Source organism: Streptomyces puniciscabiei (genome assembly GCF_006715785.1).
Classification (GTDB): Bacteria; Actinomycetota; Actinomycetes; order Streptomycetales; family Streptomycetaceae; genus Streptomyces; species Streptomyces puniciscabiei.
The window spans coordinates 741,568-798,771 of sequence record NZ_VFNX01000001.1; the positions used below are offsets into that span (position 1 = coordinate 741,568).

At 72.7% G+C, this 57,204-nt stretch carries 49 protein-coding genes and 1 pseudogene (1 of these 50 only partly in view); 28 read left to right on the forward strand and 22 right to left on the reverse strand.

What is annotated here, in order from left to right:
• A protein-coding gene (locus FB563_RS03395; RefSeq protein ID WP_055709059.1) for a ThuA domain-containing protein crosses the window boundary here: on the reverse strand, positions 1-537 show its 5' portion. It extends 120 nt beyond the left edge of the window; only the first 537 of its 657 coding nucleotides appear in the window; it begins with the start codon at positions 535-537; the stop codon falls past the left edge of the window.
• A gap of 81 nt (positions 538-618) precedes the next feature.
• On the opposite strand from FB563_RS03395, the gene FB563_RS03400 reads away from it, so the two are divergent.
• Entirely contained in the window at positions 619-1,251 is a 633-nt protein-coding gene (locus FB563_RS03400) for a VOC family protein (RefSeq protein WP_055709060.1), read from the forward strand.
• Positions 1,252-1,394: 143 nt separating this feature from the next.
• Positions 1,395-1,796 carry a VOC family protein gene (locus FB563_RS03405; protein WP_055709061.1) on the forward strand — a complete coding sequence of 134 codons (402 nt, stop codon included), beginning with the start codon at positions 1,395-1,397 and terminating at the stop codon, positions 1,794-1,796.
• Here the strand turns inward: FB563_RS03405 and FB563_RS03410 are convergent.
• From FB563_RS03410 to FB563_RS03420, 3 genes are all read right to left on the reverse strand, one after another.
• Entirely contained in the window at positions 1,779-2,465 is a 687-nt protein-coding gene (locus FB563_RS03410; RefSeq protein WP_055709062.1) for a helix-turn-helix domain-containing protein, read from the reverse strand. The genes FB563_RS03405 and FB563_RS03410 overlap by 18 nt on opposite strands.
• 88 nt (positions 2,466-2,553) lie before the next feature.
• Positions 2,554-3,393: a VC0807 family protein gene (locus tag FB563_RS03415; RefSeq protein WP_234357953.1), complete on the reverse strand. Its 840-nt coding sequence runs from the start codon at positions 3,391-3,393 to the stop codon at positions 2,554-2,556.
• Positions 3,394-3,618: 225 nt separating this feature from the next.
• Positions 3,619-4,860, reverse strand: a complete 1,242-nt coding sequence (locus tag FB563_RS03420) for a YihY/virulence factor BrkB family protein (RefSeq protein ID WP_055709063.1) — start codon at positions 4,858-4,860, stop codon at positions 3,619-3,621.
• Positions 4,861-4,991: 131 nt separating this feature from the next.
• Here FB563_RS03420 and FB563_RS03425 point away from each other — a divergent pair, with 131 nt between their 5' ends.
• The 15 genes from FB563_RS03425 (at position 4,992) to FB563_RS03495 (ending at position 20,045) form a co-directional block, all read left to right on the forward strand.
• Positions 4,992-6,644, forward strand: coding sequence for an acyl-CoA dehydrogenase family protein (locus FB563_RS03425; RefSeq protein WP_055709064.1), 1,653 nt, complete (start codon positions 4,992-4,994; stop codon positions 6,642-6,644).
• A gap of 265 nt (positions 6,645-6,909) precedes the next feature.
• Positions 6,910-8,241, forward strand: a complete 1,332-nt coding sequence (locus FB563_RS03430) for a GAF domain-containing protein (RefSeq protein WP_199832971.1) — start codon at positions 6,910-6,912, stop codon at positions 8,239-8,241.
• Positions 8,242-8,416: 175 nt separating this feature from the next.
• Positions 8,417-9,751 (forward strand): hypothetical protein, encoded by a 1,335-nt coding sequence (locus FB563_RS03435; RefSeq protein WP_055709065.1) that lies wholly within the window; start codon positions 8,417-8,419, stop codon positions 9,749-9,751.
• Between the two features lie 186 nt (positions 9,752-9,937).
• Positions 9,938-10,510 carry a GNAT family N-acetyltransferase gene (locus FB563_RS03440; protein WP_055709066.1) on the forward strand — a complete coding sequence of 191 codons (573 nt, stop codon included), beginning with the start codon at positions 9,938-9,940 and terminating at the stop codon, positions 10,508-10,510.
• Between the two features lie 127 nt (positions 10,511-10,637).
• Positions 10,638-10,721, forward strand: coding sequence for a putative leader peptide (locus FB563_RS45130; protein ID WP_309486338.1), 84 nt, complete (start codon positions 10,638-10,640; stop codon positions 10,719-10,721).
• 124 nt (positions 10,722-10,845) lie between these two features.
• Positions 10,846-12,543 (forward strand): nitrite/sulfite reductase, encoded by a 1,698-nt coding sequence (locus FB563_RS03445; protein WP_055709067.1) that lies wholly within the window; start codon positions 10,846-10,848, stop codon positions 12,541-12,543.
• Entirely contained in the window at positions 12,540-12,719 is a 180-nt protein-coding gene (locus FB563_RS03450; RefSeq protein WP_055709068.1) for a hypothetical protein, read from the forward strand. The genes FB563_RS03445 and FB563_RS03450 overlap by 4 nt, the downstream gene beginning before the upstream one ends.
• A complete protein-coding gene (locus tag FB563_RS03455) occupies positions 12,716-13,426 on the forward strand; it encodes a phosphoadenylyl-sulfate reductase (RefSeq protein ID WP_055709069.1) in 711 nt (236 codons plus the stop codon). The genes FB563_RS03450 and FB563_RS03455 overlap by 4 nt, the downstream gene beginning before the upstream one ends.
• Positions 13,427-13,455: 29 nt before the next feature.
• Complete coding sequence (gene cysC / locus FB563_RS03460) at positions 13,456-13,992, forward strand: adenylyl-sulfate kinase (protein WP_055709084.1); 537 nt, start codon at positions 13,456-13,458, stop codon at positions 13,990-13,992.
• Positions 13,989-14,927, forward strand: coding sequence for a sulfate adenylyltransferase subunit CysD (gene cysD, locus FB563_RS03465; RefSeq protein WP_055709070.1), 939 nt, complete (start codon positions 13,989-13,991; stop codon positions 14,925-14,927). The genes cysC and cysD overlap by 4 nt, the downstream gene beginning before the upstream one ends.
• A 2-nt stretch (positions 14,928-14,929) precedes the next feature.
• Positions 14,930-16,264, forward strand: a complete 1,335-nt coding sequence (locus FB563_RS03470) for a sulfate adenylyltransferase subunit 1 (RefSeq protein WP_055709071.1) — start codon at positions 14,930-14,932, stop codon at positions 16,262-16,264.
• Positions 16,265-16,502: 238 nt separating this feature from the next.
• Positions 16,503-17,612 carry an aliphatic sulfonate ABC transporter substrate-binding protein gene (locus FB563_RS03480; protein WP_055709073.1) on the forward strand — a complete coding sequence of 370 codons (1,110 nt, stop codon included), beginning with the start codon at positions 16,503-16,505 and terminating at the stop codon, positions 17,610-17,612.
• An 11-nt stretch (positions 17,613-17,623) separates the two neighbouring features.
• Positions 17,624-18,427, forward strand: a complete 804-nt coding sequence (locus FB563_RS03485; protein WP_167528462.1) for an ABC transporter ATP-binding protein — start codon at positions 17,624-17,626, stop codon at positions 18,425-18,427.
• A complete protein-coding gene (locus tag FB563_RS03490; protein WP_055709075.1) occupies positions 18,414-19,298 on the forward strand; it encodes an ABC transporter permease in 885 nt (294 codons plus the stop codon). Before FB563_RS03485 ends, FB563_RS03490 begins: the two co-directional genes overlap by 14 nt.
• 9 nt (positions 19,299-19,307) lie before the next feature.
• On the forward strand, positions 19,308-20,045 hold the full coding sequence (locus tag FB563_RS03495) for a sirohydrochlorin chelatase (protein WP_055709076.1): 738 nt from the start codon (positions 19,308-19,310) through the stop codon (positions 20,043-20,045).
• A 22-nt stretch (positions 20,046-20,067) separates the two neighbouring features.
• Here the strand turns inward: FB563_RS03495 and FB563_RS03500 are convergent, their stop codons facing one another.
• From FB563_RS03500 to FB563_RS03510, 3 genes are all read right to left on the reverse strand, one after another.
• Positions 20,068-20,376: a hypothetical protein gene (locus FB563_RS03500; RefSeq protein ID WP_055709077.1), complete on the reverse strand. Its 309-nt coding sequence runs from the start codon at positions 20,374-20,376 to the stop codon at positions 20,068-20,070.
• A 595-nt stretch (positions 20,377-20,971) separates the two neighbouring features.
• Positions 20,972-21,607, reverse strand: a complete 636-nt coding sequence (locus tag FB563_RS03505; protein WP_055709078.1) for a mycothiol-dependent nitroreductase Rv2466c family protein — start codon at positions 21,605-21,607, stop codon at positions 20,972-20,974.
• 55 nt (positions 21,608-21,662) lie between these two features.
• Entirely contained in the window at positions 21,663-22,613 is a 951-nt protein-coding gene (locus FB563_RS03510) for a sigma-70 family RNA polymerase sigma factor (RefSeq protein WP_234357955.1), read from the reverse strand.
• Positions 22,614-22,757: 144 nt separating this feature from the next.
• Between FB563_RS03510 and FB563_RS03515 the strand changes: the two genes are divergently transcribed.
• Entirely contained in the window at positions 22,758-23,627 is an 870-nt protein-coding gene (locus FB563_RS03515) for a transglutaminase-like domain-containing protein (protein ID WP_055709079.1), read from the forward strand.
• Here FB563_RS03515 and FB563_RS03520 read toward each other — a convergent pair.
• Positions 23,593-24,144 (reverse strand): DUF1697 domain-containing protein, encoded by a 552-nt coding sequence (locus tag FB563_RS03520; protein ID WP_055709080.1) that lies wholly within the window; start codon positions 24,142-24,144, stop codon positions 23,593-23,595. The two genes, FB563_RS03515 and FB563_RS03520, sit on opposite strands and share 35 nt — an antisense overlap.
• Positions 24,145-24,554: 410 nt before the next feature.
• On the opposite strand from FB563_RS03520, the gene FB563_RS03525 reads away from it, so the two are divergent.
• Positions 24,555-26,807: an MMPL family transporter gene (locus FB563_RS03525; RefSeq protein WP_107100757.1), complete on the forward strand. Its 2,253-nt coding sequence runs from the start codon at positions 24,555-24,557 to the stop codon at positions 26,805-26,807.
• Between the two features lie 256 nt (positions 26,808-27,063).
• Here the strand turns inward: FB563_RS03525 and mgt are convergent.
• A pseudogene (gene mgt / locus FB563_RS03530) lies at positions 27,064-28,306 on the reverse strand (macrolide-inactivating glycosyltransferase).
• 125 nt (positions 28,307-28,431) lie between these two features.
• Between mgt and FB563_RS03535 the strand changes: the two are divergent.
• Positions 28,432-29,295: a phosphotransferase enzyme family protein gene (locus FB563_RS03535; protein WP_055708432.1), complete on the forward strand. Its 864-nt coding sequence runs from the start codon at positions 28,432-28,434 to the stop codon at positions 29,293-29,295.
• 63 nt (positions 29,296-29,358) lie between these two features.
• On the opposite strand, the gene FB563_RS03540 is transcribed toward FB563_RS03535, so the two are convergent.
• The 4 genes from FB563_RS03540 to FB563_RS03555 form a co-directional block, all read right to left on the reverse strand.
• Positions 29,359-30,084: a 3'-5' exonuclease gene (locus tag FB563_RS03540; RefSeq protein ID WP_055708431.1), complete on the reverse strand. Its 726-nt coding sequence runs from the start codon at positions 30,082-30,084 to the stop codon at positions 29,359-29,361.
• Positions 30,085-30,189: 105 nt separating this feature from the next.
• The gene (locus FB563_RS03545) at positions 30,190-31,428 is read right to left on the reverse strand and encodes an SAV2148 family HEPN domain-containing protein (RefSeq protein WP_055708430.1); all 1,239 of its coding nucleotides are present in this window, start codon (positions 31,426-31,428) and stop codon (positions 30,190-30,192) included.
• Positions 31,429-31,544: 116 nt separating this feature from the next.
• Entirely contained in the window at positions 31,545-32,867 is a 1,323-nt protein-coding gene (locus FB563_RS03550) for a copper amine oxidase (protein ID WP_055708429.1), read from the reverse strand.
• A gap of 48 nt (positions 32,868-32,915) precedes the next feature.
• On the reverse strand, positions 32,916-33,716 hold the full coding sequence (locus tag FB563_RS03555) for a hypothetical protein (protein ID WP_055708428.1): 801 nt from the start codon (positions 33,714-33,716) through the stop codon (positions 32,916-32,918).
• A gap of 194 nt (positions 33,717-33,910) precedes the next feature.
• Between FB563_RS03555 and glgX the strand changes: the two genes are divergently transcribed.
• The 3 genes from glgX (at position 33,911) to FB563_RS03575 (ending at position 38,708) form a co-directional block, all read left to right on the forward strand.
• Positions 33,911-36,022, forward strand: coding sequence for a glycogen debranching protein GlgX (gene glgX, locus FB563_RS03565; protein WP_055708427.1), 2,112 nt, complete (start codon positions 33,911-33,913; stop codon positions 36,020-36,022).
• A 63-nt stretch (positions 36,023-36,085) separates the two neighbouring features.
• Complete coding sequence (gene treY, locus FB563_RS03570; protein WP_055708426.1) at positions 36,086-38,461, forward strand: malto-oligosyltrehalose synthase; 2,376 nt, start codon at positions 36,086-36,088, stop codon at positions 38,459-38,461.
• Positions 38,462-38,474: 13 nt separating this feature from the next.
• Positions 38,475-38,708, forward strand: a complete 234-nt coding sequence (locus FB563_RS03575; RefSeq protein ID WP_055708425.1) for a hypothetical protein — start codon at positions 38,475-38,477, stop codon at positions 38,706-38,708.
• Positions 38,709-38,714: 6 nt separating this feature from the next.
• Here FB563_RS03575 and FB563_RS03580 read toward each other — a convergent pair whose 3' ends face one another.
• On the reverse strand, positions 38,715-39,656 hold the full coding sequence (locus FB563_RS03580) for a LysR family transcriptional regulator (RefSeq protein ID WP_079048956.1): 942 nt from the start codon (positions 39,654-39,656) through the stop codon (positions 38,715-38,717).
• Between the two features lie 109 nt (positions 39,657-39,765).
• On the opposite strand from FB563_RS03580, the gene lpdA reads away from it, so the two are divergent.
• On the forward strand, positions 39,766-41,199 hold the full coding sequence (lpdA, locus tag FB563_RS03585) for a dihydrolipoyl dehydrogenase (protein WP_055708424.1): 1,434 nt from the start codon (positions 39,766-39,768) through the stop codon (positions 41,197-41,199).
• A 138-nt stretch (positions 41,200-41,337) separates the two neighbouring features.
• Positions 41,338-42,588: a M14 family zinc carboxypeptidase gene (locus tag FB563_RS03590; protein WP_055708423.1), complete on the forward strand. Its 1,251-nt coding sequence runs from the start codon at positions 41,338-41,340 to the stop codon at positions 42,586-42,588.
• Positions 42,589-42,629: 41 nt separating this feature from the next.
• Here FB563_RS03590 and FB563_RS03595 read toward each other — a convergent pair whose 3' ends face one another.
• Together FB563_RS03595 and FB563_RS03600 are read right to left on the reverse strand one after the other, a co-directional pair.
• Positions 42,630-43,064 carry a subtilase-type protease inhibitor gene (locus FB563_RS03595; protein WP_055708422.1) on the reverse strand — a complete coding sequence of 145 codons (435 nt, stop codon included), beginning with the start codon at positions 43,062-43,064 and terminating at the stop codon, positions 42,630-42,632.
• A gap of 108 nt (positions 43,065-43,172) precedes the next feature.
• The gene (locus tag FB563_RS03600) at positions 43,173-43,724 is read right to left on the reverse strand and encodes a DUF1707 and FHA domain-containing protein (RefSeq protein WP_055708421.1); all 552 of its coding nucleotides are present in this window, start codon (positions 43,722-43,724) and stop codon (positions 43,173-43,175) included.
• A 191-nt stretch (positions 43,725-43,915) separates the two neighbouring features.
• Here FB563_RS03600 and treZ point away from each other — a divergent pair, with 191 nt between their 5' ends.
• The gene (treZ, locus tag FB563_RS03605) at positions 43,916-45,661 is read left to right on the forward strand and encodes a malto-oligosyltrehalose trehalohydrolase (RefSeq protein WP_055708420.1); all 1,746 of its coding nucleotides are present in this window, start codon (positions 43,916-43,918) and stop codon (positions 45,659-45,661) included.
• Positions 45,662-45,694: 33 nt separating this feature from the next.
• Here the strand turns inward: treZ and FB563_RS03610 are convergent, their stop codons facing one another.
• The 4 genes from FB563_RS03610 to FB563_RS03625 form a co-directional block, all read right to left on the reverse strand.
• A complete protein-coding gene (locus FB563_RS03610; protein ID WP_055708419.1) occupies positions 45,695-46,630 on the reverse strand; it encodes a phosphotransferase family protein in 936 nt (311 codons plus the stop codon).
• A 66-nt stretch (positions 46,631-46,696) separates the two neighbouring features.
• Positions 46,697-47,824, reverse strand: a complete 1,128-nt coding sequence (locus FB563_RS03615) for an aminopeptidase P family protein (protein ID WP_055708418.1) — start codon at positions 47,822-47,824, stop codon at positions 46,697-46,699.
• A gap of 980 nt (positions 47,825-48,804) precedes the next feature.
• Complete coding sequence (locus FB563_RS03620; RefSeq protein WP_142218451.1) at positions 48,805-49,380, reverse strand: PDZ domain-containing protein; 576 nt, start codon at positions 49,378-49,380, stop codon at positions 48,805-48,807.
• 129 nt (positions 49,381-49,509) lie between these two features.
• Positions 49,510-50,406 carry a LysR family transcriptional regulator gene (locus FB563_RS03625; protein WP_055708692.1) on the reverse strand — a complete coding sequence of 299 codons (897 nt, stop codon included), beginning with the start codon at positions 50,404-50,406 and terminating at the stop codon, positions 49,510-49,512.
• An 87-nt stretch (positions 50,407-50,493) separates the two neighbouring features.
• Here FB563_RS03625 and FB563_RS03630 point away from each other — a divergent pair, with 87 nt between their 5' ends.
• Positions 50,494-51,216, forward strand: coding sequence for a CTP synthase C-terminal region-related (seleno)protein (locus FB563_RS03630; RefSeq protein ID WP_055708693.1), 723 nt, complete (start codon positions 50,494-50,496; stop codon positions 51,214-51,216).
• A gap of 36 nt (positions 51,217-51,252) precedes the next feature.
• Here the strand turns inward: FB563_RS03630 and phsA are convergent, their stop codons facing one another.
• Positions 51,253-53,145, reverse strand: coding sequence for an O-aminophenol oxidase PhsA (gene phsA, locus FB563_RS03635; RefSeq protein WP_055708700.1), 1,893 nt, complete (start codon positions 53,143-53,145; stop codon positions 51,253-51,255).
• Positions 53,146-53,326: 181 nt separating this feature from the next.
• Between phsA and FB563_RS03640 the strand changes: the two genes are divergently transcribed.
• Positions 53,327-54,844 (forward strand): hypothetical protein, encoded by a 1,518-nt coding sequence (locus FB563_RS03640; RefSeq protein WP_055708694.1) that lies wholly within the window; start codon positions 53,327-53,329, stop codon positions 54,842-54,844.
• Here the strand turns inward: FB563_RS03640 and cyc2 are convergent.
• A complete protein-coding gene (gene cyc2 / locus FB563_RS03645) occupies positions 54,837-56,999 on the reverse strand; it encodes a germacradienol/geosmin synthase Cyc2 (RefSeq protein WP_055708695.1) in 2,163 nt (720 codons plus the stop codon). The genes FB563_RS03640 and cyc2 overlap by 8 nt on opposite strands.
• Positions 57,000-57,204 lie beyond the last annotated feature (205 nt).

Below are 57,204 nucleotides of genomic sequence, written 5' to 3' on the forward strand. Positions count from 1 at the left end.
GCCCTGCTCACGGCACCAGGCCAGCGGATGGTCCGCGCCCATCCCGCCGCCGTCGTACGACGCCTCGTCCGCGCTGAGCAGCACCCGCACCCGCCCGCGAGGGCTCGCGTCGAAGTCGTACCACTCGTCGGTGAGGTCCCAGACGGCCGGCAGCCCACGGGTCGCCGGGTGGCCCGGATCCTCGACGACCACCCGGCCGGGCTGCAGGGCGGGGTGCCGTACGAAGCGGGCGCCGAGGAGTTCGCCGTAGTACGGCCAGCCGTACTCGGTGCAGGCCGCCGCGTGCACCCCGGCGAAGCCGCCGCCCGAGCCGACGTACCGCGCGAGCCGCTCCCGGCCGGCCGGGGTCAGCACATCGCCGCTGGTGGAGAGGAAGACCACGGCCGCGTACCCGTCCAGCGGCCGTTCGAGGTCCAGGGGGTCCTCGGTGTGTTCGACGGCGAACGGGCCGAGCGCGCGTACGGCGGCGACGGCGTCCGGGATCGAGTCGTGGCGGTAGTCCGTGGTGCGGGTGTAGAGCAGCAGTCGCGCGGCCATGCGACGACCCTAAGCCTCAGCCGCCCGCCTGAGCGCCAACTCCCTTGAAGCGCAGGGACGCTGACCGTAGCCTCGCCGGGCATGGACGCCGTTCCCCCGCTGCTGGACCACCTCGTCCTCGCCACGCCCGATCTGGCGGCGACGGTCGCCGACTTCGCGCGGCGGACCGGGGTGACGCCCGTGCCCGGCGGTGCCCATCCCGGTCTGGGCACGCGCAACCATCTGGTGGGACTGGGCGGCCGCGGCTATCTGGAGATCCTCGGCCCCGACCCCGAACAGCCCGATCCCACCGGTCCGCGGCCGTTCGGGGTCGACCGGCTGACCGGGCCGCGCACGCTGACCTGGGCGATCAGCCCGCCCGACCTGGACGCGGCGATCACCACGGCCCGCCGGCGGGGCTACGACCCCGGGCCCGTGCACCCGATGAGCCGCCGCACCCCTGACGGCACCGTTCTGCGGTGGCGGCTGACCGACGGCGGCCATGCGCATCCCTCCGGTCTCGTCCCGTTCCTGATCGACTGGGGCCGGTCCCGCCACCCCACGGCCTCGGGGCTCCCGGTCACCCCACTGCTGGAGGTCTCCGCCACGGCGCCGAACCCGGGGGAACTGCGCACCCCGCTGGCGGCCCTGGGCACCGAGTTGCTCCTCACAGCGGGACCCGCCGCACTCTCCTTCACGGTGGACACACCCAACGGCCCGGTCACCTTCGGCTGAGGCGGGGGCGGGCGAAGGGCTCGGGCGAAGGGCGCGGTCGCGGGCCCGATCGCGGGCGCGAGAGCTTTTGTCCCGTCGCACGTCGCCTCCCCGTGTCCGATTCCTTCAAGACCGGCCCGCGACCGCCCGCCTACGGTGGCCGCATGACTCCACGATTCGCCCTGATCGGCGTGGTGACGTCCGACATGGCCGCCGCGCTCGCCTTCTACCGTCGCCTCGGGCTTGTCTTCCCCGAGGGGTCCGAGGAGCAGCCGCACGTCGACGCCGAGCTGCCCGGCGGCATGATCTTCGCCCTGGACACCGAGGAGACTGTCCGCTCCTTCCACTCCGGCTGGCAGCCGCCCGAGCACGGCGGCCGGGTCGGGCTCGCCTTCCGGTGCGACTCGCCCGCCGAGGTCGACGCCCTGTACGAGGATCTGGTGGCCGCCGGCCACCACGGAGAGCTGAAGCCGTGGGACGCGTTCTGGGGCCAGCGGTACGCCACCGTGCACGACCCCGACGGCAACGGCGTCGACCTGTTCGCCCCGCTACCCGCCGCCGAGTAGCCGCCCGAGCGGCATGCCGGTCAACTGCCTGACCTCGCGCGCGAGGTGGGGCTGGTCCGCGTACCCGGCGCGGACGGCCGTCTCGGCGTACGGCGTCCCGGAGCGGGCCAGCGCCAGCGCCCGCTGCAGCCTCAGGATGCGGGCCAGCGTCTTGGGGCCGTAGCCGAACGCGTCCAGGCAGTGGCGGTGCAACGTCCTTGTGCCGATGCCGAGTTCGGCCGCCGCGGCCGACACCGGGCGGCCCTCTTCCAGGCGCTCCACCAGCCGGTGCAGCAGCGGGTCGGGGGCGGTGGTCCGCGCTGCCCGGTCGAGGGCGATGTCCTCCAGGGCCGTCGCCGGGTCGGGCGCCGCCTCGACACGCTCGCGCAGCCGCCGGACCCGGGCGGCGGGCCAGAGGTCGGCCAAGTCGACCCGCAGATCGCGCAGTTCGTGCGCGGGCACGCCCAGCAGGACGGGCGCGGTGCCGGGGAAGAAGCGGACACCGGCCCAGGAGCGGGGCGGGCCCCCGGGGACGTACGGGCGGGTGTCGGGACCCGCGACCAGCAGTCGGCCCTCGCTCCACAGCAGATCCATGCAGCCGTCGGGCAGCACCGGTCCGCCACCGGCTCCGTCCGGCGTGTTCGTCCACACGACCGCGCCGGTCAGCCGGGACGACCGCTCCCTGTACACGGGTGCAGCCTACGTCGCGGACGATGCCGGGCCCCACTCCCCGAGCTCCGCGATCGGCTCGCCTCCGGTCAGCCCCCGGCTCGGCCGATCAACCCCGGCTCGGAGCCGATCCACTCGCCCGCCGGGCGCGGGGTCGCCGAGACGCCGAGGGCGCTGGGGGCTCTGGTGCCGCCGGGGTGCGTATGTGTTCCTTCGTCGTCGGCCGGCGCGCCTCCGGGCTGTCGCCGGCACCGGCCGCGGTGCCGGGTGCGCCGAACAGCGGGAGGCCGTGGCGGGTGCGGAAGCGGCGGGCGTAGGCGACGGTGGCCGCGCCGGTCAGGGCCAGCAGGAGAAGCGAGAGGGCCCGGGCGAGCAGCGGCACGGCGTCCGTGGGCAGGGTGGCGGCGGCGAGTGTGCCGAGGCCGCCGTCGAGCAGTTGCTCGGTGCCCCAGACGACGGTCAGGACGCGCAGTGCCCGGCGGAACTCGACGCAGTCCCGCCATATGCCGGCCCGTGCCCCGGCCGCAGGGCCCCGGTGCAGTCGCTGGCCCAGCTGGAAGGCCAGCGGCCTGCCGGTGAACCCGGTGCCGAGTATCCAGCCGCCCACCACGAGGGACAGTGCGGCGTCCTTGAGCAGCAGAAGGCGGGTGCCGCCACCGATCAGAGTGGCGAGCGCGGCGGCGGCCAGCAGCACCGTGCAGAACAGGTCCACGCCGTCGATGCGCCGCTGCCGCAGCGCACCGAACACCAGGCGCAGGGCGGGGGGCGCGCCACTGAGCAGCAGCGCGGGACCCTGGCCGACCGCGAACCCGCGGGCGGCGTAGTAGACGAGGAGCGGCAACAGGATGTCGACGGCGACGGTCAGCAGCGGGCCGTAGGCCATGCCGCCTGCCCCGGCCCCCGTGCGCGAGCGCCGTTCCCGGCCCGACACGTCCGCCACATCCACCATGTCCCCGCCTCCTTGTCCGGTGTGCTGCCTGCGGCCGGACGGTGCCGGCCCACGCGAGAACGCTAGGTCCCGGGCGGTACCAGGCGGATCGGAGCACGGGTGGAACACCGGGTGGAGCACCGGGTGGAGCACCGGGTGGAAAGAGGGTGGACGGCAGCGTCACTCACTGGGTGGAGACCACCGGGTGGCCACCTGGTGGTCTCCACCCACGCCCGCGGCGACCGGCTACTGCCGTCCCGTGCCCGCGTCCCCGTTGGCCCCGTGCGGATGCCGTTCGTCGTTGTCGTGCGGCGGCTCGCCGTCGGGCTCGTGCGGCTCCCGGCCGTGGGTCTTGTGGGCGTGGTGGGCCTGGTGGGTTTGGTGGGTGTGCTTGGCGGGGGTGCGCAGGCGGGCGGTGACGTCCTCCGGGGGCAGGAAGCGGGACCAGCGCTCGGGGAACTCGGAGGGCATGTCGGGGTCGTCCGGGTCGGCTTCGCGGGCCGCCGCGGCCCGGGCGACGTACTCGGCGACCTGGGCCTCGCGCGCCCGTTCGTTCGCGGCGCGGGCGGCGGCCGTGGCGGCGGCGGGCCAGACCCGGTCGATGGCGGCGTTCACCGCCGCCCCGACGAGCACGGCGAAGGCGGACACACCGATCCAGAGCAGCACGGCGACGGACGCGGCGAGGGAGCCGTAGATCGTGGCGCCCTCGATGGTGTGCACGAGGTAGATCCGCAGGAGGAAGCTGCCCAGGACCCACATGGCCAGCGCGACCAGGGCGCCGGGGACGTCCTCGATCCACGGGGAGCGGACCGGCACGGACACGTGGTACAGGGTCGTCAGGAAGGCGATGGACAGGACGATGACGACCGGCCAGTACAGGACCTGCACCACGGTCGCCGACCAGGGCACCACCCGCACCACCGCGTCGGGGCCCGCCACCATCAGCGGCAGGGCCACCGAGCCGATGAGCAGGGCCACGATGAACAGCAGGAACGACATCACCCGGGTCTTGACGATGCCCCGGACGCCGTCGAGGCCGTACATGACGGTGATGGTGTCGATGAAGACGTTCACCGCGCGGGAGCCGGACCACAGGGCGAAGAGGAAACCGATGGAGATGATGTCGGGCCGGCCCTTCATCACGTCGTGCAGGATCGGCTCGGTGATCTCCTTCACACCCTTGTCGGACAGGACCGTCCGGGAGGCCTCGAGGATGTTGGTCTCGAGGCTGCTGATGGTGTGGGCGCCGGTCCAGGTGTCGACGTAGGCGAGCAGCCCGATGAGGCAGAGCAGCAGCGGCGGCACGGACAGCAGCGTGAAGAACGCCGCCTCGGCCGCCAGGCCCAGGATGCGGTACTCCATGCAGGAGTTGACGGTGTCCTTGAGCAGCAGCCAGGCGGTCTTCCGCTTGGAGACGTTCCGGTAGAGGGCTCTGGCCCGGTGGAGGCGACCGGCGGGCGGCTCGGGGGGTTCACTTGCTGGCTGCACGACCCAAAGGTATCCGCAGCACCGGACCGCCCTCACCTTCCCGGGCCGGGCGAGCGCATCCGGCGCGCTCTGCGGCGGCACTGTGCCACTCTGGAGGCCATCACCGCCGCCTCCCCGGGTAGGTTCGCACCATGGCAGGCACCTCCACCCACACCGTGACGAACCAGCCGCCGCCCCTGGTCGGCTACGACGTCTTCACCGCCGACCGGGCCCTCGTGGCGGCCGTCGAGCGGTACACCGGTCCGGACGTGCTCGACGAGGTGCGGTCGGAGCTGTCCGCGCTGGGCCGCGCCGCCGGCTCGGCGCAGCTGCAGGAGTGGGCGGTGCAGGCGAACGAGCACCCGCCCCGGCTGCGCACCCACGACCGCTACGGCCACCGGATCGACGAGGTCGACTTCCACCCGGCCTGGCACCGGCTGCTCGGCAAGGGTGTCGCGGCGGGCCTGACCGGCGCCTGGACCCGGCCGTCGGGGCATGTCCGCCGGGCCGCCGGCTTCCTGGTCTGGACCCAGGTCGACGCGGGCAACTGCTGCCCGCTGTCCATGACCCACGCGGCGGTGCCGGCGCTGCGGACCGACCCCCGGCTCGCCGCCGAGTGGGAGCCGCGGCTGACGTCCACGGTCTACGACCGTCAGCTGCGGCCCGCCGGGCAGAAGCCCGGTGCGCTGGTCGGCATGGGCATGACCGAGAAGCAGGGCGGCAGCGACGTACGCGCGAACACCACGTGGGCCCGGCCGCTCGCGGAGCCGGGCACGTACGAGCTGACCGGGCACAAGTGGTTCTGCTCGGCTCCCATGTCCGACGCCTTCCTGGTGCTGGCGCAGGCGTCCCCCTCTCCGGGAGAAGGGGGCCTCACCTGCTTCCTCGTGCCGCGGGTCCTGCCCGACGGTTCCCGCAACGTCTTCCTGGTCCAGCGGCTGAAGGACAAGCTCGGCAACCGGTCCAACGCCTCGGCCGAGGTCGAGTTCGCCGGTACCTGGGCGCGCCGGGTGGGCGAGGAGGGGCGCGGGGTGCGGACAATCATCGAGATGGTCGCGGCGACCCGGCTGGACTGCGCGCTGGGCTCGGCGGGCCTGATGCGGCAGGCGGTGGCGCAGGCGATCCACCACTGCGCCCACCGGGAGGCGTTCGGCGGGAAGCTGATCGACAAGCCGCTGATGCGCAACGTCCTCGCCGACCTCGCGCTGGAGTCGGAGGCGGCGACCGCGCTGACGCTCCGGCTGGCGGCCGCCTATGACGACGGCGGCGAACAGGAACGCGCGTTCCTGCGGCTGGCGGTGCCGGCCGCCAAGTACTGGATCACCAAGCGCTGTGCGCCCGTTGCGGTCGAGGCCGCGGAGTGCCTGGGCGGAAACGGTTACGTCGAGGAGTCGGGCCTGCCCCGGCTGGTACGGGAGTCACCGCTGAACTCGATCTGGGAGGGCGCCGGAAACGTTCAGGCGCTGGACGTGCTCCGGGCGCTGCGACGCGAGCCGGGCGCGCTCGACGCCTGCCTGACCGAGATCGGCCGGACCCATGGCACCGACCACCGCCTCGACCGCGCCGTGAAGGACCTCTTCACCGAACTCGCCGACCTGGACGCCGTCGAGGGGCGCGCTCGGCGGCTCGTGGAGCGCCTCGCACTGGTGCTCCAGGGTTCACTCCTGGTCCGGCACGCCCCACCGGAGGTGGCAGACGCTTTCTGCGCGTCCCGCCTGGGCGGCGACCACGGGGCGGCTTTCGGCACCCTGCCAACGTCCCTGGACCTGACGTCGATTGTGGAGCGGGCGCACCCCGCCCTGTGAGCCGCGCGGGCGCGAGCAACACGCCCCACCAGGCACTCTCTGCCGCGAATCCGGCCGAACCCCCGGGCGGGGGTGGTGCTGCGCCGACACGGCACCACCCCCGCTCCGCGTCAAGTCTCGGCCACCCTCCGGGCGTCCACCAGGGTTGCAAGGGGTTGCAACTTGTTGGCGCACGTGCGCGGAGTGTGTGCCTCCGGCCTGCCCGGAGCGGCAGTATGAGAGGTGCAGCCGGACCGGAAACCGCCGCCCGGACGGCTTGACAAGCATGTTCGACGCCCTCTCCGGGAGGACCCCCGTGGTGAACCCGCCGATCAACGTGGCGCGCCTGGCCGCCGTGGACGCGACGCAGGCGGCGCGAGTGCTGAACGAGGTACGCGACGCCACCCTTGCCGGTCAGCGGGCCAGGGTCGCGCCCCGGCCGGTGATCGAGCAGTCCTGGGGACGGATGCTGCGCAGCGGTGTCGATCCCGACCGCGACTTCAGATCGGGACTGCTGTCCTCCGACGAAGTGCGGCGCCGGCGCGAGGAGTCACCGCTCCGGCACGTCCTGCCGGTACTGCGCCAGGGTCTGCTTTCGGTCGCCGACGTCGCCCAGCACATCATGGTCGTCGCGGACGCCGACGGCCGGGTGCTGTGGCGGGAGGGAGCCTCGCCGGTGCTGCGCAAGGCGGACGGCCTGGGGTTCGAACTCGGCGCGGACTGGCGGGAAGACGTCGTCGGCACCAACGGAGTGGGCACCCCGGCGGTCGTGCGGCGGCCCGTACAGGTCTTCGCCGCCGAGCACTTCGTCCGCTCGCACGCCTCCTGGACCTGCACCGGCGCCCCCATCACCGACCCCCGGGACGGCCGGCTGATCGGTGTCGTGGACGTCAGCGGCCCGCTGGAGACCATGCATCCGGCCACCCTCGCCTGGGTGGACTCGGTGGCCAAGCTGGCCGAGGCGCGGCTGCGGGAGATGCACCTGGACTCGCTGGAGCGGTTGCGGGCGGTGGCGGCGCCGGTGCTGGCCCGGCTGGACGGGCGGGCGCTGGTGGTGGACCGGGACGGCTGGACGGCGGCGGTGTCGGGGATGCCGTACGTACGGCGCGTCGCGCTGCCCAAGTCGCTGGCGCCGGGCCGCCGGTGGCTGCCGTCACTGGGTTCGTGCGCCGTGGAGCCGCTGGCCGGTGGCTGGTTGCTGCGGGCGGCGGAGGAAGCGGTCGGCACGGTCACGCGGATCGTGCTGGACCTGGCCAGACCGGGGCGCGGCACGCTGACGGTGTCCGCTTCGGCGGGATCCTGGTCGCGTGAACTCAGTCCGCGGCACGCCGAGTTGCTGTACCTGCTCGCCGTGCACCGGGCCGGCCGCGGGGCGGCGGCCCTGGCCGGGGACCTGTTCGGGGATCCCTCACGCACGGTGACGGTACGGGCGGAGATGTCCCGGATCCGGCGGTACTGCGGGGAACTCCTGCAGCATCGACCGTATCGTTTCCGCGAGGACGCGGAGATCGAGGTGCTCCTCCCCGACGACCCCCGTGACCTGCTGCCTTCCTCGACGGCGCCGGCGATCACGCGGAGGCGGACGGCCGCGCGGCGCGGGGGGCCCGTGGACCGGTGAGCGTGTCTTCCGCATATTTGCGGGGTCTTCGCCCTGCGCGGGCCGTTACTGCCGTAGCATCCCCTAGGGGCCTCCCCAGCCGCTTCTCGCGTCAACGAACGGATCATCAGGCGCAGTTGGCCCGCCACCGGCCGGCCCGCCCCGGCGGCGAAGGAGCCCCGGAGAAGGGGACGAGATGAAGCATCGCGGCAGACACCGCCGGCGCAGACGGGGCGCTGCACTGCGCGCGGTCCTGACCGGGACGGCGCTGGCGCTCACCGCGGCCGCCACCCTGATCAGCGCTTCCCAGGCGGACGTCACCGACAGCCCCGGCGCGCTCAAGCCGCTCTCCTCCCCCGCGGACACGGGCCCGCTTCGACTCCAGGAGCAGCTGGTGCCCGCCCGCACGCTGGACCGGCTCTCGGCCGCGATGGGCCGTCCGGTCGGCGTGGACGCCGTGCTGGCGGGCGCCGACCGCGCGATGCGCACCTCCGCCGACTGCTCCTCCGCCGACCGCGCGTCCCTGCCCGTCGCCCCGGCCGCCACCCGCGCCTACTGCTGGGACCGGGCCGACTCCGGCGGCAGCGCCTGGCGGCCGGCGTCGGTGACCACCTCCGGGGACGCGGACGACGACGGCGTGTGGGGCACCCACCGGGTCGTGCTCGCCGGGTGGACCCACAGCGCCTCCACCGGCCGGTCCGCCGAGCGGGGGCTCGCCAGGGTCGCCTTCGTGAACGCCGACGACCCGGCCCACCTCGCCTACCGGTGGGTGCTGCTGGTGGTGCCGGTCGACGGCGGCCGTGACTACCGGGGGCTGGCCTCCGGGATCTCCGGGATGGTCTGGTACCAGGGCAAGCTGCTGGTCACCGCCAGGACCGGCGGCGCCGACGCGCTGTACGTCTACGACCTCGACCGGATCCAGCGCGCCGGTGTCGACGGGCCCGCGATCGGCCGGGTGCCCGGCGGCTGGTCCGCCGACGGCTACCGCTATGTGATGCCCGCGGTCGGCTCGTACCGCTTCACCGGGGGCCGGTGCGGCCGTTCCGGCCCGCCCTGTCCGGGCGCGCTCGCCCTGGACCGGAGCACCGTGCCGGACAGCCTGGTCGCCGCGGAGTGGACCGAGCCGGACGGCCGCCAGAGCGCCCGGCTGTGGCGGTATGCGTTCAGCACGGCTCCGGCGCGGGAGGGGCTGCTCGCCACGGACGCCGCGGGGCGGGTGACGGCGGTGGAGGCGTACCGGACCCGGGCGGCGGGGATCCGCGGTGTGCTGTCGTACCAGCGGCCGGGCGCGGAGGCCGCGTCCTGGTATGTGGGACGCCTGCCCGGTTCACGGGACGGACACGGTGCGCTGTGGCGGCAGGACGCCGGCGGGGCGAAGGCGGCCCACTGCGGCGCGGACGGCTCGCACCGCTGCTGGGCCGAGACGGCGGGCTCCCTGTCCTACTGGCAGGAGACGGGCGAGGTCTGGTCCCTGTCGGACCGGATGCTCTTCACCATGCCCCTGGCCGAGCTGGACCGTTCCGTGGGGTGAGCCCGTGAGGTGAGTCCGTGGGCGGCCGGGGCGTCCACGGACCCGGGCTTCTGCGGAGTGGGGCGGCCGCGTGCGAGGTTGAAGCGGCCACGTCGAGGATGGGGCGGCCGCGCGGGGTGAAGCGGCCGCGTGCGGGGTGACCAGGCCGATCGACAGACCGGGCGGCGGGATGATTCCCTGGCCCGCATGAGCAGCGTCCCTGTCACCACCTGGTCCCTGGAGCAGACCTCGCCGGCCGACCTCCTGCCCGCGGCCGCGCCGGAGGGCGATGTCCGGATCGTCCGCGCCGAGGTCCCCTCCCCCGAGTTCAGCCGCTTCCTGTACGCCTCGGTCGGCGGCGACATCCGCTGGACCGACCGGCTCGGCTGGACGTACGCGCGGTGGCAGGAGTACCTGGACCGGCCCGGGGTGGAGACGTGGGTGGCCTACGACCGGGGCACCCCGGCCGGTTATGTGGAGCTGGACCCGCAGGACGAGGGCGTGGTCGAGATCGCCTACTTCGGGCTGGTACCCGCCTTCCGCGGCCGGCGCATCGGCGGCCATCTGCTGTCGTACGGTACGGCGCGCGCCTGGGACCTGGCCGAGCGGTGGCCCGGGCGGGCGCCGACCAAGCGGGTGTGGCTGCACACGTGCAGCAAGGACGGCGAGTTCGCCATGGACAACTACCAGCGGCGCGGGTTCAAGCTGTTCGACACCAAGGTCGAGCTGGAGCCGGACGCGGCGGCGCCGGGACCCTGGCCCGGCGCATACCGGCTCTGACCTGCCCGTACAAGCCTTCCCGCACGGCATGTGAGCGACGACACCCTCGTCCCATATTCCGGGACAAGGGTGTCCGCATGATGGATAAAGCTGGACTGTGTCCAGATCGCCGTGACACGCTTCCGTCATGTCTGGAACTGGAATTGCCTTGGTGAGTCGGCGGCACGTCGACCTCGGCCGCATGTCCAGCGCCATCTGTCCGGCGAGCTGACGCCCCAGCACCGCCGCGAACCCCCTACCTGATTTTCCCCGCGCAAGGACGCGCACGCCTGCCCGCGTGCGCGCCTACGTGCAGGTCAGAGCCGCTTCCCACCGGTCCGAAGGACGTACAAACCATGGCCGCCAATCCGCCGAACCCCGCCGCAGCGCCCCGCCGCAAGGTGAGCCGTCACCGTGGTGAGGGTCAGTGGGCCGTGGGCCACTTCACCCCGCTGAACGGCAACGAGCAGGTCAAGAAGGACGACGACGGTCTCAATGTGCGGACACGCATTGAGACGATCTACTCCAAGCGCGGTTTCGACTCGATCGACCCCAGCGACCTGCGGGGCCGGATGCGCTGGTGGGGGCTGTACACCCAGCGCAAGCCCGGGATCGACGGCGGCAAGACGGCGGTGCTGGAGCCGGAGGAACTGGACGACCGCTACTTCATGCTCCGGGTGCGCATCGACGGCGGCGCGCTGACCACCCAGCAGCTGCGCGTCATCGGTGAGATCTCCCAGGAGTTCGCGCGCGGCACCGCGGACATCACCGACCGGCAGAACGTCCAGTACCACTGGATCCGGATCGAGGACGTGCCCGAGATCTGGGAGCGGCTGGAGGGCGTCGGCCTGTCCACCGTCACCGCCTGCGGTGACACCCCGCGCGTGATGATCGGGTCCCCGGTCGCGGGCATCGCCGAGGACGAGATCATCGACGCCACGCCGGCGCTGGAGGAGATGAAGCGCCGGGTCCTGAACAACAAGGCGTACTCGAACCTCCCCCGCAAGTTCAAGACGGCCATCTCGGGTTCGCCGCTGCTGGACGTGGTGCACGAGATCAACGACGTGGCGTTCGTCGGCGTGCGGCACCCCGAGCACGGCCCGGGCTTCGACCTGTGGGTCGGCGGCGGCCTGTCCACCAACCCCAAGCTGGGCGTGCGGCTCGGGGCCTGGGTGCCGATCGACGAGGTCCCGGACGTCTACGAGGGCGTCATCTCGATCTTCCGTGACTACGGCTACCGCCGGCTGCGCAACCGGGCCCGCCTGAAGTTCCTCGTCGCCGACTGGGGCGCGGAGAAGTTCCGTCAGGTGCTGGAGGACGAGTACCTGGGAGGGCGCAAGCTGATCGACGGGCCCGCCCCCGAGCAGCCCGTGCAGCAGTGGCGCGACCACATCGGTGTGCACCGGCAGAAGGACGGCCGGTTCTACGTCGGTTTCGCCCCGCGGGTCGGCCGCGTGGACGGCGCCACGCTGACGAAGATCGCTGACCTCGCGGAGGCGCACGGCTCGGGCCGGGTGCGTACCACCGTCGAGCAGAAGATGATCATCCTGGATGTCGAGCAGGACAAGGTGGACTCGCTGGTCGAGGGCCTTCAGGCGCTGGACCTCAGCGCCCGCCCGTCCTCCTTCCGGCGCGGCACCATGGCCTGCACCGGCATCGAGTTCTGCAAGCTCGCCATCGTCGAGACCAAGCAGCGCGGCTCGCAGCTGATCGACGAACTGGAGCGCCGCCTGCCGGACTTCGACGAGCCGATCACCATCAACCTCAACGGCTGCCCGAACGCCTGCGCCCGTATCCAGGTCGCGGACATCGGTCTCAAGGGCCAGCTGGTCCTGAACGACAAGGGCGAGCAGGTCGAGGGCTACCAGGTACACCTCGGCGGCGCCCTCGGGCTGGAGCCGGGCTTCGGCCGCAAGGTGCGCGGCCTGAAGGTCACGGCCGAGGAGCTGCCCGACTACGTCGAGCGGGTGCTGAAGCGCTTCCAGGCCGAGCGCGAGGACGGCGAGCGCTTCGCCGCCTGGGCCGCGCGTGCTTCCGAGGAGGCACTGTCGTGAGCGAGCGTGCCGCACCTTTCTACTGCCCCTACTGCGGCGACGAGGACCTGCGTCCGCACGAGGAGGGTCACGGCGCCTGGGAATGCGGGGCGTGCAACCGCGCATTCCAGCTGAAGTTCCTCGGGCTGCTGGCCCGGGGCCTTCAGCGAGCCGACCACGGAGGGGACCCGATATGACGACGGCTCAGGAAGACCGCACGACCGAGGAGTTGAAGGCACTCGCCGAGCAGGCGGGACGCGACCTGGAGGACGCCTCCGCGCTGGAGATCCTCCAGTGGGCGGTCGACACCTTCGGCGCGAAGTTCTGCGTCACCTCCTCCATGGAGGACGCCGTCGTCGCCCATCTCGCCTCGCGCGTGCTGAAGGGCGTGGACGTCGTCTTCCTCGACACCGGCTACCACTTCCCGGAGACCATCGGCACCCGCGACGCCGTCGAGGCCGTGATGGACGTCAACGTCATCACGCTCACGCCGAAGCAGACGGTCGCCGAGCAGGACGCGGAGTACGGCCCGAGGCTGCACGACCGCGACCCGGACCTGTGCTGCGCGCTGCGGAAGGTCAAGCCGCTCGAAGAGGGGCTGAAGGGCTACCAGGCCTGGGCGACCGGCCTGCGCCGCGACGAGTCCCCGACCCGGGCCAACACCCCGGTCGTCGGCTGGGACGAGAAGCGGCAGAAGGTCAAGATCTCGCCGATCGCCCGCTGGACGCAGGACGACGTGGACGCCTATGTCACCGAACACGGAGTGCTCACCAACCCGCTGCTGATGGACGGCTACGCCTCCATCGGCTGCGCCCCCTGCACCCGCCGGGTCCTCGAGGGCGAGGACGCGCGCGCCGGCCGCTGGGCGGGCCGCGCCAAGACCGAGTGCGGGCTGCACGGATGACGAACCACCGGAACCTTCAGGAGAACGACGTGACGACCGGAGCCACCGTCTGGCTCACGGGTCTGCCGAGCGCCGGCAAGACCACCATCGCGTACGAGCTGGCCGGCCGGCTGCGTGCCGAGGGCCACCGGGTCGAGGTGCTCGACGGCGACGAGATCCGCGAGTTCATCTCGGCGGGCCTCGGATTTTCCCGCGAGGACCGGCACACCAACGTGCAGCGCATCGGTTTCGTCGCCGAGCTGCTCGCCCGTAACGGCGTCAAGGCGCTGGTACCGGTGATCGCGCCGTACGCGGACAGCCGGGAAGCGGTGCGCAAGCGGCACGCGGAGAACGGGACGTCGTACCTGGAGATCCATGTGGCGACTCCGGTCGACGTGTGCAGCGTGCGGGATGTGAAGGGGCTGTACGCCAAGCAGGCCGCGGGTGAGCTGTCCGGGCTGACGGGCGTCGACGACCCGTACGAGGAGCCCGAGACGCCGGATCTGCGGATCGAGTCGCAGCACCAGACCGTGCAGGAGTCCGCGGCGTCGGTGTACGCCCTGCTGAGCGAGAGGGGACTGGCATGACGACGACCGTGGCGAAGGCCGAGGAGGGCACGGCCAGCCCGTACGCCCTGTCGCACCTGGACGCGCTGGAGTCCGAGGCGGTGCACATCTTCCGCGAGGTGGCGGGCGAGTTCGAGAACCCGGTGATCCTGTTCTCCGGCGGCAAGGACTCCATCGTCATGCTGCACCTGGCGCTGAAGGCGTTCGCGCCGGCCGCCGTGCCGTTCTCGCTGCTGCACGTGGACACCGGGCACAACTTCCCCGAGGTGCTTCAGTACCGGGACCGTACGGTGGCCAGGCACGGGCTGCGCCTCCATGTGGCCTCCGTGCAGGACTACATCGACCGGGGTGTGCTCAAGGAGCGTCCCGACGGCACCCGCAACCCGCTGCAGACGCTGCCGCTGACGGAGAAGATCCAGAGCGAGAAGTTCGACGCGGTCTTCGGCGGCGGCCGCCGGGACGAGGAGAAGGCCCGCGCCAAGGAGCGGGTGTTCTCCCTGCGCGACGAGTTCTCCCAGTGGGACCCGCGCCGCCAGCGCCCGGAGCTGTGGAACCTGTACAACGGCCGGCACGCCCCCGGCGAGCACGTGCGCGTGTTCCCGCTGTCGAACTGGACCGAGCTGGACGTGTGGCAGTACATCGCCCGCGAGGGCATCGAGCTGCCGCAGATCTACTTCGCGCACGAGCGCGAGGTGTTCCAGCGGGGCGGCATGTGGCTGACCGCCGGTGAGTGGGGCGGCCCGAAGGACGGCGAGACGGTCGAGAAGCGCCAGGTGCGCTACCGCACCGTCGGTGACATGTCCTGCACCGGCGCCGTCGACTCCGACGCCGCCACGCTGGACGCCGTGATCGCCGAGATCGCCGCCTCCCGGCTCACCGAGCGGGGCGCGACCCGCGCCGACGACAAGCTGTCCGAGGCCGCGATGGAAGACCGCAAGCGCGAGGGGTACTTCTAAGCATGAGCACGACCACGACCGAGGCGCTCTCGGCCACCACGCTGCTGCGGTTCGCCACCGCCGGCTCCGTCGACGACGGCAAGTCCACGCTCGTCGGACGCCTCCTGCACGACTCCAAGTCGGTCCTCGCCGACCAGCTGGAGGCCGTGGAGCGGGCCTCCGCGAGCCGTGGCCAGGAGGGCCCGGACCTCGCGCTGCTCACCGACGGCCTGCGCGCCGAGCGGGAGCAGGGCATCACCATCGACGTCGCCTACCGCTACTTCGCCACGCCCCGGCGCCGGTTCATCCTGGCCGACACGCCCGGCCATGTGCAGTACACCCGCAACATGGTGACGGGTGCCTCCACGGCCGAGCTGACGGTGATCCTGGTGGACGCCCGCAACGGCGTGGTCGAGCAGACCCGCCGGCACGCGGCGATCGCGGCCCTGCTGCGGGTCCCGCACGTGGTCCTCGCGGTCAACAAGATGGACCTGGTCGGCTACGAGGAGTCGGTGTTCGCGGCGATCGCCGAGGAGTTCACGGCGTACGCCACCGAGCTGGGCGTGCCCGAGGTCACCGCGATCCCGATCTCGGCGCTCGCCGGTGACAACGTGGTGGAGCCGTCCGCCACGATGGACTGGTACGGCGGCCCGACCGTCCTGGAACACCTTGAGACCGTCCCGGTCAGCCACGACCTGGCGCACTGCCACGCCCGGCTGCCCGTGCAGTACGTGATCCGGCCGCAGACCGCCGAGCACCCGGACTACCGGGGCTACGCGGGCCAGATCGCGGCGGGCACCTTCCGGGTCGGCGACGAGGTCACGATCCTGCCGTCCGGGCGGACCACGAAGATCTCCGGCATCGACCTGCTCGGCGAGCCGGTCGACGTGGCGTGGACGACGCAGTCGGTGACGGTCCTCCTCGAGGACGACATCGACGTCTCGCGCGGTGACCTGATCGTCCCGACGAAGGACGCGCCGGCCACCACCCAGGACGTGGAGGCGACCGTCTGCCATGTGGCCGACGCCCCGCTGACCGTCGGTCACCGGGTGCTGCTCAAGCACGGCACCCGCACGGTCAAGGCGATCGTGAAGGACATCCCGTCCCGGCTCACGCTCGACGACCTGTCCCTGCACCCGCACCCGGGACAGCTCGTCGCCAACGACATCGGCCGGGTGAAGATCCGTACCGCCGAGCCGCTGCCGGTCGACTCCTACGCCGACTCGCGCCGCACCGGCTCCTTCATCCTGATCGATCCGAGCGACGGCACCACGCTGACCGCGGGCATGGTCGGCGAGTCCTTCGCCGCCCCCGAGCCGGTCAACGACGAGTCCGAAGACGACGGCTGGGACTTCTGACCATGAAGACGACCGACGTCTACTCGACGTTCGCGAAGGAGGGCGGCCGTGTCGGCAGCGGCGCCCTGGGCAGCGGGCAGGGCGGGGTGGCGCGATGTGTGCGCTGACGTACGCGCACCGCTCGCGCGCCCTGTCCCCCCACCCGGCGTCGTCCCGGAAACGACGAAGACCCTTTGCCGAACTCCCGGCCACGACCTGAGAGACCGTGACCGCCGGGCCAACGAGAGGAGACCCTCCCGTGCCTGCCAGCCGCTCGAAAATCCTGCGCCGCGGCATAGCCGCGCTCGCCGCCCTTCCCCTCCTCACGCTCGCCGCCTGCGGTTACGGCTCCGAGTCCAAGAACGACGACACCGCCAAGGTCGCCGCCGGCGCCAAGAAGATCGACGGGCTCGACTCCGTCAAGATCGGGTACTTCGGCAACCTGACCCACGCCACCGCGCTGGTCGCCAACCAGAAGGGCTTCTTCCAGAAGGAGCTGGGCGCCACCAAGGCGGACTACGCCACCTTCAACGCCGGGCCGTCCGAGATCGAGGCCCTCAACTCGGGCTCCATCGACATCGGCTGGATCGGCCCCTCGCCCGCGATCAACGGCTACACCAAGTCGAACGGCAAGAGCCTGAAGATCATCGGTGGTTCGGCCTCCGGCGGTGTGAAGCTGGTCGTCAACCCGAAGAAGATCTCGTCCCTCAAGGACGTCAAGGGCAAGAAGATCGCCACCCCGCAGCTGGGCAACACGCAGGACGTGGCGTTCCTCGACTGGGCGGCCGAGCAGGGCTGGAAGGTCGACCCGCAGAGCGGCAAGGGTGACGTCACGGTCGTCCGCAGCGACAACAAGGTCACCCCGGACGCGTTCAAGGCCGGGTCGGTCGACGGCGCCTGGGTGCCGGAGCCCACCGCGTCGAAGCTGGTCGCCGAGGGCGGCAAGGTGCTGCTGGACGAGTCGTCGCTGTGGCCGGACAAGAAGTTCGTGATCACCAACATCATCGTGCGGCAGGCCTTCCTGAAGGAGCACCCGAAGGCGGTCGAGGCGGTGCTGAAGGCCGCGGTCGAGGCCAACAAGTGGATCAACGCCAACCCGGACCAGGCGAAGGCGGCGGCGAACAAGCAGCTGGGCATCGACTCCGGCAAGGAACTGCCGGCGAAGGTCCTCGACCCGGCGTGGAAGTCCATCCAGTTCACCGACGACCCGCTGGCCTCCACCCTCAGCACCGAGGCGGCGCACGCGGTCAAGGCCGGCCTGCTGGACAAGCCGAACCTGAAGGGGATCTACGACCTGACGATCCTCAACAAGGTCCTCAGGGCCGCGGGCGAGAGCCCGGTCGACGCCGCCGGTCTCGGCACCAGCTGACGCCAGTCCCGATGAGTTCCCAGGAGGTGACGACCATGGCCACGACCCTGGCCAAGGCCGCTGAGTCGGTCGAGTACGCCGCACGCCTCGAGCACGTCTCGAAGTCGTATCCGACACCCGGCGGGCAGCAGCTCGTCCTGGACGACATCAGCCTCGATGTCGCGCCCGGCGAGTTCGTCACCCTCCTGGGGGCCTCGGGCTGCGGCAAGTCCACCCTGCTGAACCTGGTGGCGGGCCTGGACCGGCCCACCGCCGGGTCCATCACCACGGACGGCCGCCCGGCCCTGATGTTCCAGGAGCACGCCCTGTTCCCGTGGCTGACCGCGGGCAAGAACATCGAACTCGCCCTGAAGCTCAGGGGGGTGGCCAAGCCCGAGCGGCGCGGCAAGGCCGAGGAGCTGCTCGAGCTCGTCCGGCTGAAGGGCGCGTACGGCAAGCGTGTCCACGAGCTGTCGGGCGGTATGCGGCAGCGGGTGGCGCTGGCCCGCGCGCTGGCGCAGGAGAGCAATCTGCTGCTGATGGACGAGCCGTTCGCGGCGCTGGACGCCATCACCCGGGACGTGCTGCACGACGAGCTCACCCGGATCTGGTCGGAGACCGGGCTGTCCGTGCTGTTCGTGACGCACAACGTGCGCGAGGCGGTGCGGCTCGCGCAGCGTGTCGTGCTGCTCTCCTCCCGTCCGGGCCGGGTGGCCCGCCAGTGGGAGGTCGACATTCCGCAGCCGCGCCGCATCGAGGACGCGCCCGTGGCGGAACTGTCCCTGGAGATCACCGAAGTACTGCGTGGGGAGATCCGCCGCCATGGCCAGCACTGAGACGACGACCTCTCCCGAGACGGGGAGCGTGGAGGCGGGCCTCGACGCGCTGGAGACCGCGCAGCCGGGCCGTACGCCGTTCCGTAAGACCCTTGTCGACAAGGTGGTCCCGCCGATCACCGCGATCGTCGTGGTGCTGGTGGTCTGGCAGGGCCTGATCAGCCTGAAGATCGTCGACGACCCGACCAGGCTGCCCACCCCGGGCGCGGTCTGGCACGCCTTCCACAACGACTGGCTGCAGGGCAAGCTGCTCGGCTACATCTGGACCAGCGTCTCGCGCGGTCTGCTCGGCTTCTGCTTCGCGCTGCTGATCGGCACCCCGCTGGGCCTGGTGGTGGCGCGGGTGAAGTTCGTGCGCGCCGCCATCGGCCCGATCCTGTCCGGTCTGCAGTCGCTGCCGTCGGTGGCGTGGGTGCCGCCGGCGGTGATCTGGCTGGGCCTGAACAACTCGATGATGTACGCGGTGATCCTGCTCGGTGCCGTGCCGTCCATCGCCAACGGTCTGGTGTCCGGCGTGGACCAGGTGCCGCCGCTGTTCCTGCGGGCGGGCCGCACGATGGGCGCCACGGGCCTGAAGGGCACCTGGCACGTCACCCTGCCGGCCGCCCTGCCCGGGTATGTGGCGGGCATGAAGCAGGGCTGGGCCTTCTCCTGGCGCTCCCTGATGGCCGCCGAGATCATCGCCAACTTCCCCGACCTGGGCACGGGCCTCGGCCAGCTGCTGGAGAACGCCCGCACCGCCAGCGACATGGCCATGGTGTTCGAGGCCATCCTGCTCATCCTGTTCGTCGGCATCGCCATCGACCTGCTGATCTTCAGCCCGCTGGAGCGGTGGGTGCTGCGCAGCCGCGGTCTGCTGGTGAAGGGCTGAGGCACGCCCATGCGCCGTCCGGTTCTCCTCGTCATCGCCCACGGCAGCCGCGATGCGCGGCATGCCGCGACCGTGCACGCCCTCGTGGAGCGGGTCCGGTCGCTGCGGCCCGGGCTGCGCGTGGAGACCGGATTCCTGGACTTCAACGTCCCGTCCGTGCAGGGGGTGCTGGAATCCTTGGCGGCGGAGGGCGTGCGGGACGTCGTCGCCCTGCCGCTGCTGCTGACCCGCGCCTTCCACGCCAAGGCCGACATCCCTGCCGTGCTGAGGGAGGCGCCGGCCCGGCTGCGGATCCGGCAGGCGGACGTGCTGGGCCCGTCGCCGCTGCTGCTGTCGGCGCTGGAACGGCGGCTGTACGAGGCGGGGTTGAGCCCCGCCGACAAGTCCTCGACCGGGGTCGTGCTGGCCTCGGCGGGGTCCTCCGACCCGGAGGCGATCGCAGTGATCGCCGACATCGCGCGGGAGTGGTGGCACACCGGTTGGTGCGCCGTGCGGCCTGCGTTCGCCTCCGCATCCCTTCCGGGCACCGAGGACGCCGTACGGGAACTGCGCGCCCTCGGCTGCGAGCGGGTCGCCGTCGCGCCGTACGTCCTGGCCCCCGGCTTCCTGCCGGACCGCATCGCGCGGGGCGCGGCCGGGGCGGACGTACTGGCGGACGTGCTGGGCCCCGCGCCGGAGGTGGCGCGGGTGCTGCTGGAGCGCTACGACGCGGCGCGCCGGCCGGCGCTGACGGCGCTGGGCGCCTGACCGTCCCCCGGCCTGCCCGGGGTCACAGGCCGAGCGCGTGCAGGAGGTGCTGGGTGAAGGTGAGGCTGCCGGTGCCCGCGCCCGCCGTGATGGCGACGTTCTCCAGTGCGGTGCGGATCCGGCCCCGGTTGGGCGGCAGGCCGTCCTCCGCGGACAGGGCCAGCTCGGCCTGGATGACCTCCCCGTTGGCGACGATCCCCGGGTACTCGGCCCGCAGGGCCTCGGTGAGCCGCTCGGCGACGGCCATGAGGGTTTCGATGTCGGGTGTGCCGTTCCTGGGGTCGATACGGGCGAAGTACGCGGGGCCGTTCCCGAAGTCGTAGGTGCTCATCGTCCTGTCCTCGCTTGTGATCCGAAGGAGCCTTCGGGGGTGGGGGGTGGCTACGGCTTCGGCGCGGGCGACCGGGCTCTGGTTGCCGAAGATGAAGGTGCTGAGGCGGCTGACGTTACCGATGGTGCGGGGAGGAACACCGCGCGTGCGGTGCGGTGGGCCGGGGTCCCGCCAGCCGCGATGGCGCCCATTGGGCCGAAAATCGCCACCCGTTCGGGTGAACGGCATCCGTTGACCGGGCCGTAGACCGGGCCGCGGAGGGTACCGGGGGCGTTTCCCCTCCGGGTCACACCGGTCACCGCGGTACCACGGCTGTGCCCGTAAAGGTCCGCCCGTCACGCTCATCCGTCCCCTCCCCCCTTCCGGCGTCTGCGCGCTTCACCCTAGGGACAACGGGACGCGTTTGTCGCGACGTTGGGCGAGGGCTGGCCTTGGAGGACGGGCTCGTGGTAAGAGGGCCGCCGGGGTTCGGGCGCTCCCCTGTGACGTCCGACCACGGCGGCTCTTCGTTCTGCGTCGATCACGGCTCGTGTGTCACACGAGCGGCGAACCCGGGGCCCTCGAGGGGCGTTTATCGGCCACTCCTTGCTCCTGCTCAGTCGAAGCGGAGGGCGCCGGTGCGGGTGCGCTTGAGTTCGAAGAGGTCGGGGTGGCGGGCCAGCACCCGGAAGCTGTCGAAGAGTTCGGCCGCCTCCTCGCCGCGCGGAACGGCACGCAGCACGGGACCGAACCACACCGTGCCGTCGACGTGCAGGGTCGGCGTGCCCACATAGCCGCCCGTCCCGGGCTCGACGCCGGCCTCGTGGCTGCGGCGCACCGCGTCGTCGTACGACGGATCGTGGGCGGCGGCCGACAGGTCGGCGGGCAGCCCGAGTTCGGCCAGCGACTCGGTGACCACCCGGTCGAAGTCCTCGGTCCGGCCTTCGTGGATCCGGGTGCCGAACGCGGTGTACAGGTCGCGCAGCACCTTGTCGCCGTGCCGTTCCGCGGCGGCCGCGGCGACCCGCACCGGCCCGATCGAGCGGTCCACCAAGTCCCGGTACCAGTCGGGAAGTTCGTTGCCCAGGTTGTGCAGGTACAGGCTCATCACCCGGAACCGGAGGTCGAGCGGGCGCAGGCGCTCGACCTCCAGCAGCCAGCGGGAGGTGATCCAGGCGAAGGGGCAGGCGGGGTCGAAGAAGAAGTCGACGCGGGTCGGGGCGGACTGGACGGCGGTGTCGCGATAGGTCATGGCAGCGACGCTAGTGCCGCATTGGTTCAGTGTCCCGGCCCAATCCGCTCTCGATTCAGTGGTCCACTTCCCCGGGGTCGCCACCGGTCCTGGTCCGCACCGGGTCCACCACCGCGATCTGTGTCCCGCGCAGGCGTTCCGGTTCCGCCACGACGTCGATCCGGGTGATCCCGGCGTCCGCGCCGAAGGCGAAGGCCAGGACCAGGCGCGGCCGCCCCCGCTCCGCCATGACCAGGCCGAACTCGCCGTCCAGCAGGGCGAGTCCGGTGAGCCGGGCGCGTGCCATGGCGGCCATCGCGCCCTGGGCGACGGGCTCGGCGCCCCGCACGGTGATCGGTTCGGGCGTGGGGACGACCAGCGCGTCGGCGTGCAGCACCACGTCCGGGGCGAGCAGCGCGACCAGGGCCGTGAAGTCGCCGTCGCGGGTGGCGGCGAGGAACGCCTCGACGGCCCGGCGCCGGCGTACCGCGTCGGCCGCGGGCGCGGCCGGCCGGCCCTGGACCCGGCGTCGGGCCCGGCCGGCGAGCTGCCGGGTGGCGGCGGGGGTCTTCTCGATCAGCGGGGCGATCTCCGAGAAGGGCACGGCGAACATGTCGTGCAGCACGAAGGCGACCCGCTCGGCCGGGCCGAGGGTGTCGAGGACGATCAGCAGCGCGACGCCGACCTCATCGGCCAGCATCGCCTCCCGGGCGGGGTCGCACGTCTCGGTGGGGGCCGCCGGGGTGCCGTGGGCGTCGTCGTGGGCCTCGAGGAACTCCTCACGCCGGTTGCGGCGGGCCCGCAGGAGATTGAGGCAGACCCGGGTCACCACGGTGGTCAGCCAGCCGGTGAGGTTTCGCACCGCGCCGAGGTCCGCGTGCCGGGCCCGCAGCCAGGCCTCCTGCAGCGCGTCGTCGGCCTCGGCGGCAGAGCCGAGCAGCCGGTGGGCCACCGCCGTGAGATGCGGCCGGTCCGCCTCGAACCGCTCCGCCAGCCACCGCCCGGCGTCCTCCGTGACGTCGTCCACCCGTTCCCCCGTTCCCACCCGGTACCTGTGGTCCAGCTTCCACGAAACGCCGAACCCACCGAAAGATCAACCGGCTTGTGGCGAGCCGCGGGAGCGGTTCTTGTGCTTGACCTTGCCCCTGGGGCAAGCAGCAGCGTGCGGGGCATGGACGACTTCTACCTGCGGCAGACGCCCTACAGCGACCCGGGCGATCTCGACGTGGCGGCGCTGCCGCGAGATCCGCGCCGGCTCACCGAGCTGGTGCGCGGGCTGATCCTGCACCGGCTGGAGGGTGAGCGCTTCGGTTGTGCCATCCCCGAGGAACGGCTGCACCACGACGCCGAGTCCCGGTACGTGACGAAGATCCTGCGCATCCTGCGCGAGCGCGGCAGCGGCCCGCTCACCGAGGAACGGCCGTACGAGCAGCGGTTCGTGGGCACCTGCCGCGACTACGCGCTGCTGCTGTGCTCGCTGCTGCGCGCCACCGGCACCCCGGCCCGCGTCCGGGGCGGGTACGCCGCCTACTTCGTCGCCGGCTTCCACGACGACCACTGGGTGACCGAGTACCGACTCCCGGACGGCTCCTGGCGGCTGGCCGACCCGCAGGTCCACGACGACCGCTACGGCGTGCCGTTCGACCCGCTGGACGTGCCCCGGGACCAGTTCGTCGTCGCTGGGCAGGCGTGGCGGGCGTGCCGGTCCGGGGAGGCGGATCCGGACTCCTTCGGCGTCTGGGGCGTACCGGAGCTGCGGGGTCTGCGGATGGTGGCCCACAGTGTCGTGCTCGACCTGGCCTGTGTGGCCGGCACTGAGACGCTCCCCTGGGACTGCTGGGGGCCATGGGACGCGGAGCGCCCCCTCGGCCCGGACGAGCTCGCGCTGCTGGACGCGGTGGCCGCCGCCGGCACCGCCGAGGAGCAGCGCCTGCTGCACGCGGACCCGAGGCTCGCCGTACCTCGCGAGATCGTCGCCCGCACGACCTTCCTCGGCCCGCGGACCGTCACGCTTCCGGAGCCGTCAACTCGACCAGCTTGACCACGGTGTTCCAGTTCCGGCTGGTGGCGATCAGGCCCTTGGTCCGGGGGCGGCGGGACAGCACCTCTGCGAGCTTGGAGCGGCCGAGGCCCTCGGGGGCGTACAGGTACAGGCAGCGGTCGCCGAGGCGGAACTCCTCGGGGAGGTGCGCGGCGGGGTCGATGTCCGCGAAGCGGTCCGGAGTCACCGGCGCGGAGAAGTACGTGACGTGCAGCTGCTTGGGCTGCAGGTCGGCGGCCGGGAACGGGCAGGCCTCGGCGACCGCCTTCAGATAGGCGTGGTCGCGCACGATCACGTCGACCGGGAAACCGAACCGGTCCTCGATCGCCCGGCTCAACTCCGCCGCCAGCGACTCCTCGTCGCCGTGTCCGCTGGTGAACACGGCCTGGCCGCTCTGCAGATGGGTGCGTACGCCGGTGTGGCCGAGGCCGGTCAGCAGGGTACGGAGGTCGGCCATCGGCAGCTTCTTGCTGCCGCCGACGTTGATTCCGCGCAACAGCGCCGCGTAGGTCGTCATCCGGCCAGCGTAGAGCGGCCGTCGTGCCCCGTGGGGGTGGGCACGACGGCCGCGCCCGCGCCAGGCGGGGCTGCGCGAAACTCTCGCCGATGGGCGGGTGGTGGATCAACCTCTACACGCAGCTGTGACTTGTTCAACAAGGTTTCGTAATCACAAACCGCCGCGCCGGCGGCAGAACGGACAGCCCATGTCCGACGGCCGGCGGAACGGGCCGCCGAACCCCGAGACGCGTCCCCGAGAAGTGCGGATAGGTGTAGGGGGCCGCTGTCCTCCCCAGTGCGGACCGGAGGGCCGCCGAGTTCACCGGGCAGCACGACGAGAGGCGTTTATGCGGGTCATACGGTCATACCGGAGCAAGCGCAGAGGTGGCGGCAGGGGGTCGCCACCGCACACGAGGGGGTGGACCCGCGATGGGGAACAGGGACGTGCCGGTGGGGGGACTGGCCGCCCGCGCCGGCGGCTGGAGCGCCCGGCACCGCTGGGCGGCCGTGGGCATCTGGGTGCTGTTCGTCGTGCTGGCCATGGGGCTGGGCTCGGCGGCGGGCCGGGTCGACGTCGACGAGAACAACCAGCTCAAGGGCGAGACGCACACCGCCGCCCGGATCATCGACGACGCGGGGATCAAGGAGCCGGCCGGCGAGACCGTCCTGATCCAGTCCAAGGACGCGGGAGTCACGGCGACCGGCGCCGAGTTCCGGGCCGCCGTCGCCGACGTGGTGAAGGCCGTCGAGGGCACCGGGAAGGTCACGGCCGTGACCTCGCCGTACGACACGCACACCATCTCCCGGGACGGCCGCAGCGCGCTGGTGCAGTTCGACCTGCGCGGGGACGCCAAGACGGCCGTCGACCGGGTCGAGCCGGTGCTGAACGCCGTCGCCGGGGCGCAGAAGGCGCACGGCGGCCTGCGGATCGAGGAGATCGGCGGCGCCAGCATGCAGAAGCAGTACAAGGACGCCTTCGGGGACGACTTCAAGCAGGCCGAGTACTCGGCGGTGCCGGTGGCCCTCGGCATCCTGCTGATCGCCTTCGGGGCGCTGGTGGCGGCGCTGCTGCCGGTGGCCCTCGCGATCACCGCGATCATGGCGACGATGGGCCTGATGGGCGTCGTCAGCCATCTGCAGCCGATGAGCGACACCGCCAACTCCGTGATGCTGCTGGTCGGTATGGCCGTCGGAGTCGACTACTGCCTGTTCTACCTGCGCCGCGAGCGCGAGGAACGGCAGGCCGGGAAGGACCCGGGCACCGCCCTCAGGATCGCCGCCGCCACCAGCGGCCGTGCCGTCATCGTCTCCGGGGTCACGGTGTGCGTGGCGATGGCGGGCATGCTCTTCACCGGGCTCGCGCAGTTCGAGGCGATGGGCCTGGCCTCACTGATGGTGGTCGCGGTCGCCATGGTCGGGTCGGTGACGGTCCTGCCGGCGCTGCTGTCGCTGCTCGGTGAGCGCGTGGAGAAGGGCCGGATCCCGTTCCTGAGCCGCCGGCGCGGGAAGCGGGCCGCGGACGGGGGCAGCCGGGTCTGGACCGCCGTCCTGCGCGTGGTGCTGGTCAGGCCGCTGGTCAGCACCGTCGTGGCGGCCGGCGCGCTGCTGGCGGTGGCCGCGCCCGCCCTCGACATGAAGACCCAACAGCTCACCCTGGACCAGGAGTTCGGCAAGTCGCTGCCGATCGTGCAGACGTACAACCGCGTCAACGACGCCTTCCCGGGCGGCAGTGAGCCGGCCCAGGTCGTCGTGAAGGCCAAGGACATCAGCGCCCCCGAGGTGCGGCAGGCGCTGGCCGACTTCAAGCGGGAGGCGATCTCCTCGGGTGCCTCGCGCGGCCCGGTCGACATCCGGCTGCACGCGGCGCAGAACGTCGCCCTGGTCTCCGTGCCGCTGGTCGGCGGCTCCGACATGGACCGGGCGGTCCAGAGCCTGGACAAGCTGCGCGACGAGGTGCGGCCCGCCACGCTCGGCAAGGTGTCCGGCGTGCAGGCGCCGATCACCGGGCAGGTGGCCGGCAACCACGACTTCAACGACCAGCTGCTCGGCTCCGTCGTCCCGGTCTTCGCGTTCGTGATCGTCTTCGCCTTCCTGCTGATGCTGCTGTCCTTCCGCTCGCTGACCGTGGCGATCACGTCGATCGTGCTCAACCTGCTGTCGGTGGGCGCCGCGTACGGCATCCTCGTCGCGGTCTTCCAGCACGGCTGGGGTGCCTCGCTGGTGGGCGCGGAGGGGGTCGGCGCGATCGTGACCTGGCTGCCGCTGTTCCTGTTCGTGATCCTGTTCGGGCTGTCGATGGACTACCACGTGTTCGTGGTGTCCCGGATCCGTGAGGCCCGCATGAACGGCCGTACGACGAAGGACGCGATCCGGCACGGCGTGGTCACCACGGCCGGTGTCGTCACCAGCGCCGCGGTCATCATGGTCGCCGTGTTCGCGATCTTCGGCACGCTGTCGATGCAGTCCATGAAGCAGATGGGCGTGGGCCTGGCCGCGGCGGTCCTCATCGACGCGACGGTCATCCGCGGTGTGCTGCTGCCGGCGGTGATGGCCCTGCTCGGCGAGCGCAACTGGTACCTGCCGAAGTGGCTCCACCGGCTGCCGGACCTGACCCACGACGAGACGCCGGCTGTGGTCGCCGCCCGTCCGGTGCGGGAGGAAGCGGAGCGGCTCCCGGTCTGATCCGCGGGCCGGACGGGCGCCTGCCCGCCGGGCGGTGGAGAGCGTGCGCGGGTGCGGGGGCGGGGGCGTGGGGCTGATGGCACAGTTCCCGCGCCTCCTTCGGGCGCTCGTGGCTGCGGGCAGCCGTGCCGCTGGGGGCGGCACGGAGGGACGCGGGGAGTACCCCCTGCGGGGCAGGCACCCCGCAGGCGCGGGCAAGCGACCCGGCACCCGCCCGGCCCCGCCCAGGGGCCGGTGAAACGCGGGGCCAGGTGCCCTACTTCCCCACGCGGCCCGGCAATTCGGCCTCGATCAGGTCCGCCGCCCGCCGTGTGCCGCCCTCCTTCGCCATCTCCGCCCGGATGTCCTGCAGGCGGCGCGCCACCTCCGGGTCGTCCGCCAGGGCGAGCGCGGTCGCGCGGAGGCGGTCGGCGGTGGCCTCCTCGGTGTCCAGCCGGCGGGCGACGCCGAGAGCCTGGAGCACGTCGGCGTTGCCGAACTGGTCGACGGCCTGCGGTACGGCGATCATCGGCGTGGCGGTGGCCAGCCCCTCCTGGCTGCCGCCGGCACCCGCGTGCGTGACGAACAGGTCGGCCTGCCGGAGGGTCGCCAACTGCGGTACCCAGCTGTGCACTTCGACGTTGGCCGGTATGTCGCCCAGCTCGGCGGGGTCCACATGCCGGCCGACCTGGAGCACCAGGTGCCAGCCGGGCAGATCCGCGAAGGCACGGACGCACGCTCGGTAGAACGCCGGCTGCCTGGTGAAGGCCGAGCCCAGCGACACCAGCACGACCTTCTCGGCACCGGCGGGCCGCTGCCAGTCGCCCTGGTCGGCGCGGTCGCCCTGGCAGGCACCGACGAAGGTGTACACGCGTTCGTCGACCCGGTCGGCGTGCGGTTGCAGCGCCTTCGGGATGAGGACGAGCGAGCGGGCCGGGCGGCCGGCGAAGGAATCCGGGTGTTCGGTGATCCCGTTCTCCGCCAGCCACGCCTCGAACCGGGCGTAGTACGCCTGCCCGCGCGGGGTCCTCCTCGGCTCCGCCCACATCGGCTCGGCCACCTCCTGGGCGTATCCCTCCCAGGCGACGAGGTTCGGGGAGAGGGAGATGACCGGAACAGCCCAGCGGTGGGCGAGGACGCGGGCCGGGTAGGAGGCGATGTCGTGCAGCACCAGGTCGGGCTCGTCGCCCTCGTAGGCGGCCACGAGCTGCGGGAGCGCCTGGATCGCGTCCTCGAGGAACGGCTCCACGTGGTCCAGCAGCGTGGTCCCCCAGGCCTCCGGGTCGGCGTCGGGTCCGGGCAGCGTGGAGGCGTACGGCACGGGCCGGGCCCCGGTGGCGGCCACCTTCTCGGCGAACACCGGCGGGATGGCGTACGTGACCCGGTGGCCCCGGTCGACCAGTTCGCGGATCACCTCCAGGCTGGGATTCACATGGCCGTGCGCGGCGATGGAGAACATGGCGATATGGGCGGGCGTGGTCATGGCGCCGACAGTAGGCGAGACGAGACGTCTCGTTCAAAGTGTTTTCCTTCCGGGACCCGGCCCCGTGATCACCGCCATGGGACCGCGCACCTCTGCCGACCTGTGGGAATGCGAGACTGACCGGAGAGACGGCACCGGACGGCAGCACGGCGCGGAGGCACGATGGACGAGGCACGGGCACGGGACGTACTGGCCATGGCGGGAGTGCTGCCGGGCCGGGTCCGCGACGCGGCTCTCCTCGCCCTCGGCGAGAACGCGGTGTTCGCCGCCGGTGAGGTGGTGGTGAAGGTCGGCCGCGACGCCGAGTTGCTCCAGCGGGCCCGGCGCGAACTGGACGTCGCCGGCTGGCTGGCCGAGGCGGGCGTGCCGGCGGTGCGGGCGGCGGAGCCGAAACCACGGCTGGTCGAGGGCCACCCGGTGACCGTGTGGCACCGGCTGCCCGATCCCGTACGCCCGGCCGAGCCGGGGGACCTCGCACGGCTGCTGCGGATGGTGCACGCACTTGCCTCTCCTCCCTTCGCCCTGCCGCCCCGCGAACTGCTGGGCGGGGTGGAGCGCTGGCTGCGGCTCGCGGGCGATGCGATCGACCCCGAGGACGCGGCCTACCTCCGCGCGCGCCGGGACGGGTTCGCGGCGGCCGCGGCCGCGTTGACGCCCCGTCTGCAGCCGGGCCCGATCCACGGCGACGCGCTGCCCCGCAATGTGCACATCGGTCCGCACGGGCCGGTCCTGGTCGACCTGGAGACCTTCTCCGCCGACCTGCGTGAGCACGACCTGGTGGTCACGGCCCTGTCCCGCGACCGGTACGGGCTGCCCGCCGAGGCGTACGACTCCTTCACCGAGGCGTACGGGTGGGACGTGCGGGAGTGGGAGGGCTGTGCGGTGCTGCGGGGCGCCCGGGAGACGGCCAGCTGCGCCTGGGTGGCCCAGCACGCGCCTAGCAACCCGAAGGCCCTGGCCGAGTTTCGGCGGAGGGTCGCGTCGCTGCGGGACGGGGACGAGACCATCCGTTGGTACCCGTTCTGACAGCGCTCCGGAGTTTTCGGGCACCCGGCGTCCGAGCCGGGCCCTGCAAGTCGCGCAGCCCGGCTATACCGGCCGGCTCTCCGTCAACTCCCGCAGCGGCCACGCCCCGTCCACCACCGCTCCCGCGTCCCCCTTGCGGCGCAGGAACGCCTGGAAGTCCGCCGCCCACTGCGCATACCACTCGATCTGGTGTTGGTGGAGGTCGGCCGGGCTCAGGGACGCGATCTTGGGGTGGCGGTCGGCTATCGCGGAGGCGAGGCGCGCCGCGGCGAGGGCATCGGCCGGGGCGGTGTGGGCCGCGTCGAGGGGTATGCCGTACTCGGCGCAGACCGCTTCCAGGTTCCGTTTGCCGCGGCGGTAGCGGTCGACCCAGCGGTCGATGGTGTAGGGGTCGATGACCGGGGCGGGGGCGGCGCCGCCCAGGCGGTCGGCGAGGGACGGCAGGGCGTGGCGGCGCAGTTCGGCGGAGAGCAGGGTGAGGTCGAAGGCGGCGTTGTAGGCGACGAGCGGGACGCCCGACTTCCAGTACCCCACCAGGACGTCGGCGATGGCGTCGGCCACCCGGTCGGCCGGGTGGCCCTCGGTCGTCGCCCGCTCGTTGCTGATGCCGTGCACCGCGACCGCGTCCGCCGGGATCTCCACGCCCGGATCGGCCAGCCACTCCCTGCGTCCCCTGGGCTCACCGGCCCTGACCTCGATCACCGCGCCGGTGACGATGCGCGCCTCGTGCGGATCCGTCCCGGTCGTCTCCAGGTCGAAGCCGATCAGCAGCTCCCGGTGCCAGCCCATGGGCGGCCCCCCTTCTTGGTGGTGCTTTCCCCCAGTGGCCTCCACCCTCGCACGCGGCACTGACAATCAGAGGATCGCGCTCCGCTTGCACCGGCGGACCGTTGCTCAGGACACAGGGCGCGAATCCGCCCAAGCCAGCTCGAACTCCTCGCGGTACGTAGGGAAGAGTCCCGCTTCACCCACTTCATCCGACTTGACCAGCTTGCTGCCGTTGCGCAGCACCAGTACCGGCGACTCCATCCCGCGCGCCCCGCACAGATAGGACTGCACCACGGCGATGCCGTCGGCGCCGTCACCGTCCACCAGGTAGGCGGTGAAGCGGGGCGTCTCGTCGTAGACCTGGATCTCGAAGGCGCCCGGGTCGCGCAGCCGGGAGCGGACCCGGCGCATGTGCAGGATGTTCATCTCGACCGACCGGCTCAGTTCGCCCCGTTTCATCCCGAGTTCACGCTCGCGGCGCTTGACCGAGCTGGAGGCCGGGTTGAGGAAGAGCAGCCGTACCCGGCAGCCGGTCTCGGCGAGCCGGACCAGACGGCGGCCGGAGAAGTTCTGCACGAGCAGGTTGAGGCCGATGCCGATGGCGTCGAGGCGGCGCGCGCCGCCGAAGAGGTCCTCGGCGGGGAACTGGCGCATCAGCCGCACCCGGTCGGGGTGGACGGCGACGACGTCGGCGTACCGGTCGCCGACCAGGTCCTCGACCGCGTCCACGGGCAGCCGGCGCGCGGAGGGCACGTCACCGGCCGCGCCGAGCGTCTCCAGCAGCCGGGCCGAGGCGCGTTCGGCCTGGTTCAGGACCGCCTCGGACAGCGCCCGGTTGCGGGAGACGACATTGCGGGTCACCTCCAGCTCGTCGAGGGCGAGTTCGAGGTCGCGGCGCTCGTCGAAGTACGGCTCGAAGCACGGCCAGTGCTGCACCATCAGCTCACGCAGCTGGGGCAGGGTGAGGAAGCTGAGCACGTTGTCGTCGGCCGGGTCGAGCAGGTAGCCCTTGCGGCGGCTGACCTCACGGACGGCGACGGCGCGCTGCACCCACTCCTGCCCGGCCGGACCGGCCGCGGCGACCACCCACTCGTCCCCGTGGACGGGTTCGTAGATGGGGCGCAGCACGGCGGCCACGACCGCGCGCAGCCGCTGTTCGACGAGGTTCAGCCAGATGTATGCCCGGCCGGCCCGCTGGGCGCGGGTGCGCACCTCGCGCCAGGCGTCGGCGTCCCAGTCCAGCTCCGGCCCGATGGACCCCGCGTCCATCGGGCGGGCCAGGGACACCGCGCCGGGCGGGACGTCAGTGGAGTTCCCCTCGTGACCCTCGTCACCAGGGGGCAGCTCCAGGCCTCCCGAGCCCACCCGCGCACCGCCTTCCGATCCCCCGGGCCTTTCCCGTCTCAACGATCAAGGAAGGGTACTCCGCGAGGGGTGGGCGGTGCAGCCGGATGGACAGGTCGGTTTCTCAACTGTTTTCCTCAACTACGCGGCTCCCAGTGGCCGTTCTGCCATGCCAGGTCACGCGGAGTGAGCGGATTCATAGCGGTCACGTCCCGGGGCACGAGGGCGAAGCCCTGCCAGTGCACCGGCATCGGCTGCTGGTCCTCGTCCCGGGCGATGTGGTGGAAGCCGACGTTCATCCAGATCACCGGGTGGGTCAGGGTCTGCCCCCCGGCCCATCGGTCGACGGATGCGGGGTGCCCGCGGTCGCACTTCGGGTTGTCGCTGGCGAAGAGTTCACACGGGTTGTACTCGGTGACATAGAGGTCGTGCTCGGTGAAGGCGCGGCCGGGGTACTTGGTGGAGGGGCCGGGGACCACCTCGTACGAACGTGCGTGTCCGTCCTTGTTCCTGCCGGTCGCGCTGACCACCCGCCACCAGCGGTAGTCCTTCAGGTCACCCGCCATCTCCTCGGTGACCTGGGTGCGGGTGGTCCTCGTGGTCGGGCCCTGCCGCCGGCCGGTGCGCGGGCTGACGGCCGAGTCGTACTGTTCGACCTTCGTCCTCGAGGAGCCGTCGAGACCGAAGTCCAGCCGCCAGAAGACGTTGTGGCTGTGGCTGGTGGCATAGGCCTTCGCGCCCTTGCCGATGGGCCAGCCGCGACCGTCACCGGCGTCGTAGTCCTCCCAGGAGAGGCTGCCGGTCGCGCCGACGTTCATGGCGATCATGCCGTCGTCCTGGAAGCGCCACTCGGTGATGTACTCGTACCAGCCGACCTGGTTGACGGTGTAGACGAGGAAGTCCTTGCCCTGGGCCTGGTAGAGCTTGCCCGTGCCGAGGTCGTCGTGCATGCGGTAGGCATGGACGCGGGCGCGGGTGGTCGTGCACAGGCCGCCCACGTCCGGGTGCCGTGGGTCCGCGGCGTCCGGCACCTTGACGGTCCTGATGGTGCCGCCGGGGCATTCGGCGGGTGAGAGGTTCATCAGCGACCGGGCGAAGTCCTGGCCCGTCAGGTCGCTGTACTCGTTCTTCCCGTCGTCGTAGGGGACGTGGATCTGGGCGAGTCTGGCGCTGTTGAGGACCTTGATCGGCTTCGGTTCGTCCTTGGGCTGGTAGCTGATGTCCTCCAGGACGAGACCGGCCTTGCTGTCGTAGTGCCAGCACATGCGCCAGGTCGTGCCGGTGGAGAGCTTCTGTTCGATGCGGTGGGCGGCGCTGCAGTCGGCGGCGGGCGCGGCGGCGGCCGTTCGCGGGCGGGCGGCGGCCGGTCCTGCGGCGGTCGTCGCGCCGGCGGCCAGCGCGGCCACGGTCAGGCCGGCGGCCGCCGCCCTGCGGGCGCGGCGGATTCCGTACTCGGGCATGACGAAATGGCTCCCTTGGCGGAGGCGAAGATCTGAGGAAACGTTTGTTCAGCGGCGGTCGAGAGCGGCGGCCCTGCGGGCACTCAGGTCGATCACCAGGGACCTGGTGTCGATCCAGGGGCCGTTCCTGACCTTGGTGAACAGCCGGACGCACCGGTGCACGCTGCACTGGTCGAGGACCGCCGGCTGGGCGCCCGGAGCGGCCCGGTAGACGCCGCCGCTCAGCAGCAGCTGGTCCGGGGAGGTGAGCTCCTTGCCGGTGGCGTCCTTGTAGTCCGCCCTCAGGCCCGCGCCGAGCGGGGAGGCGATCAGGAGCCGGGCGGCCGCGGCGTTCTCGTCCCCGCTCGGCGGCGGCTGGACGCCGCGCTGGGTACCGGTCCGCTCCACCTTGCCCGTGTCCAGGTCGACGGTCGTGGTGACGAGGGTGTCGTTCCGGTAGTCGTAGAAGGTGAGGTCGGCCCGGCGCGGCGCGGCCGGGTCGTCCGCCCCGCCGGGCTCGGGTTCGGCGAGGTCGACGCTCAGGCGCTGCGGTCCGCGACCGCCGTCGACGTTCTCGCCCGTGGTCAGCGGCCGCCGGTTCAGGGCGATCTGCTCGGCCCGCCGTATCTCGTCGTCGGTGAGCGGATCCCGGCCGATGCCCTTGCCGCGCTCGTCGGGCGCGTGTTCGACGACACCGGGCCGGACCGCGTCCATGCCCTGCCCGGCCCGCGTACCGCCGCTCGCGCCGGCCGAGGTGTCCGCCCCGGCCGTGCCCGGCAGCGTGATCGCCGCCATCGCGGCGGTCCCCACCGCCGCGACGGCCGCCGCGGCCACTAACTTCCCCAGATGGCGGTGCACAGTCTCACGCACATTTCCCCCTGCTCCCCATGGTTCACGGGAGTACGTGTTGCCCCACTGGTTCGGCACACGGCTGGTACCAGAGGCGCCGTGTGCGCCGGTCGGTGGGTAAGAGGGACGCAAGACACATGAGGTTCCCTCAATTCGGGGCGACTCGGGGCCCAACGCGGCCCCGGGGCGGCGGCACACCTGGGAGAGTCGTAGCCATGCAGGTCTGGCCTGGAGAGGCGTATCCGCTCGGCGCCACCTATGACGGCGCCGGAACCAACTTCGCGGTCTTCACGGAGGTCGCGGACCGAGTAGAGCTGTGTCTGCTGCACGACGACGGCTCCGAGACAGCGGTGGAACTCCGCGAGAGCGACGCGTTCGTGCGGCACGCGTACCTGCCGGGCGTGATGCCGGGACAGCGCTACGGATTCCGGGTGCACGGCCCGTACGACCCCGCGCGCGGGCTGCGCTGCAACTCCGCGAAGCTGCTGCTCGACCCGTACGCGAAGGCGGTCAGCGGCGCGGTCCGGTGGGGCGAGGAGGTCTACGGCTACCACTTCGGCGCCCCGGACAGCCGCAACGACCTGGACTCGGCCCCGCACACCATGGCCTCGGTGGTGATCAACCCGTACTTCGACTGGGGCGACGACCGGCCGCCGCGCACCGAGTACCACCACACCGTGATCTACGAGGCGCATGTCAAGGGCCTGACCATGCGCCATCCGGGGCTGCCGGAGGAGCTGCGCGGCACCTACGCGGCGCTCGCGCATCCGGCGCTGATCGAACACCTGACCAAGCTCGGGGTGACGGCCCTGGAGCTGATGCCGGTCCACCAGTTCGTGCACGACCACCGGCTGGTCGACATGGGCCTGAACAACTACTGGGGCTACAACACCATCGGTTTCTTCGCCCCGCACAACGCCTACGCCTCCTGGGGCGACCGCGGGCAGCAGGTCCTGGAGTTCAAGTCGGCGGTCCGCGCGCTGCACGAGGCCGGCATCGAGGTCATCCTGGACGTGGTCTACAACCACACCGCCGAGGGCAACCATCTGGGTCCGACGCTGTCCTTCAAGGGCATCGACAACCGGCAGTACTACCGCCTCACCGACGACCCCCGCTACTACATGGACACCACGGGCACCGGGAACTCGCTGCTCATGCGGTCCCCGCACGTGCTCCAGCTGATCATGGACTCGCTGCGGTACTGGGTCACCGAAATGCATGTCGACGGCTTCCGCTTCGACCTCGCGGCGACCCTGGCCCGGCAGTTCCACGAGGTGGACCGGCTGTCGTCGTTCTTCGACCTGGTGCAGCAGGACCCGGTGGTCTCCCAGGTGAAGCTGATCGCCGAGCCCTGGGACGTGGGCGAGGGCGGCTACCAGGTGGGCAACTTCCCGCCGCTGTGGACCGAGTGGAACGGCAAGTACCGCGACACGGTACGCGACCTGTGGCGGGGTGAGCCGCGGGCGCTCGCGGAGTTCGCCTCCCGGCTGACCGGCTCCTCCGACCTGTACCAGGACGACGGCCGCCGCCCGCTGGCCTCGATCAACTTCGTCACCTGCCACGACGGCTTCACCCTGCACGACCTCGTCTCGTACAACGAGAAGCACAACGCGGCCAACGGCGAGGACAACCGGGACGGCGAGAGCCACAACCGGTCCTGGAACTGCGGCGCGGAGGGCGAGACCGACGACCCCGGGGTGCTCGCGCTGCGCGCCCGGCAGATGCGGAACTTCATCGCCACGCTGATGCTGTCCCAGGGCGTGCCGATGATCAGCCACGGCGACGAGTTCGCCCGCACCCAGCGCGGCAACAACAACGCCTACTGCCAGGACAACGAGCTGTCGTGGCTGCACTGGCCGGAGTCCCTGGAGAGCGAGCTGCTTCAGTTCACGCGCGCGATGGTGTGGCTGCGCCGGGACCACCCTGTGCTGCGCCGGCGCCGTTTCTTCCACGGCCGTCCGGTGGAGGGCACCCACGACGAGCTGTCCGACATCGCCTGGTTCACCCCCGAAGGCGAGGAGATGACCCAGCGGGACTGGGACTCGGCGCGGGCGTCCGCGCTGACGGTGTTCCTGAACGGCAACGCGATCTCCGAGCCCGGCGCGCGCGGGGAACGCATCACGGACGACTCGTTCCTGCTGATGTTCAACGCCTCGCCCGAGCCGCTGGACTTCCTGGTGCCGGTCAACCACGGCCGGCAGTGGCAGGTGGTCGTCGACACCGCCCGTCCGGAGGGGGTGCCGCCGGGATCCGGGACGAAGGTCGGGGCGGGCGACCGGATCACCCTGCCCGACCGCAGCCTGACGGTGCTGCAGCGGCCGACGTGACCGGACGTGGTCCGTTCAGGGGTCGATGACAGGAAAGACGGCGGGCTGGGTACGTAGGTTTCCATGACTTCTGCGCGCCCCGGACCGGAAGTGCCCACGGCCACCTACCGGCTGCAGCTCCAGCCCGCTTTCCCGTTCGCCGCCGCCGAGGCGGCCGTACCGTATCTGGCGTCGCTCGGCGTCTCGCACCTGCACCTGTCCCCGGTCCTCGAGGCCGTGCCCGGCTCCCCGCACGGCTACGACGTGGTGGACCACGCGCGCGTACGCGAGGAACTGGGCGGTGAGGAGGGCCTGCGGTCGCTGGCGCGGACAGCGCGGGAGCACGGTCTGGGCCTGGTGGCGGACCTCGTGCCGAACCACATGGCCATGGCGCCCCGGCACAACCACGCCCTGTGGGAGGTGCTGCGCGAGGGTCCCGGCTCGCCGTACGCGCGCTGGTTCGACATCGACTGGGAGGCACAGGGCGGGCGGGTGCTGCTGCCCGTACTGGGCGGTCCGGTCGGCTCGCAGCTGGAGCACCTCGTGGTCGACGGCGACGTGCTGCGCTACCACGAGCACGCCTTCCCGCTCCGCGCGGGCACCCAGGACCTGCCGCTGCCTCAGCTGCTGGACGCCCAGTGGTACCGCCCGGTGTGGTGGCGGCTGGCCCGCACCGAGCTGAACTACCGGCGGTTCTTCAGCATCTCGGAGCTGATCGGGCTGCGCGTGGAGGATCCGGAGGTGTTCGACGCCACCCACGCCAAGATCCTCCAGCTGCTGCGCGAGGGAGTGATCGACGGGCTGCGCGTGGACCACCCCGACGGGCTCGCCGATCCCGACGCCTACCTGGCGCGGCTGCACGAGGCGACCGGCGGGTGCTGGACGGTGGTGGAGAAGATCCTCGCCGACGGCGAGCTGCTGCCGGCGTCCTGGCCCGTCGCCGGCACCACCGGCTACGACGCCCTGCGCCAGGTCGACGGCCTGTTCACCGACCAGACCGGGGCGTACGAACTGCTGGGCCGCTACCGGGCGTTCGCGGCACCGCAGACGGACCGGGGCGGCAACTGGGACGCGACGGTGCGGCGGGCCGCCTACAAGGTGCTCACGCACGAGCTGGCCGCCGAGACCGACCGGCTCACCCGGGTGGCCACCCGGGTGTGCGCCGCCTCGCCGGACCTGGACCTGCGCGACCGGGCGCCCTGGGCGCTGCGCACGGCCGTGGAGGAGCTGCTGGTGCGGCTGCGGGTGTACCGGCCGTACGCCTCCGGTGACGCGGCCGCCGTCGTCACCGAGGAGGCCGCCGAGGAGGCCCGGCTCGCCTTCGTGGTGCCCGAGGAGGCGGAGGCCGTCGGCATCGTGCGGCGGCTGCTGGTCGAGCCGCCCGGTGAGCCGTCGGCACCGGACCACGCCGACCGGGTGGAGTTCCGCACGCGGTTCGCGCAGACCGCCTCGGCGCTGCGCGCCAAGTCGGTGGAGGACACCGCGTTCTACCGCTATGTGCCGCTGCTGTCGCTGACCGAGGTGGGCGGCGATCCCGGCCGGCCGGGCGTGTCGCCGGAGGACTTCCACGCGTACTGTGCGCGCGTGCAGCGCGACTGGCCGGTCACCGGCACGGTGGTCTCCACGCACGACACCAAGCGCAGCGCCGACGTGCGGGCCGCGCTGGCCGTGCTCACCGAGTGCCCGGACCGGTGGGCGGAGTTGCTGGCGGAGGTGAACCGGCCGGAGGAGGGCGTGGGCGTGCCGGACGGGCAGCTGGCCTGGGCGGCCTGGCAGACGGTGTTCGGGCTGGGTCCGGCCGAGGCGGAGCGGGTGCAGCGGGCACTGCTGAAGCATGTGCGCGAGGCGGGCATGTACACCAGCTGGACGGAGCAGGAGCCGCCGTACGAGGAGGCAGTGGCCGCGTTCGTCGCCGCGGGGCCGTGCGGGCCGCCCGGTGAGCGCGTGGCCGCCTTCCGCAAGGCGCTGGAGCCGCACGTGCGGGCCAATGTGCTCGGCACCGCCCTGGTCCATCTGACGATGCCCGGGGTGCCGGACGTGTACCAGGGCACGGAGGGCGAGTGCCGGTCGCTGGTGGATCCGGACAACCGGCGTCCGGTGCCGTTGCCGCCCGAGGTGCCCGGCGAGAAGGACGCGCTGACGGCGGCGGCGCTGCGGCTGCGCGCCCGCCGTCCCGGCGCCTTCGGCCCGGCCGCGTCGTACGAACCGCTGACCGCCGAGGGTCCGGCGGCCGGGCACTGTGTGGCGTTCGCGCGCTCCGGTGAGGTGGTCACGGCGGTGACCCGGCTGTCGCTGCGGCTCGCGGAGGCGGGCGGCTGGCAGGAGACCCGGCTGACGCTGCCCCCCGGACAGTGGACGGACGCGCTCACCGGCGGGCGGGAGTTCACGGGCCACGCGCGCGTGGCGGACCTCTTCCAACGGCTACCGGTCGCGCTGCTGGAACGGACCGCGCAGGACTGAGCCGACTCAGGCAGTGGCCGCGGTGGACAACCGGCAGCGCTCGTACAGCCCCTCCGGCGGGGCGCCCAGATCGGCCCAGGCGACGCCCAGGAGAACCACGACCGGGCAGAAGACCCTGCTGACCCTCCCCCCGGGACAGTGGACGGACGCGCTCACCGGCGGGCGGGAGTTCACGGGCCACGCGCGCGTGGCGGACCTCTTCCAACGGCTACCGGTCGCGCTGCTGGAACGGACCGCGCAGGACTGAGCCGACTCAGACGGTGGCCGCGGTGGACAACCGGCAGCGCTCGTACAACCCCTCCGGCGGGGCGCCCAGATCGGCCCAGGCGACGCGCAGGAGATCCACGAAGGCCTCGGCGGCGCCGGTGAGCGGCACGCGCGCGTAGACGGCCATGGAGCGCTTCCAGGCCGGGTCGGGAGTGAGGATCACGCAGTCCTCGCCGACGGCGCCGCGTACGAGGTGGGCCGAGGACGCGCACACACCGACGCCGGCGGCGGCCATCCGCACGGCCGTCGAGGTGTGCTCGGTCCACACGGCGGTCCGCGGGGTGAACCCGGCCCGGCCGCAGGCCCAGTCGAGGAAGCGCTCACCGTGCACGACGGGTTCCATGGCACAGCGGATCCAGGGCCGGTCGGCCAGTTCCGGCAGCGTCACCGTCGTACGGCCCGCCAGTCGGTCGTCGAACGGGACCACCAGGACGACTTCCTCCTCGCCGACCGGTACGACGGTGCCCGGCGGGTCGGCGGGTTCCGGGCCGAAGGCGAGGTCGGCGGTGCCGCGCTGGACGGCCTCCTCCAGCGCCTCGGCGGTGGCGTACTCGTGCAGGCGCAGCAGGACCCGGGGGTGGGCCTTGCGCCAGCGGGCGAAGACATCGGGCAGGACGCCGACGGCGAGCGAGTGCAGGGTGGCGACGTGCAGTTCACCGCCCTCGGCGCCGGCGGTGGCGCGGGCCGCGCGGCGGGCCTGCGCGGCGCTGCGGACGGCGAGTTCGGCGTGCGGCAGAAAGGCCCGGCCCATCGGGGTGAGGCGCACACCGCGGGCCATGCGCTCCAGCAGGGCGCCGCCGACCGACTTCTCCAGGGCCTTGATCTGGTGCGAGAGCGCGGGCTGGGTGACGTGCAGGGCGTCCGCCGCGCGGGTGAAGGACGCCTCGTGGACGACCGTCACGAAGTACTCCATCTGTCGCAGGCTCAACTCCGCACCCCCCTACGAGTCGCAGGCATCCACTCATAAGCATCCTGCATGGCTCCTACAAGAACATTGCCTTGGACTCATGGCAAGAGGTGGACGGAGGGTGGATGCCATGACCGTCAACACATCGGATGTCATCGTCATCGGCGGCGGCACGGGTGGTTACAGCACCGCTCTGCGCGCCGCCGCCCTCGGTCTTGACGTCGTCCTCGTCGAACGCGACAAGGTCGGCGGCACCTGTCTGCACCGGGGCTGCATCCCGAGCAAGGCGATGCTGCACGCCGCCGAACTGGTCGACGGAATCGCCGAGGCACGCGAGCGGTGGGGCGTGAAGGCCACGCTGGACTCGGTCGACTGGTCGGCGCTGGTGGCCACGCGGGACGACATCGTGGCGCGCAACCACAAGGGGGTCGAGGCGCATCTGGCGCACGCCGGCGTACGGGTGGTGCGGGGCAGCGCCCGACTGACGGGGGCGCGCGCGGTGCGCGTGGAGGGCGCGCACATGGATCCCACGCCAGGCGTGGGCGACTTCACCGCGCGCCGGGGAATCGTGCTCGCCACCGGCTCACGCCCGCGCACGCTCCCGGGGCTCGAGCCCGACGGGCGGCGTGTGGTCACCAGCGACGACGCGTTGTTCGCACCGGGGCTGCCGGCGTCCGTACTGGTGCTGGGCGGCGGCGCGATCGGCGTCGAGTACGCCTCCTTCCACCGGTCCATGGGCGCGGAGGTCACCCTGGTCGAGGCCGCGGACCGGATCGTTCCGCTGGAGGACGCCGACGTGAGCCGGCATCTGACGCGCGGGCTGAGGAAGCGCGGCATGGACGTGCAAGCGGGCGCCCGGCTGCTGGACGCGCGGGTTCTGGAGAGCGGCGTACGCGCGCGTGTGCGCACCGCGCGGGGCGAGACGCGCACGGTGGAGGCGGAGCGGCTGCTGGTGGCCGTCGGCCGGGCACCGGTCACCGAGGGCCTGGACCTGGCGGCGGCCGGCCTGACGACGGACGGCCGGGGGTTCGTCGTACCGGCGGACTGGAACCGGCTGCAGACGGCCGTGCCGGGCATCCATGTCGTCGGCGACCTGCTGCCGCCGCCCTCCCCGGGCCTCGCCCACGCCTCGTTCGCGGAGGGCCTGCTGGTCGCCGAGACCCTGGCCGGGCTGCGGCCGGCCCCGGTCGACTACGCGGCTGTGCCCCGGGTGACGTACTCCTCGCCGCAGACCGCCGCGGTGGGGCTGAGCGAGACGGAGGCACGCGCGCGCGGGCGCGAGGTCGAGGTGAACACCATGCCGCTGACCGCCGTGGCCAAGGGTATGGTGCACGGCCAAGGCGGCATGGTGAAGGTCGTCGCCGAGGCCGGCGGCGGGCAGGTGCTCGGCGTGCACCTGGTCGGCCCGCACGTGTCGGAGATGATCGCCGAGAGCCAGCTGATCGTCGGCTGGGACGCCGAGCCCGCGGACGTGGCCCGGCATGTGCACGCGCACCCGACGCTGTCGGAGGCGGTCGGCGAGGCGTTCCTGACGCTCGCGGGACGCGGCCTGCACCAGCAGTGAACCCACGGCACGCACCGCGCCCGCCGCACCCCCGCGCTTCCGTCCGGGCGCCCCCGGTAGCCTCCCCCGCCGCATGCTTGACAGTTCACCTTCCGCGTGCGGGACTTGGAGGGCGAAGCCGGGCGGAACAAGTCGGGGGTGAGTCTTCTGCCGGAGCTGCGCTACCCCAGCGTTCCCGAACTGATCGCCTCCGCACAGGCGTTGGCCGCTCAGGAACCCGGGCTGTGCTCGCTCAGGCAGGTGGGCGTCTCACGCGCGGGCAGACCCCTGCACCTGCTGTCGGTGGGGCACGCCCGGCGGGCGGTGCTGGTGGTCGCCGGCGCCCACGCCAACGAGCCGACCGGGGGCTCCACCCTGCGGGTGCTGGCCGAACGCGTACTGGCCGAGCGGGAGTTGCGGGCGGGCACGTCCTGGCACTTCCTGCTGTGCGCGGATCCGGACGGGGCGAGCCTGCATGTGACGCCGGCGCCGCGCAGCCTGCTCGACTACCACCTCGGCTTCTACCGGCCGACGGGCGCCGAGCAGCCGGAGTGGTCGCCGTCCGTGCTCCCGCCGGACCGGCTGCCGCCCGAGACCCGGGCGCTGACCGGGGTGATCGACGAGCTGCGGCCCTACCTCCAGGTGACCCTGCACGGCACCGACCTGGGCGGCAGCTGGGTGCAGTTGACCAAGGACGTGCCGGGGCTCGCGGAGCCGTTCGCCAAGTCCGCGGCGCAGCTGCACATCCCGGTGGAGGCGGGCGCCTCGGACGCCGCCGGCTGGCCGGCCTCCGGCCCCGGGGTGCACGTCATGCCCGGCCCGGAGACGGGCGCGGCCTACCCGAGCATGCCGGACGACGCCCGGCACAGCACCTGGTACCACGCGCACCGCTACGGCGGTCTGACGGCCGTGGTGGAGGTGCCGATGTGGGCGAGCGACCTGGTGGACGATCCGGCGCCGCACCCGGCGCCGGCGGCGGCGATGCGGCGCCTGGCACAGCGGCTGCTGCGGGACTCGCTGGAGGTGGAGCGGATCCTCGCCGAGGCGCTGCCCCGCCTCGAGGGCGTGGACGGTCCGCTGCTGCGGGCGGCGCGCTGGGCGCTGGAGCTGATCCCGGGCCTGGCCGAGGACTGGGTCCACACCCCGCCGGCCGCCACGACGATGGCGTACGTCGGCAGTGTGGACGCCTTCGGGCGGCGGCTGCCGCTGCGTGCTGCGGCGATGCTGCTGCGGGTGCTGCGGGAGACGGACGACCGGGCGGCGCCGCGGCTGGAGCAGCTCGTCACCGACTGGTGCGATGCCTTCGCGACGCGTTTCCGGGCCCGCTGGGTGCCGGTGGAGCACCAGGTGGAGCACCAGTCCCGGACGGTGCTGGTGGCGGCTCAGCAGGCCCGGGAGCGGGCGGTGTGAAGCCTGCACGCCGCCCGTGTCGGCTCTCCCGGCAGCCGGGCTCAGTGGTCCACGGCGAACACCGCTCCCGTCCGTGCCTCCATGGCGCACTTGCTGGAGTACGTCTCCTGGTAGTCGACCGGCTCTCCGTTCCACTGCCCGTGCGCGTGGACGGTCACGGGGGCGTAGATCATCGGGCAGAAGACCTTCTTCTGCGGGATGCGCGAGATGTCGCCGCCGGCCTTGGTGAGCTCGTCGCAGGCCTCGGCCGCGCGCGCGTACCCCAGGGGCAGCGGGTCGCACATCAGCAGCGTGCCGTGCTTGTCACCGGCCTGGGCGTTCTCGCCGCGGATGACGGTCACATAGAGCCAGTTGTCGGTGAGCGGAAACGTGGATCGCGCGGCGCTGGGTGCCGCCTGGGCCGGGGCCGCGGCGAGGAGACCGGCACAGGCCAGCAGGGCGCCGGCGGCCGTGGTCAGTCGGGTGAGGTACGTCATGCCCGATGCATCGGCACGCGGGGCCGCGTTCCACAGCCCGGATCACCCGATCGGGAGGCACGCGCGCGTGCGGGGGCGCCGGTTCCGCACCCGCGCGGCCGGTGTCCCTCAGCTCACGGCGAGCCGGAACGCCATCCTGCCGAAGGCGACCTGGTCACCCTCGCGGACGACGACCGAGCCGGTCACCCGGCGGCCGTTGACGGTGGTGCCGTTGGTGGAGCCGAGGTCCCTGAGGACCCACATGCCGCCCTGGCGGCTGAGCTCGGCGTGCACCCGGGAGACGGTCTCGTGGTTCAGGCGCAGCCCGTTGGCCGGGTCGCGGCCGATGCGCAGCGGATGGGTGCGCTCCGGGTGCGGCAGCAGCAGCTTGGGCAGCCGCTCGGCCTGCCAGGCCCGGCGCAGCCGTACGGTGAACCCGGAGACGGCCTCGACGGTGCCGAGGACCGCGCGGGAGAGGCGGTTCTCCCGGGGCAGGTCGGCGACGAGGGCGGCCAGTTCGTCGGCGCGGCGGGCGGCCAGCGCCAGCTCCATGCGGCGCACGAACGTGTCGTGCGAGAGCCGGCCCATGGCGACGCCGTCACGCAGCACCTGCAGCGCCTTGTCGCGCTCCGCGTCGGACAGCCGCGCGGGGTACGTGGAGAACTCGAAGGACGACGTCACGCTGGTGATTGTCGGGCAGTGAACCCCGGGTGTCCAGAAAACGCGGAATCGGCGCCGGTCTGCGGGTACTTCCGCGACACCCGCCGGGAAAGGGCGGATTCGAAAGCGGATCGATCGTCCGGGCGGGCACGATGGGGGCGCGGGACATCACGGTGAGCAGGCGAGACATCACAGACGAAGGGGAACCGTCCGTGCAGTTCGAGGTGTGGGCACCGCAAGCAGACCGAGTGACGCTCCATTGCGAGGGCGGCACGCGCGCGTTGGCGCGCGATCCCGAGCGCGCGGGCTGGTGGACGGGGGAGGCGGAGGCCGGGGACGGCGCGCGGTACGGCTTCGCGCTGGACGACGGGCCCGTACTGCCGGACCCCCGCTCGCGCCGTCAGCCGGACGGTCCCGAGGGGCTGAGCGCGGTCGTGGACCACGGCCGCCACGCGTGGCGCACCGAGTGGGCGGGGCGGGAGCTGCCGGGTGCCGTGCTCTACGAGATGCACGTGGGCACGTACACCCGGGAGGGCACCCTGGACGCGGCGGCGGCCCGGCTGGAACACCTGGTGGAACTGGGCGTCACGCACGTGGAGTTGATGCCGGTGTGCCCGTTCCCCGGGCGGCACGGCTGGGGCTACGAGGGGGTGTCGCTGTGGGCGGTGCACGAGCCGTACGGCGGCCCCGAGGCGCTGAAACGGTTCGTGGACCGGGCGCACGAACTCGGCCTGGGGGTCGTCCTGGACGTCGTGCACAACCACTTGGGGCCGTCCGGGAACCGTCTGCCGCTCTTCGGGCCGTACTTCACCGACGCGCACCACACGCCGTGGGGGTCGGCGGTGAACCTGGACGGGCCCGGCTCGGACGAGGTACGCGCGTTTCTCATCGGCAGCGCGCTGGCGTGGCTGCGGGACTACCGGATCGACGGGCTGCGGCTGGACGCGGTGCACGCGCTGTACGACACGCGCGCGTGCCACTTCCTTGAGGAGCTGTCGGCGGCCGTCGATATGCTCGCCGGGGAGCTGGGCCGGCCGCTGTTCCTGATCGCCGAGTCGGACCTGAACGACCCGCGGGTCATCACTCCGCGCGCGGAGCACGGCCTCGGGCTGCACGCGCAGTGGAACGACGACTTCCACCACGCGCTGCACACCGCGCTGACCGGGGAGTCGCAGGGCTACTACGCGGACTTCGCGCGCGCCCCGTTCGCCGCGCTCGCCAAGACGCTCACCGGTGGCTACTTCCACGACGGCACGTACTCGTCGTTCCGGGGCCGGCACCACGGCCGCCCGCTGGACCGCGCGCGGGTGGCCGGGCACCGGCTGCTCGGCTACGGCCAGACGCACGACCAGGTGGGCAACCGCGCCCAGGGCGACCGGCTCTCCGCCCGGCTCTCCCCCGGCCTGCTGGCCTGCGCGGCGACGCTGACGCTGACCTCGCCGTTCACGCCGATGCTGTTCATGGGCGAGGAGTGGGCGGCGGGCACGCCCTGGCAGTTCTTCACCGACCACACCGACCCGGAACTGGCCGAGGCGGTACGGCGGGGCCGGCGGCGGGAGTTCGCGGCGCACGGCTGGGCGGAGGAGGACGTGCCGGACCCGCAGGACCCGGCGACGCGTGAGCGGTCCTGCCTGGACTGGTCGGAACCGGAACGCGAGCCCCACGCGCGCGTGCTCGCCTGGTACCGCAGGCTGATCGCCCTCAGGCGCGAACAGCCGGACCTCACCGACCCCGACCTGGCCGACATCAAGGTGGCGTACGACGAGGACGCCCGCTGGCTGGCCTTCCGGCGCGGTGACGTCCGCGTGGCGGTGAACCTGGGCAAGGCACCGGCGGCGATCCCGCTGGGCACCCGTCCGGCGGCCGTCCTCGCGGCGTGGGAGCCGGTGGAGCTTCCGGGAGCGGACGGGTTGCTCCAGGTGCCGGGGGAGTCGTGCGTGGTGCTGGCGCAGCCCTGAGGCGGTGCCCGAAAGCCGTCCGGAGCCGGTTTCCTACGGCTCCGGCTGGTCCTCCTTGAAGTCCGACAACCGCTCCAGCAGGATCGGCTCCCACGCGCTCCGCAGCTGGGTCCGGAGCAGCGCCGGGGAACCGCCCGCGCGGCCCTCGAGGTGGTCGGCGAGCCGGATGACCGCGTCGCAGCGGGCGAGCCACAGGCCGCGCAGGCAGGGGCGGGCGCCGTAGCCGGCGAGGGTGGCGGCGCGGACGGCCGCCGGGGAGCCGACGGCGACGGCGAGGCCGGCGATGTCCTCGGCGGGGTCGCCCAGCGCCGCCCGGGTCCACTCCAGGACGCCGCGCACCCGGCCGTCGGCGCTGACCACCACGTGTTCGCCGGTCAGGCCGTGGTGGGTGAGGACGGCGGTGCCGGGCTGCGCGGCGAGCTGGGCCGCGCCGGGCGGGGTCAGCTGGTGCAGCCGGGCGGCGTCGAACTCGTCGGCGGCGGCGAGCCCTTCGGCCGCGTGCACGGCCATGCGGCGCAGCGCCTCCAGGGAGCGCGGGGCGGTGCGCGGCACGCCGAGCGCCTCCGCCTGCCGTACGGGCACCGTGCGCAGCCCGGTGAGCAGCCCGGCGAGGTCGGCCTCGCCGACGGCGGAGACGTCGTGCTCGTCGGCCGTGCCGCCGGGCACCTTGGTGTCCAGGGTGTAGGCGAGGCCGGGCGCCCAGTCCCCGTGCGCGACGCTGGTGGGTACGGCCACGGGCAGGTGCGGCCGGACCAGGTCACGCAGGCGCAGTTCCCGGCGGCGCAGTGCCGAGGCCTCGCGGTCGGGCGCGAGCCGCAGCACATGGCGGGCGCCGACCCACCACGTGTACGCGCGGCCCTCCGTCACGGGGCGCACGTCGGGGCCCGCGGTGTCGTCGCCGCCCTCCTTGAGCAGCGAACGGACCAGTCTGCGGACGGTGTCCGCGGTGGGTGTCGGTGCCTGGGTCATGGGTCGCGCGTCGCCGTTCCGGGATGTCGTCGAAAAGGGGTGTCTCCTGGCACTCTGGCTGGTCTCTCAGTCCACTATGACCACATCACGCGTGGTGTTGTTGAGACGACGGCCGCCGTCCTCGGTGACCGTGACGATGTCCTCGATGCGCACCCCGAAGCGGCCGGGCAGGTAGATGCCGGGCTCGACGGAGAAGCACATGCCGGGCACGAGCGGCTGTTCCTCACCCTCGATCATGTACGGCGGCTCGTGCGTGGTGACGCCGATGCCGTGCCCGGTGCGGTGGATGAAGTACTCGCCGTACCCTGCGTCGGTGATCACCGCGCGGGCGGCGCGGTCGACCTCCTGGCAGGCCACGCCGGGCCGTACGGCCTGGTAGCCCGCCTCCTGTGCCTCGCGCACGATGTCGTGCACCCGGCGCTCCTCCTCGGTGGGCTCGCCCACGTGGACCGTGCGGGTGGTGTCGGAGCCGTAGCCGTCCTTCAGGCCGCCGAAGTCCAGGACGACCATGTCGCCGCGCTCGATGACGCGGTCGCCGACCTCGTGGTGCGGGTTGGCGCCGTTGGGTCCGGAGCCGACGATGGTGAAGTCGACCTGGGAGTGGCCGAAGCGGCGCAGCAGGCCGGCGAGGTCGTGGCCGACGTCGGACTCGCGGCGGCCGGCGAAGGGAACTTTGCGGATCTCCTCGAACGTTGCATCGGCGGCCGCTCCGGCGGCGGCGAGGAGTTCCAGTTCCGCGGCGTCCTTGACGGCGCGCAGCATGGGGAGGGCGTCGGTGAGAGAGGCGTAGGAGGTGTCCGGCAGGGCGCGCTGGAGGCCCAACAGGTGCATGGCCCAGGTGTTGTCGCTGATGCCGAAGCGGCCGCGGCCGTCGAGGAGGGCGGCGGTGACGTCGTAGGGGTCCTTTCCGTCGGTCCAGTCGCGCAGGGTGAGCGCGGACGCGCCGACCGCGTGCTCGGCGTCGGGGGCCTCCAGGGTGGGCACGACGAGCACGGGGTCCTGGCCGGGGGTGAGGACCAGCACGGTGAGCCGTTCGGTGACGGCGGTGGGCGTGTAGCCGGTGAGCCAGACCATGTCCGGTCCCGGCGCCACGAGCAGCCCCGCGAGGCCTGCGTCGGCAGCGGAGCGCGCAGCGCGCTCCATGCGGGCCCTGTAGTCGGCGGCGGTGAAGAGCGCGGGCGTACTACCGGTCATCCGGGCCTCCGGGCGCGGGTCGGGAAACGGGCGACGGCATCTCGGGCAGCATCCTGCCCGGCCGGACAGGGTGACGCGAGCCGATCGCCGGTACTCCCCGCAGGGCGCGGTCGGCTCGGGAGGGACTCGGCATGGGGCCATCATGGCGCGCGGTGCGAAGGGTGACCAGCGAGTTACCCGGGGTGCCCGGAAGCCCCCGAGACGGAGGCCGAACCGGCCCGCCGCGAGGCCGGGAGGCAGGGACCCGCACCGGCGCGCCGTGGAGTTCCGCGACAGAGACCCACACCGGCCCGCTGAGCGGTCGTGAGGCAGAGGCGCCCGCACCGGCCCGCCGAGAGGCCGTGAGCCCGGGACGAACCGGCCCGCTGAGCGGTGCCGAGGCAGGGGCGCCTGCACCGGCCCACTGAGAGACCGTGAGCCCGGTCACGAACCGGCCCGCCGAGCGGTCGTGAGGCAGGGGCGCACGCAGCGGGCCGCCGGGAGACCGTGAGCCCGGGGACGCACCGGCCCGCTGAAAGGCCATGCACCAAGGCCCGCACCAGGCCGCCGAGGAGTCCCGAGGCACAGACCCGCACCCGCCCGCCGAGCGGTCGTGAGGCAGAAGCGCCCACACCGGCCCGCCGAGAGACCGTGAACCCGGGCCCAACCGGCCCGCCGAAAGGCCATGCACCAAGGCCCGCACCAGGCCGCCGAGGAGTCCCGAGGCACAGACCCGCACCCGCCCGCCGAGCGGTTGTAAGGCAGGGACCCGCGGCGGGCCGCCGAGGGCTTCTGAGGCAGGGACCCGCGTCGCCCACCGAGGGGTCGGGAGCCAGGGCGCGAACCGGCTCGCTCAGGAGTTCCGAGGCACAGACCCGCACCGGCCCGCCGAGCGGTCGTGAGGCAGAGGCGCCCGCACCGGCCCGCTCGGCGGTCGTGAGGCAGGGGCACACGCGGCGGGCCGTTGACAGGTCATGCGGCGGGGCCCCGCGCCGGCTCGCTCAGGTCACCACGCCCGGTACGGCCGTCAACTGCTGGTAGCCCCCGCCGCTGTGACGCACGGTGAGGAGCACCGCCTTTCCGGGGCGGGCTCGGGCGACGGCCCGGGCGAGGTCGGCGGCGGTGTCGACGCGGACGGAGCCGAACTGCAGCAGCACGTCACCGCGGACCAGCCCGGCCGTATAGCCGGGGCCGGGCACGTGCACGCCCACCACCAGCGCGCCCGCCTTCTCCGCGTCGACGGCCTCGACGCCCAGAGCCGCCCCGGCCGGGAGAGCGGGAGCGGGGCTGGGCGTGGCGGCGGGGGCGGTGGGCGTGGCCCTGGCCGGCGGCGTGCCCGGCGGGGCCTGGCGTTGCAGTTCGGCGAGCCTGCTCATGCCGATGACCGTGGCGCCGACCGTGCCGATGCCGATGCCGGCCAGCACCAGCAGGGTGCCGGTGCACACGACGAACAGCAGGGTCCGCAGCCGCCGTCCGCGCCGTGGCGCGGCGTGCGGACGGCGGGACGGGTCGGGGGTACCGCCCTCGCACGGGTCCTGACCGGGCATCGGCTTGGGACGCAACGCAGTCTGTTCCATGGTTCGCTCGCCTCCGGCTGGTGCTCTACCCGGGGCGCCGGGCCGCGACGAGACACGAACGAGTGAGACTGGCCGGAGCGTGGCGGAGGGTAGCCATGGACCCGGGGACCACCATGCGGGGCGCGGTGCTCAGCCCGCTCCCACCCGTCCCACCGGTGCTCCGGCCGGTCCCACCAGCCGCCGTACCACGTCCTGTGCCGCTCCCCCGGGGCTTGTGCCGTGGAGGAGTTCCGTGCGGTGGACGAGTCGGGGTGCGCCGAGCGGGACGGCCACCGCGCCGGGTACGGCGTCGGCGGTCGAGCGCGGCAGCAGGACGAGGCCGTGCCCTGCGGCGGCGAGGGCGGTGAGGGCGCGCAGGTCGGTGCCCTCGTAGCGCAGCGCGGAGCGGAACGCGCCGCCGCCGGTCGCCGCGCGCAGCTGGTCGAGCGGGAGGGCCGCGTCGGGCGCGTCCAGCCAGCGGGCGTCGGCGAGGTCGGCCAGGCCGAGGCCCGTCCGGGCGGCGAGGGGGTGCCCGGCGGGCAGCAGGACGCTCACGGGTTCCTCGGCGACGCCGTGCGTGGTCAGCGGTGCCACGTCGGGCAGGCGCAGCGGATCGCTGGGCGCGGCGAGCCCGTCGACGAGGCCGAGGTCGGCGGTGCCGGTGGCGACGGCCGCCGGGATCTCGGCCCGGGTGAGGACGCGCAGGATGACACCGGCCGGGGGGAGGGCGGCGAGGACAGCGGCGCCGAGCGCGGTCGGGGTGGTGGCGAGGGTCAGTCCCTGCTGGGGTGCGGCGGCCATGCGGCGGACGTCGGCGCGGGCCGCGTCCAGGCGCAGCAGCAGCGGGCCCGCGTGCTCCAGGAGCCGCTCTCCGGCCGCGGTGGGGCCGACCGGCCGCCGGGTCAGCAGGGGCGCGCCCAGGTCCTGTTCGAGCGCGGCGATGTGCTGGGAGACGGCGGACTGGGTGTAGCCCAGCTCGCGGGCGGCCTCCGAGAAGGAGGCGAGGCGGGCCACGGTGACGTACGTACGCAGCAGATGCGGGTCCATGCGGCAAAGGATCGCATCAGTGATGCTTATCGATGGTGCAGTGATCATCGTTGGACGTGAACTCGGGCTCCCGCTGAGGATGAGGGCATGACGAACACCGCCACCATCGCCCTCGTCGGCGACCGCTCCCCCGACGTCGTGTCCCACACCCGTGTCCCGCTGCTGCTGGAGGCTCTCGCCACACATGACCGGCTGATCCTCGACGCGTACTGGATCCCCTCCGAGGACGCCGGGGCCGAGGGCGCGGTCCGGGGGTTCGATGCCGTGTGGGTGCTGCCGGGCAGCCCGTACCGCAGCGAGGCGGGTGTCCTCGCGGCCGTGCGCACGGCGCGCGAGGAGGGGATTCCGTTCCTGGGCACGTGCGGCGGTTTCCAGCATGCGCTGCTGGAGTTCGCCCGCAACGTGTGCGGTCTGACCGGGGTGGCGCACGCCGAGAACGACCCGGAGGCCGCCGACCCGCTCATCGAGCCGCTGGCCTGCTCGCTGGTGGGCCATGAGGCCGCGGTGACGATCGAGCCGGGCTCGCTGGCGCAGTCCGTGATCGGTTCTGCGCGCACGGTCGAGCGGTACTTCTGCGCCTACGGCCCCTCCCGCCACCTCGACACGCTCCGCGCCCACGGTCTGCGGTTCTCCGGGCACGACGAGGAGGGTCGGGTGCGGGTCGCCGAACTGCCCGGTCACCCCTTCTTCCTGGCGTCCCTGTTCCAGCCGGAGCTGGCCGGCGACGGCTCGCGCCCGCACCCGATGGTCCGGGCGCTGGCGCGAGCCGCGGTCGAGCACGCCGCGTCCCGGCTCGCCCGGCCGGCGTGACCGCCCGCCGGCCGGTCCGCCGGTACCGGTGCGGCGTCAGCCCGTGTGGCCCTCCCCATGGCCGCCGTGTGCCCCACCGTGGTCGAACTTCATCGCCTCGGGCGGCATCACGACGAAGGGCCGCATCATGCCCATGTCCTCGTGCTCCAGCAGATGGCAGTGGTACATGAACCGGCCGTACGCCCCGTCGAAGCGGCCCATGACCCGCAGCATCTGGCTGCCCGGCACCCGGAAGACGTCCTTGTTGCCCCGCTCGTTGGGCGCGAGCGGGATCGCCCGGCCGGCGTCGTGACGGATCGGCGTGCGGGTGCCGCCGACGGCCGGGTCGAAGCCCGAGACGTCGTAGGCGTCGCGGCCGAGCAGCTGGAAGTCGGCCAGATGGATGTGCATGGGGTGGACGATGGGCGCGAGGTTGAGGAAGCTCCACTGCTCGTAGCCGCCCTCGGCGATGGTGAAGCCGAGGCCGTCGTTGAACGTACGGGAGGTGCGCCGGTATGTCCTCGTGGTGCCGTCGGGCCCGGTGACCTGCACGATGCCGTCGGCCGGGAGCGTCAGGCCGCTCGGGTCCTCGACCTCGGTCAGCTCCCAGATCTCCGGGTGGCCGCCGGCCCCCTTGGTGGCGGGCGGGGTGAGCAGGATCAGGCGGTGGCCGTGCGGGAGGTCGTGGGTCAGGCGGCGGAAGGACCCGGAGAGCACCTCGGGCAGCTCGAAGGTGTCCTCCGCACACGTCTCGCGGATCCGGAACTCCAGGACGTGCGGGTAGCGCACGTTGCCGGCCGGGTCCGGCACGCCCGGCGGCCGGCCCGGGCCCTTGTTCACCAGCCGCAGGGTGCGGCCCGCCAGCGCACGGAAGTCGACGAGCAGGTCGAAACGCTCGGCCGGCGCGGCGGTCAGCGTGGGCAGGTCGCCGTCGAAGTCGACCGGCACGGGGCGGGGCAGCAGCCCGCCGTCGCTGCCGATCTGGTGCACGACGCCCGGTACCGGGTTGCCGTCCTCGTCGATCAGCACGAGCTCGAAGATGCGCGCGTTCGAGGCGTTGACCAGCCGGAAGCGGTACCAGGCCGCGTCCACCTCGGCGTACGGCCAGATGCGGCCGTTGACCGTGGTGTACGGGCCGGTGAACGGGATGGAGACCGGCTTTCCGGTCTCCGGGTTGCTCTGCTGGACGATCACCGTCTTGTGCAGCAGCCGGCCGTTGAGGCGGCCGTCCTCGTCGGTGTCGAGGTTACGGTCGGCGAGGAGCAGCGGTATCTCCCGCTCCCCGGACGGCAGACGGAGGGCGTCCTCCTCCTCGTCCCGGACGAGGTAGGTGCCGTACAGGCCCGTCATCACGTTCCACCGCGTGATGTTCATCGCGTGGTCGTGGTACCACCACTGCACCGCCTGGTGGTCGTTGGGGTACTCCGACAGCTGGGCGTCGCCGTACCCGACGGCGTTGTCCGCCCAGCCGTCGTTGCCGCCGCCGGTCTGGGCGCCGTGCAGATGCGTCACCGTCCAGGCGGGCAGCGCGGCGACGTCCTTGTCGGGCTCGACGCCCTCGCGGCCGGGATCGGTGCTGGGCGGCGGTGCGCCGGGTGCGCGGGCGGGCACCTCGACCGAGGTGACCGGGTACTCGCTGTCCTTCGGTATGCGGTTGGTCCAGGCGATGCGGACGCGCTGTCCGCGCCGCACCTCGATGGTCGGGCCCGGCACCTGCCCGTCGTACCCCCACATCAGGGTCGGCGGCAGCTGCGGGTGCAGGCGCACCCAGGTCGGGCGGATGGCGATCTCGGTCTCGCGCAGGACGTCCGCGGAGGCCGGGCGCAGGACGGGCGGGACGGGCAACGGCTCGACGTACGGCGTCAGTTCGGTGGTGACCGGCGTTTCGTCCGGCTCCTTCTCCGCCTGCTGCCCGGCCGCGCCGGTGGTCCGCTCGATGAGGTCGGTCAAGCTGAACACCCCCGTGTGTTCTGGTCTCGTTCCCTCACCCTGCAAGACTCCCGGCGGCTCGCCGAAGTTCCCTGAATGTCCGCTTCCGGACGCGAAGGGCCGAAAAGCAGCGGGTGCCGGGGCAGGCGGAGCCGGGCGGGGCCCGACGGCGTTGTCAGTGGCGGCTGTTACGTTCTGTGACATGACCGATCACGCCCTGCGGCTGCTGCGGCAGCACCGGCACCTTGCCGAACTGGCTGCTTTTCCCTTCGAGTTCGACCTGGAGCGGGCCGACGACGGCCACGTCGAACCGGTCCGCCTGGCCTCGGGCGGCCCGCTCGAGGTGATAGCGGGTGACGACTCCGGCGGCACGTACTTCCTGTGCGCGGACGGCTCGATGCTGTACGCCGACTCGGAGGGCGGGGCCGGGATCATCGGGGCGAGCGCGGACGAGGCGCTGGAGATCATGATCGGTCTGCCCGGCCGGCGGGACTACGTCGACCTGTCTCCGGCGGACGGCGAGGAGGCGATCCTCGCGTACGTGACCGAGACGGAGGACGAGATCCGCGAGTGCTACGGCTTCGACGCCGAGCGCGTCGAACTGCGCGCCGCGCTCGGCCTGCCGGAGCGTTCCCCGGTGGAGCTGATCGGCGTGCTGCACGCGGCCCTGCTGCGCACCGAACCGGACCATGTGCTGCTCAACGCCGAGGAGGGGATGGCCTATCGGCTGCTGGACAGCCATCCCCGCCCGCCGTTGTGGGAGCGGGTGCTGGCCGAGGGCCGGGCCGGCCTCGCCCGGCTGCGCGCCGGGGACACCGCCGTGGCCGACGATCCGCTACGGCGCCGGCTGGTACTGCGGGCCGCGCAGTTCGACCGCGCGGACGGTGACCTGCCCGTGCTGCGGCTGCTGCTGCGCCGGGAGGCGGAGTCCTCGATGAGCGACGAACTGCGGCTCGCGGCCGTCCTGGTGGGCCTGCACGGGGATCCCGCGGACCTGCCGCTGCTGCAGGAGGTGCGCGAGAGGGACTACGACACCTGGTGCGGCCCCGGCGGCATACCGGATCCGGACGCCGACGGGACCGACCTGCGCCGGTGGGCCGAGGGCCTGGACGGCTCCCTGTTCGGCACGGACCCGTCCGAAGAGCCGGAGTCGACGTGGACGGACCTGGCCGCGGCGCAGGGCCTCACCGAGCCGGCCAGGGTGACCCTGATCCGGCGGCTGGACGCCGTCGTCATGAACCAGAGCCTGCTACGGCGGCCCGACGCCCCCACCGCCATCGACCCCTCCCCGCTCGGTTCCCTGGCCTACGACCTCGAGCACCTCGGCGACCTGGAGCAGGCGCTGCGCGCCCAGCGTCTGTACGCCGCGCTGGGGGACACCGCCCGCGACCGGGTGTCGGCGCTGCGGGACCAGGCGCGGCTGGAGCGCGAGACGGGCCGGCTGGTCCCGGCCGCCCGGACCCTGGCCAGGATCCGGGACACCGTCATCTTCCCGGGCGACGACTCGCTCGGACACTGGCGGGAGGTCAACCCCGGCCGGCACCTCGCCCAGGAGCACTACGCCCTGGCCCGCACCCTGGCCGAGGCGGACCTCCTTCAGGAGGCCCGCGCGGTCCTGGCGGGCGGCGAGGCGATACGCGGCGAGCTGGCCGGAGCGGCCCGCGCGGGGCTGGACGAGGCCGCGGCGGAGGTGGCGGAGCGGGTGGACGAGGTCAGCTGACGAGCTGGACGGGCGGCGCGGGGGCCCGGTCGGGCAGGAAGCCGTGGGAGCGGCGGCCCAGCCACTCGGCCCTGTAGCGGTCCACGTTCCGGTGCCAGTTCAGGATTCCGGCGAGCCAGTTCTGCAGGTCGAGGACATAGTCGTCCATGGCCGCCCGGCCTGCCTCCGACAGCGCGAAGTCGTCGTACAGCACGGGCAGTTCATGCTCGATGACGTGCTCGAACTGCTGCATGCGCTGGGTCGTCAGGTCGTGGACGACACCGAGCGCGGTCGGGTAGTCGACGCCGAAGAAGTTCTGCACCACCAGTACGGCGTTGTGGAACTCGCCCTCGTACTCGATCTCCTTCTGGTAGGAGAAGATGTCGTTGACCAGACAGGCGTAGTCGATGGCGGCGTTCTCCAGTGAGCGCACCGGGCCGCTGCGGTACACCTCCGGCGGGACGGCGGGGCCGTGGCCCATCCGGCACAGGCTCAGGGTGAGATCGGAGCCGAAGGTGGCGCGTCGCATCTCCAGGTAGTCGACCGGGTCGGGGATGCGGTTCTGCAGCTGGTTGGACAGCTCCCACACCCAGCTCTCGGTCATCGTGTCCACGGCGGCCTTCAGGGTGCGCCGCTCGTCGGCGGTCATGCCGGCCGTCGTCCGCGCCCACAGGTCGACGAGCCCGCGTTCCATCGCGTCGGCCGGGACCAGGGCGGGCTCGCCCTCGACGGGCATGCACTGCGACAGCCGGGCCGTGGTCAGCCGGGCGGCGGCCAGGTCCCGGCGGTGGCCGTAGACCAGCGGGTAGTAGTCGTCGCCGTACGTCCCCCAGGCGAGCCACTGGGCGCTGAGGTCGAGGGCCTCGGGGGTGGCGTCCGGGTCCATGCCCGCGGAGCACAGCGCGAGGTCGTAGGCGGCGAGTTTGTCCTCGTCCCAGATGCCCTCCTGGAGGATGCCCATGCGGTGCGACCAGCCGACGAGGTTCCGGCGGGCGTCGTCGAGATGCGGGCTCAGTTCGAGCCGGTAGGGCATGGGGAACTCGGGCAGGATGGACGGGCCGACCGTCTGGTACGGCAGGTGGGCGTAGGCGCGCAGGCGTTCCTGGGCGGCCGAGGCGAGGAGCGCGCCGACGTCGGCGGCAAAGACGCCGGGGCCGCTCGGCAGCTGCCAGGGCGATCCGCTCCGGGCGCCCTTGTTCATGTAGCGGCTGGAGCGCAGGTGCCATTCATGGCCGCCCGACTGCCAGTCCTGAAGTCCCTTGGTGTAGGCGGCGATCGCGGCGGCCTGGTCCGGGGTGAGGCCCTTCTCCAGGGCCACGGCGGGTACTTCGGTGAACGCGGTGTGCTCGAACTGGTGCAGGCGTGAGGTGAGGATGTCGTTGACGGTCTCGGCGGCCTCCTGGGTGGTACAGCCGAAGAAGGTCTCCAGCACCAGCACGCCGTTGCTGTTCTCGCCCTCGTCCTCGACCTCGCGCTGGTAGGAGAACAGGTCGTTGCGCAGGTGGACGGCGTCGGCGAAGGTCTCCATCAGGACCCGCAGCGGGCGGGTGCCGGCGACGGCGGCGGGCACCTCGGCGGTCGCGTACTCCACGAGCCCGGCCGACCAGGGGGCGCCGCCCACCTTGCGGCGCATCTCGATGTACTCGACGGGGTTGGCGATCCGCCCCTCGTTCATGTTCGACAGCTCCCACATCGACTCGTTGAGCAGATGCTCGGTGGCCACGGAGAAGCGGCGGCGCCAGTCCACGGACATCGACGGCACCGTGCGCGCCCACAGGTCCTTCAGCCCCGCCTCGACGGGATTCTCCGGCTGCGGCACGGGGGTCGCCGGGTCGAGCGGCATGAACAGCGGCAGGCGGTCCAGGTGAGCCTTTCCGGCGGCGCGGTCCTGGGTTCGCTTGTACATGTCGAGGAAGTGGTCGTCGAAGAAGAACACCCACACGTACCAGTCGGTGATCAGCGAGAGAGCGGGTCCGTCGCAGTCGGGGTGGGTGTAGGCGCACAGGAGACCGTAGTCGTGCGCCTCCAGGTCGGCCTGCTCCCAGATCCCGGATCCTTCCAGCATGCCCATCTCGCGCGCCCACTCGGTCGAATGGGCCCGGGCCTCGTCGAGGTGCGGGTTGAGCCGCGCGGGATACGGCATGTAGAAGTGCGGGAGTTCGAACGGCTGCGTCATGGCCGGGCCCTACCCGTGGCCCGCAACACCCATCCCCCGCCCGGGACATGATCACACCATCGCGTGAACCCCGCCGGGAACGGGGAACTTCCGCCGCCCGCCGGGGGCGATCACGACTGCGGGGCCGGGAGTCCAGGGGCCGGGTGCGGGGAGGACGAAACGCCCGTGGGAGAGCAGGTCGAGCGTGGCGGAACCGGGTTTCGAC

Excerpts from the sequence above, each read along its gene's own strand:
- lpdA (WP_055708424.1), top strand. The coding sequence starts at position 39,766 with ATGACCGTCAACACATCGGATGTCATCGTCATCGGCGGCGGCACGGGT.
- FB563_RS03625 (WP_055708692.1), bottom strand. The coding sequence starts at position 50,406 with ATGGACCCGCATCTGCTGCGTACGTACGTCACCGTGGCCCGCCTCGCC.
- FB563_RS03640 (WP_055708694.1), top strand. The coding sequence starts at position 53,327 with ATGACCGATCACGCCCTGCGGCTGCTGCGGCAGCACCGGCACCTTGCC.
- FB563_RS03485 (WP_167528462.1), top strand. The coding sequence starts at position 17,624 with ATGAGTTCCCAGGAGGTGACGACCATGGCCACGACCCTGGCCAAGGCC.
- FB563_RS03400 (WP_055709060.1), top strand. The coding sequence starts at position 619 with ATGGACGCCGTTCCCCCGCTGCTGGACCACCTCGTCCTCGCCACGCCC.
- FB563_RS03615 (WP_055708418.1), bottom strand. The coding sequence starts at position 47,824 with ATGACCGGTAGTACGCCCGCGCTCTTCACCGCCGCCGACTACAGGGCC.
- FB563_RS03535 (WP_055708432.1), top strand. The coding sequence starts at position 28,432 with ATGGACGAGGCACGGGCACGGGACGTACTGGCCATGGCGGGAGTGCTG.
- FB563_RS03430 (WP_199832971.1), top strand. The coding sequence starts at position 6,910 with ATGTTCGACGCCCTCTCCGGGAGGACCCCCGTGGTGAACCCGCCGATC.
- FB563_RS03525 (WP_107100757.1), top strand. The coding sequence starts at position 24,555 with ATGGGGAACAGGGACGTGCCGGTGGGGGGACTGGCCGCCCGCGCCGGC.
- FB563_RS03505 (WP_055709078.1), bottom strand. The coding sequence starts at position 21,607 with ATGACCTATCGCGACACCGCCGTCCAGTCCGCCCCGACCCGCGTCGAC.
- FB563_RS45130 (WP_309486338.1), top strand. The coding sequence starts at position 10,638 with ATGTCTGGAACTGGAATTGCCTTGGTGAGTCGGCGGCACGTCGACCTC.
- FB563_RS03440 (WP_055709066.1), top strand. The coding sequence starts at position 9,938 with ATGAGCAGCGTCCCTGTCACCACCTGGTCCCTGGAGCAGACCTCGCCG.
- FB563_RS03495 (WP_055709076.1), top strand. The coding sequence starts at position 19,308 with ATGCGCCGTCCGGTTCTCCTCGTCATCGCCCACGGCAGCCGCGATGCG.
- FB563_RS03500 (WP_055709077.1), bottom strand. The coding sequence starts at position 20,376 with ATGAGCACCTACGACTTCGGGAACGGCCCCGCGTACTTCGCCCGTATC.
- FB563_RS03540 (WP_055708431.1), bottom strand. The coding sequence starts at position 30,084 with ATGGGCTGGCACCGGGAGCTGCTGATCGGCTTCGACCTGGAGACGACC.
- cysD (WP_055709070.1), top strand. The coding sequence starts at position 13,989 with ATGACGACGACCGTGGCGAAGGCCGAGGAGGGCACGGCCAGCCCGTAC.
- FB563_RS03630 (WP_055708693.1), top strand. The coding sequence starts at position 50,494 with ATGACGAACACCGCCACCATCGCCCTCGTCGGCGACCGCTCCCCCGAC.
- FB563_RS03595 (WP_055708422.1), bottom strand. The coding sequence starts at position 43,064 with ATGACGTACCTCACCCGACTGACCACGGCCGCCGGCGCCCTGCTGGCC.
- FB563_RS03620 (WP_142218451.1), bottom strand. The coding sequence starts at position 49,380 with ATGGAACAGACTGCGTTGCGTCCCAAGCCGATGCCCGGTCAGGACCCG.
- FB563_RS03455 (WP_055709069.1), top strand. The coding sequence starts at position 12,716 with ATGACGACGGCTCAGGAAGACCGCACGACCGAGGAGTTGAAGGCACTC.
- FB563_RS03515 (WP_055709079.1), top strand. The coding sequence starts at position 22,758 with ATGGACGACTTCTACCTGCGGCAGACGCCCTACAGCGACCCGGGCGAT.
- cyc2 (WP_055708695.1), bottom strand. The coding sequence starts at position 56,999 with ATGACGCAGCCGTTCGAACTCCCGCACTTCTACATGCCGTATCCCGCG.
- FB563_RS03490 (WP_055709075.1), top strand. The coding sequence starts at position 18,414 with ATGGCCAGCACTGAGACGACGACCTCTCCCGAGACGGGGAGCGTGGAG.
- FB563_RS03435 (WP_055709065.1), top strand. The coding sequence starts at position 8,417 with ATGAAGCATCGCGGCAGACACCGCCGGCGCAGACGGGGCGCTGCACTG.
- treY (WP_055708426.1), top strand. The coding sequence starts at position 36,086 with ATGACTTCTGCGCGCCCCGGACCGGAAGTGCCCACGGCCACCTACCGG.
- FB563_RS03425 (WP_055709064.1), top strand. The coding sequence starts at position 4,992 with ATGGCAGGCACCTCCACCCACACCGTGACGAACCAGCCGCCGCCCCTG.
- FB563_RS03445 (WP_055709067.1), top strand. The coding sequence starts at position 10,846 with ATGGCCGCCAATCCGCCGAACCCCGCCGCAGCGCCCCGCCGCAAGGTG.
- glgX (WP_055708427.1), top strand. The coding sequence starts at position 33,911 with ATGCAGGTCTGGCCTGGAGAGGCGTATCCGCTCGGCGCCACCTATGAC.
- FB563_RS03610 (WP_055708419.1), bottom strand. The coding sequence starts at position 46,630 with ATGACCCAGGCACCGACACCCACCGCGGACACCGTCCGCAGACTGGTC.
- FB563_RS03415 (WP_234357953.1), bottom strand. The coding sequence starts at position 3,393 with ATGGTGGATGTGGCGGACGTGTCGGGCCGGGAACGGCGCTCGCGCACG.
- FB563_RS03470 (WP_055709071.1), top strand. The coding sequence starts at position 14,930 with ATGAGCACGACCACGACCGAGGCGCTCTCGGCCACCACGCTGCTGCGG.
- FB563_RS03520 (WP_055709080.1), bottom strand. The coding sequence starts at position 24,144 with ATGACGACCTACGCGGCGCTGTTGCGCGGAATCAACGTCGGCGGCAGC.
- FB563_RS03550 (WP_055708429.1), bottom strand. The coding sequence starts at position 32,867 with ATGCCCGAGTACGGAATCCGCCGCGCCCGCAGGGCGGCGGCCGCCGGC.
- FB563_RS03405 (WP_055709061.1), top strand. The coding sequence starts at position 1,395 with ATGACTCCACGATTCGCCCTGATCGGCGTGGTGACGTCCGACATGGCC.